A 56,458-nucleotide genomic window follows, 5' to 3' on the forward strand; every position below is an offset into this window, starting at 1 on the left:
TCGGCGAGTTCGGCGACGACGATCCGCTGGTCGGCGCGGAGCCGGGCCTGCTCGGCACGCTGCATGACGTACCGGTCGGCGACCGCCTTCAGCACCGCGCACTCCATCCGGGTCTCGCGCGGCACGACCAGCTCCGCCCCGTACCGGGTGAGCCGGCCGCCGCCGTACGCGGCGCGGGTGGCGCCCTCGGCGGCGAGGCAGAAACGGCCGATGAGCTGGCTGGTCGCGTCCTTCAGCCGGGCCTGGGCGATGGCCGTGCCGTCGTAGCCGTGCGGCCACCACTCCTCGTCCTGGAGCCGGTCCAGGGCGGCGGCGAGCTCGGCGGGGTCGGTGTCGGCGGGGACGTAGCGGCCGACGGCGACGCGGAAGATCTCCTGGCGTTCCGGGTCGGCGTGCAGCAGGTTGGGGTCGATGTGCCCGGCGTGCAGGCCGTCCTCCACGTCGTGCACCGAGTAGGCCACGTCGTCGGACCAGTCCATGACCTGGGCCTCGAAGCAGGTGCGGGTGTCCGGGGCGTCCTTGCGGGCCCAGTCGAACACCGGGCGGTCGTCCTCGTAGACGCCGAACTTGGCGGAGCCCGGGTCGGTGGGGTGGGCGCCGCGCGGCCACGGGTACTTGGTGGCGGCGTCCAGCGCGGCGCGGGTCAGGTTGAGGCCGACGGAGCCCTCCGGGGTGAACCGTTTGGGCTCGATCCGGGTGAGGAGCCGCAGCGACTGGGCGTTGCCCTCGAAGCCGCCGCAGTCCTCGGCGAACTCGTTGAGGGCCTGTTCGCCGTTGTGGCCGAAGGGGGGATGGCCGAGGTCGTGCGAGAGGCAGGCGGCCTCGACGAGGTCGGGGTCGCAGCCGAGGGCCGCGCCCAGCTCCCGGCCGACCTGGGCGCACTCCAGGGAGTGGGTGAGGCGGGTGCGGGGGCTGGGGTCCCAGGCGTGGCTCGTCGTGCCGGGGGTCACGACCTGGGTCTTGCCGGCGAGTCTTCTCAGCGCGGCGGAGTGCAGCACGCGGGCGCGGTCGCGTTGGAAGGCGGTGCGGCCGGGGCGTTTGTCGGGCTCCGGGGCCCAGCGGTCGACTGACGTCGGGTCGTATCCGGGGGGTGCGTTGCCTGCCATGCCTCGACAGTAAGTGCAGATGCGTCTGCCGGGTTGGTGTTGTGTCGCGGGTGCGGGTTGTCTTCGGATGGTCGCGCAGTTCCCCTAGGGAGCTGCAGCCAGGGCCGGTTTCGTCGGCACCCGTGTTGTCGCCTCGTCGTAGCGGTGCAGGAGCAGTTCGGCCATCAAGGGGTGTGCTCCGAGCGGATCCGAGGCGATGTCCGGTGCCGCCTTCGCGCACTCCGTCGCGAAGCGGCCCGGGGCCGTGAAGCAGGAGGCGACCGCTATGCGGTGGCGGCCGCGTGCCCGCAGGGAGCGGACGGCCGACGCCACCGTCGGGGTCGCCGCGGAGGCGTACGCGGGGACGACCGGGACGCCGAGCCGCGCGGCGAGGAGGGCGGCCGTGCGGCCGGTGTCGGTCGCGGACTCGGGGTCGCGGGAGCCGGCCGCGGCCAGTACGACCGCGCTGCCGCGGCGCTCGGCCGCCGTCCTCGGGGGGCGCCAGCCGGCCTCGGTGAGGCGGGTGTGGAGGGTGGCGGCGAGCAGCGGGTGCGGGCCGAGCGGGGCGGCGACGCGGGTGCGGGCCGGGTGGGCGGCGGCCATCTCGGGGATGTCCTGCTTGACGTGGTAGCCGCGGCTCAGCAGGAGCGGGACCAGGACGGCCTCGCGGTCGCCGAGGGCGGCGAGGGTGTCGGGGAGCAGGGGCGCGTTCAGCTCGATGTGGCCGAGGTGGACCGGCAGGCCGGGGCGCAGCTCGCGGACCCGGTCGAGGAGGGCGCGGACGGTGGCGAGGGCGCGCGGGTCGCGGCTGCCGTGGGCCACGACGACGAGCGCGGGCCGGCCGGAGGCGGGGCTGAGCTGGCTGTCCATGCGTCGAGGGTGACGGCAGGACGTTGCCGAGCCGTTGCGTGGGCGTCACGGGCGTTTTCCGTGGGTTCACCGCGGGGGCTCGGGGGTGTGTGAGGGGTGTGCAACCGGGGCGCCGCACACCACGTCCCTCTCGGTATGAAGATCGTACGACCTCGTCTCCCTCGTACCCGGGCCGGCCGTCGGCGGCTGGTGCAGGCCGTGATGGCGGGGTGCGTGCTGGCGCTGCTGCCGTCGACCTGGATGTACGTCTCCACGAGCGACCGGCTGCGGACCACGGCCGACGCGCCGCGTACCGAGGTCGCCGTGGTCTTCGGGGCGGGCCTGTGGAACGGGGAACCGTCGCCGTACCTCGCGCACCGGCTGGACGCGGCGGCCGAGCTGTACCGGGCCGGCCGCATCGAGGTGGTGCTGGTCACCGGCGACAACAGCCGGGAGGACTACGACGAGCCGGACGCGATGCGCTCCTACCTCACCCGGCAGGGCGTCCCGGACACGCGGATCGTCAGCGACTACGCCGGCTTCGACACCTGGGACTCCTGCGTCCGCGCCAAGAAGATCTTCGGCGTGGACGAGGCGGTCCTGATCAGCCAGGACTTCCACATCCGGCGCGCGGTGGCGCTGTGCCGGGCGGCGGGGGTGGAGTCGTACGGCGTCGGGGTCGCCGACCGGCGGGACGCGACCTGGGTGTACGGCGGCGTCCGGGAGGTCTTCGCGAGCGGCAAGGCGGCGCTGGACGCGGTGCTCGAACCCGACCCCCGGTTCCTCGGGCCGCGGGAGCCCGGCGTGGAGCGGGCGCTCGCCGCCGGCCGGTAGGAGCCGGGTGGCCTCACGGCGGGCCTCGGGCGGCGGGGAGGTCGGCTTCCCGGTCGTGTAACAGGGAGCCGTCATGGCGCGTAACACGAGCGAAGCACCCTGAAGGGCATGAACAGCACCTCGACGCCCACCCACTGCCCGTACTGCGCCCTGCAGTGCGGGATGAACCTGTCGCCCTCGCCGGACGGGGGCGTCGAGGTGCTGGAGCGCACCGACTTCCCGGTGAACCGCGGGGCGCTGTGCGGCAAGGGCCGTACGGCGCCCGCGGTGCTCTCCTCCCGGGTGCGGCTGACCTCCCCGCTGGTGCGGGACGGGGACACGCTGGTGCCCGCCACGTGGGACGAGGCCCTGGACCGGATCGCCGGCGCGCTGCGCCGCACCCGCGCGGAGCACGGCGCGGACGCGCTCGGCGTGTTCGGCGGCGGCGGGCTGACCAACGAGAAGGCCTACTCGCTCGGCAAGTTCGCCCGGGTCGTGCTCGGCACCTCGCAGATCGACTACAACGGCCGGTTCTGCATGTCGTCCGCGGCGGCCGGGGGCATGAAGGCGTTCGGCCTGGACCGCGGGCTGCCGTTCCCGCTGGAGGACATACCGAGGACGGGCTGCGTGATCCTGGTGGGCTCGAACCTCGCCGAGACCATGCCGCCGTCGCTGCGCTACCTCACCGAGCTGAAGGAGAACGGCGGCACCCTGATCGTCGTCGACCCGCGCCGCACGAAGACCGCCGAGCAGGCCGATCTGCACCTGGCGCCCCGGCCCGGCACCGACCTCGCGCTCGCGCTGGGCCTGCTGCACCTGGTGGTCGCCGAGGGCCGCACCGACGAGGAGTACATCCGCGTGCGGACCAGCGGCTGGGAGGACACGCGGGCCGCGGCCATGGCGCACTGGCCGGAGTACGTGGAACGGATCACGGGGGTGTCCGTTCCCGAACTGCGGGAGGCCGTACGGATGTTCTGCGAGCCGGAGTCCGCGATGGTGCTCACCGCGCGTGGACCCGAGCAGCAGGCCAAGGGCACCGACACGGTCGGCGCGTGGATCAACCTGTGCCTGGCGACCGGCCGCGCGGGCCGCCCGTACAGCGGTTTCGGCTGTCTCACCGGGCAGGGCAACGGGCAGGGCGGGCGCGAGCACGGCCAGAAGGCCGACCAGCTGCCCGGCTACCGCAAACTGGACGACCCGGCGGCGCGGCGGCACGTCGCCGAGGTGTGGGGCGTGGACCCGGACTCGCTGCCGGGGCCGGGGCGCAGCGCGTACGAGCTGCTGGACGCGCTCGGCACGGACATCCGGACGCTGCTGCTGATGGGCTCCAACCCGGTGGTGTCGGCGCCGCGCGCCGCGCACGTCGAGGAGCGGATCAAGTCCCTAGGCTTCCTCGCGGTCTGCGACGTCGTGCTGTCGGAGACGGCGGAGCTGGCGGACGTGGTGCTGCCGGTGACGCAGTGGGCCGAGGAGACCGGCACGACGACCAACCTGGAGGGCAGGGTTCTGCTGCGCCGGCAGGCGATCACCCCGCCCGAGGGCGTCCGCAGCGACCTGGAGGTCATGCACGAGCTGGCCGCGCGGCTCGGCGTGGAGAAGGGCTTCCCGACCGACCCCGAAGAGGTCTTCGAGGAGCTGCGCCGGGCCAGCGCGGGCGGCCCCGCGGACTACTCCGGCATCACCTACCGCAGGCTCGCGGAGGAGAACGGCGTGTTCTGGCCGTGCCCCGCGCCCGGGGCGGCGCTCGACGACCGGGGTGCCGCGGACCCCGAGGACGCCTCGCTCGACGTGTCCGCGGACGACCCGGTGCGGGACGAGGAGACGGCGGCCGGGGCGCACCCCGGCACGCCCCGGCTGTTCCTCGACCGGTTCGCCACGCCGGACGGCCGGGCCCGGTTCGTGCCGGTGACGCACCGGGCGGTCGCCGAGGAACCCGACGACGAGTACCCGGTGCTGCTGACCACCGGCCGGGTGGTCGCCCAGTACCAGTCCGGGGCCCAGACCCGGCGGGTCGACGAGCTGAACGCCGCGGCGCCCGGCCCGTTCGTCGAGCTGCACCCGAGGCTGGCGGCCCGGCTGGGCGCGGCCGAGGGCGATCCCGTGGCGGTCGTCTCCCGGCGCGGCCGGGCCGTGGCACCGGCCAGGATCACCCACGCCATCCGCCCCGACACCGTGTTCATGCCGTTCCACTGGCCGGGCGAGGGCCGCGCCAACACTCTCACCAACCCGGCGCTGGACCCGACGTCGCGGATGCCGGAGTTCAAGGCGTGCGCGGTGCGGCTGGAGGCGGTGAAGTCCGGGAATTGACCCGGGTTTCCGGTGCGGGAATGCACCCGTCGGCGGGTCTATCCGGCTCGTAGATTCGACGCATGACGACCTACCAGGTACCCCAGCGCATGAACTTCGCCGCCGTCGCCCCGAAGGTGTTCAAGGCGGTCCTCGACCTGCACGCGGCCGCCGTGGAGGGCATCGACCCGGTGACGGTGGAGCTGGTGCAGATCCGGGCCTCCCAGCTCAACCACTGCGCGTACTGCCTCGACTACCACACCACCGACGCCCGCAAGGCCGGCGAGTCGGAGGACCGCATCCACCAGCTGCCGGCCTGGCGGGAGTCCAGCCTGTACACGGTCGAGGAGCGCGCGGCCCTGGCCCTGACGGAGGCCGTCACGCTGCTGCCCGGCGGGGTGTCGGACGAGGTGTACGAGGAGGCGGCCCGGCACTTCGACGAGGCGGCACTGGCCCAGCTGATCGCCCTGATCTTCACGGTGAACACCTGGAACCGCATGAACGTGACGACGCGGAAGACGCCGGGCACCGCCTGAGCCCGGGCCGCGCGGCGGGCCCTACGGCGGCGAGGTGCGCCGCGTCAGCCAGTCGCCGCTCCCGATGCGCCGGCCCCCGGCGCGCAGCCGGGCGGCGACCGGCGGCGCGGCGAGGTACACCCAGGCCCGTACCGCCGATCCGTCGGCCGTGCGGACGACATCGCGGGCGACCCGCTCGTAGAGGTTGCGCGGATCGCCCGGCGTCTCGCACTCCTCCAACCGGTCGAGCGTGCCGAGCAGTTCGTCGTACGTCTCCGGCCGCGCGGTGACCAGCTCGCCGCGCACCTCCGGGCCGCCGGGCTCCTCGACGGCGTACGGGTAGCCGGGGCCGTCGTAGAGGACGGCACCGGTGAGGCGGCCGGGCTCCTCGGCGCGGGTGCGGCCGCGCAGGAAGAGGTCGTGGTTGGGTTCGCCGGGGCGGAGGGTGCCGTAGACGAAGAAGGGGAGTTGGAAACGGGACGGCACAGAACTCACAGAAGTGATTCTCTCCCCTCACACACCTGCACGTCTTCACCCTGGCCATGGCATGTCCACGCCCCCTTGAATCTTGGTCACCCTCAGCGTGACCAGTTCAAGGAGACCCATGAGCCGGATACGGCCCTACGCCCTGGCCGCCACGACCGCCGCCGCACTGCTGGCCGCCACGCTCACCCCCGTCGCCGGGGCGGCCGACCGGCCCACCCGGGCCACGGCACTCGAGAACGCCGCCGCCATCCTCGCCGACCGGGGCGAAAGCCTCGGGCTCGGCGCCGGGCAGCGGACCACGGTCCGGGACGTCGTCGTCGACGCCGACGGCACCCAGCACATCCGCTACGACCGCACCTACCGCGGACTCCCCGTCCTGGGCGGCGACTTCGTCCTCCACGTGGCACCGGACGGCGGCTACCGGGGCGCCGACCGGGCGACCCGGGCCGCCGTCTCCCTGCCGGACGTGACGCCGGTGCTGCCCGCCCCGAAGGCCGCCGACGTGGCCGCGAACGCGCTGCGGGCCCTGCACCTGGGCGAGACCCTCAAGCGCCTGACGGCCAAGCCGCAGCTGGTCGTCGACGCCCTGCACGGGGCGCCCAGGCTGGCCTGGCGGACGGAGGCGGCGGCACTCGACGCGCGGGGCAACCCGGTCGCGCGGACGCTGCTGACGGACGCCCGGACCGGAGCCCGGATCGACGCGTGGGACACCCTGGAGTCGGCGTCGGAACCGGCCTCCGGGGACGGCCGGTCGCTGTACGGCGGCACGGTCCCGCTGCGGACCACGCCGGACGGAACCTCGTACGCCCTGAAGGACCCCACCCGCGGCGGCACCTACACCGGCGACGCCGCGAACAAGGTCGACCTGTGCCTGCTCGGCACCATCTGCCTCACCCGCGCCCCCGCCACCGTCCTCACCGACGCCGACAACCACTGGGGCGACGGCACGACTGCCGACCGCGCCTCGGCGGCGGTGGACGCGCAGTACGGCACCGACGTCACCTGGGACTACTTCAAGGACGTCCACGCCCGCGAGGGCATCGCGGGCGACGGCAAGGGCTCGTACAACCGGGTGCACTACGGCAACCGCTACAACAACGCCTTCTGGGACGACACCTGCTTCTGCATGACGTACGGCGACGGTGACGGGACGACGTTCGGGCCGCTCGTCTCCCTGGACGTCGCCGGCCACGAGATGAGCCACGGCGTCACCTCCGCCACCGCGAACCTGACGTACACCGGCGAGTCCGGCGGCCTGAACGAGGCCACCTCCGATGTCTTCGGCACCCTGGTGGAGTTCCACGCGGCCAACCCCGCCGACCCGGGCGACTGGCTGATCGGCGAGAAGGTCGTGCGCGCCGGCTTCGGCCGGAGCGCCCTGCGCCACATGGACCGCCCGTCGAAGGACGGCGCCTCGCCCGACTGCTGGAGCCCGGGGGTCGCCGACCTCGACGTCCACTACTCCTCCGGCATCGGCAACCACTTCGCCTACCTGCTGGCCGAGGGCAGCGGCGCCAAGACGATCAACGGCGTCGCGCACGACTCCCCGACCTGCGACGGCACTTCGCTACCCGGCATCGGCCGGGACAAGCTCGGCGCGATCTGGTACCGGGCGCTGACGGTCTACATGACGTCCTCCACGACCTACGCCGGCGCCCGCACGGCCACCCTGAACGCCGCCCGCGACCTGTACGGCGCGGACAGCGCGGAGCACCGGGCGGTGGGGGCGGCCTGGAGCGCGGTGGGCGTGAACTGACGTACCGGGGACCTGCGGCGCCCAGGCCCTAGGCGCCGTAGGGGCGCTTCTCCTTCGCCTCCCGCAAGGCCCGCCCCCACCACACCAGTTGGTCGAGCATCGTCCTCGCCGCCGCGTTCGGGCCCGTGGGGTCCTTCAGGTGGCCGTCGGGGGTGAAGGCGGAGCCGGCGTTGTGGAAGGAGACGGTGTCGCGGACCGTGACGGTGTGGAGCTCGGCGAAGACCTGGCGGAGGTGTTCGGTGGCGCGCAGGCCGCCGGAGATGCCGCCGTAGGAGACGAGGGCGACGGGCTTGGCGCGCCACTCGGCGGTGTGCCAGTCGATGAGGTTCTTCAGGGCGGCGGGGTAGGAGTGGTTGTACTCGGGGGTGACCACGACGAACGCCTCCGCCGAGGCCAGCTTCGGGGTGATCCGGGCGAGGGCCGCGGTCGCCTCGGGGGCGGGGGAGAGGGTGGTCGGCAGCGGGGTCTCCGCCACGTCGAGGATCCGGCCCGTCAGGCCGGCGTGCTCGGCGACGCGGCCGAGGAGCCAGTCGGCGACGACCGGGCCGAAGCGGCCGTGGCGGTCGCTGCCGACGATGACGGTGACGTCGAGCGGGCGGGCGGACCCGGAGGCGGCCGCGGACGTGGGCGTGATGAGCTGTGTCGTCATGACGGTCAGGCTCCAACCTCAACCATCGTTGAGGTCAAGTCCGGCACCCCGCCCGCCCCGGTCACCCGTTCATCCCTTCCCCCTGCATCCTTCGGGTCCTCTTCCGCCGCGCTCCGCCACACGTCGATGACCTGCTGAAACACACCCGGGGGCGGTGGTGTCCGGTCGCGTCCCGGCACCCGTTCACCGTATTTCTGACGATCCCTCAGGAAGCGCGCTCGCCCCGCTGCCACTTACCTCGGAAGGGCAGGGCACCGACCAGCTCCACTCGATCGATGGGGGACACCGATGCGACGTATCGCCCGGCTGCTGACCGGTACCGCGCTCGCCGTCGCCGCCGCGAGCCTGTCCGCCGCGCCCGCGTTCGGTGACGACGGCGACCTGGAGGTGTACCCCAGCTCCGTGGTGCCCGGCGGATCCGTCAGCGTGAACACGGCGGCGTGCGGCGACGACGGGGCCGCCTCGGGCGACGCCAGCGCGGTCGGCGCCGGGCACTTCACCCTGGCGCCCAGCACGGACGACGGCAAGGCGATCGGCCAGTTCCGGGTGCCGCCGAGCGCGCAGCCGGGGACGTACGAGATCGTCGCGCGGTGCTCCGACGGCGACCGGGAGATCCGGGGCGACCTGGAGGTCACGCTGACCTCGGCCGACCCGGTGTACCCCAGGGGGAGCGTGAAGACGGGGGTCGGGGGCGCGCTGGGCCCCGATCCCGTGCAGACCGCGGCCGGTGTGGCGGCTCTCGCCGTCGCCGCCGCGGGCGGTACCTGGCTCCTGCATCGCCGGGCGAGAGGCGACGGGTTCTGACGGACACCCTCCGCTGTCCGTCCGCCGGTACCGCACGCCCCTCCCCTCCGGGTCCGACGCCCCTCGCGGCCCGGAGGGGTCACGGGGGACCCCACACCGTCCACCGGCCCCAGGGAGGCCCACATGCGCAGGCACGGCAACACCGTCATAGCCGCCGTCACCCTCGTCGCCCTGTGCTCGGGTGCCTGGCTGCTGCGCAGCGGCGCCGAGCCGCACCCCCCGCCGCAGCCCTCCGCCGCCGAGGCGCACGCCGACCCGGCCGCCGGGCGGTCCACGGCGCCGGCGCTGCCGCCGTCCCCGCCGGACCGGATCCGCATCCCCGCGATCCGGGTGGACGCCCCGCTGACCGGCCTGGGGCTGACCCCGACGGGCAGCCTCGAGGTGCCGCCGTCGCAGGAGAAGAACCTCGCCGGCTGGTACGAGGCCGGGACCACGCCCGGCGAACGCGGCACCGCGATCGTCGCCGGACACGTCGACAACGCCGAGGGGCCCGCCGTCTTCTACGGCCTCGGCGCCCTCAGACGCGGCAGCACCGTCGAGGTGGACCGGCGGGACGGCTCGGTCGCGGTGTTCACGGTGGACGCCGTCGAGGTGTACCGGGCGCGGGACTTCCCGGACGAGAAGGTCTACGGCGCCGCCCGCCGGCCCGAACTGCGGGTGATCACCTGCGGCGGGGGATACTCGCCGAGCACCGGATACCAGGCCAACGTGGTGGTCTTCGCCCACCTGACCGGCAGCCGCTGACCCCGTTCACGACACCGGCTGCGGCGTCTGCCCCAGCACGTTGGCCTTGCCCCACGCGCCGAGCGGCTCCAGTGCCTCGTTGAGCGCGACGCCTCGCGGCGTCAGCGAGTACTCCACCCGCGGCGGCACCTCCGCGTACTCCTCCCGGTGCACGATGCCGTCCGCCTCCAGTTCCCGCAGATGCGCGGCGAGCACCTTCTCCGTGACACCGGGCAGCGCGCGGCGCAGCTCCCCGAAGCGGTACGGCCGCAGGCTCAGCTCCCAGAGGATGAGCACCTTCCACTTCCCGCCGATCACATCCATCGCCGCGTCGACCCCGCAGACGTACGACCCGGCCCGCCGTCCGATCGTCATGCCCGACACCCGCCCCTCCTGCTGCCTGGACCCTTCCCCGGTGGTAACCACCCACTCGAAAGTGCGTACTTGAGCAGGCAGTTCACCCTCCACGAGGCTAAACGCCATGACCGACAACAACCCTTCCCCGGCTTCCCCCGCCGCCCGCACGCCCCTGACCCTGCTCGGCACCGGCGCCATGGGCACCGCGCTGGCCCGCGCCTGGCTGGCCGCCGGGCATCCCGTGACCGTCTGGAACCGTACGGCCGCCCGCGCCGAGGCCCTGGCCGCCGACGGAGCGACCGTCGCCGCGAGCGCCGCCGAGGCGGTGGCCGCGAACCGGCTGGTGATCGTCTGTCTGCTGGACGACGCCTCGGTCGGCGAGGCGCTTCAGGACGCCGGCCTGTCCGGCCGGGACGTGGTGAACCTGACCACGGGCACACCCGGCGAGGGCCGCTCACGCGCCGCCTGGGCGCAGGCGCGCGGCGCGCGTTTCCTGGACGCGGGCATCATGGCCGTACCGCCGATGATCGGTCACCGCGAGTCCGGCGCGTACGTGTTCTACAGCGGGTCGGCCGAGCTGTTCGAGGAGCACCGCGCCACCCTCGCCGTCCCGGCGGACGTCCGCTACGTCGGCGCCGACCCGGGCTTCGCCGCGCTGCACGACGTGGCGCTGCTGAGCGGGATGTACGGCATGTTCGCCGGGATCTCGCACGCCTTCGCGCTGATCCGCCGGGAGGACATCGCGCCCGGGGACTTCGCCCCGCTGCTGGAGGGCTGGCTGAACGCCATGGCCGGCGCGGTGCACGAGACGGCGGACAAGCTGACGTCCGGCGACTACACGAAGAATGTGGTGTCCAACCTGGCCATGCAGGTGCAGGCCGGTCAGCGGACCCTGCTGCGCACGGCGGACGAGCAGGGCGTCAGCCGGGAGCTGCTGCTGCCGTTCCTGGACCTGATGAAGCGCCGGCTGGACGCCGGGCACGGCGACGAGGACACCACGGGCGTGATCGACCTGCTCGCCGTGCCGCCCGCTACGGCCTGAAGGCCAGCACCGGCGGATAGTTGTCCCCGTCGGAGTTGACGAAGACCCAGGTGCCGTCCGCCCGGATCAGCTGCCCGATGCCGCTGATGTGTCCGGCGACCTCGCGGACCGTGGCGCCGTCGGACTCGCCGCGGCGCTCGCCGTCGGCGGCGTCGAACGTCCACAGCCGCTGGTTGGCGCCGAACACCGCCAGTTCCCCGTCGCCCGCGGGCGCCAGGGCGACCACGGAGGTGCCCAGGTCGGCGTGCCACATGCGCTGCCCGTCGCGCAGCGAGTAGGCGACGACCCGCTCGACCGCGTCGCTGCCCGGCCTGGTGGCGGCGACGACCAGCGCCTCGCCGCGGACCACGGCGGTCAGGGCGGGGCGGGCGAGGAAGCCCTCGCCGTAGGACGCCTGGCCGATCTGCAGGTCCTCCTCGTCGGCGGTGAGCGGGATCTGCACCGGGTCGCCGCCGGAGCCGGAATAGGAGAGCACCGCGGAGACGCCTCGCTCGTCCTCCTCGTCGAGCAGCAGGCTGAACGGTTCGGCGGAGATCACCGTGGCCGTGTCGATCGGGCTCTCGACGGGCAGCCGGGTGCGCTCGCGCTCCTCGCCGGTGGTGTTGTCGAGGGTGACCAGCCAGGCGGAGCGGAAGTCGAGGAACGTCTCGCAGTTGACGACGACACGGGTCGTGCCGCCCGCCGCCGAGACCGCCTCGGGCTCGCACTCCACCTCGTCGTCGGTGGGCTCGACGTTCTTCGGTTCGGTGAGCTTCGTGGTCCAGCGCGGGGCGCCGTCGGCGAGGCCGTACCCGTGCACGGCCTCGTCGGCGACGGCCACGGCCACGCCCTTGTCGGCGGCGAGCAGACCGTCGGCGGCGGCCTGGTAGAGCGTGACGCCCTTGACGTCGCGTTCCCACACCTTGCGGCCGTCGCGCACATCGACACCCCACACGGTGTCGCAGGGCTTGTCGTGCCGGCCGAAGGCGACCAGCCCGATGCCGTCGACGACGGTGTCGCTCATCCCGCACACCGACTCCCGCACCGGCGCCCGCAGCACCCAGCGGCGGTCGCCGTCCCGGGAGTCGTAGGCGATCAGCGCGTCACCGCGGGCCCGGACGACCGTCCGCGCGTCCTCGCCGACCGTCCAGGCGCCGAGCCCGCGCACGGTCGCGGGCCGGTCCGGTACGGCCGTCCAGGCGAGGTCGAGCACCGGCCCGCGCATCCACAGGAACGCCTGCCAGCCGGGCCACAGCACGAGCAGCGCGCCCGCCGCGAGCAGGGCGGGGGGCAGCACCTTGCCGGGGCGGTGACCGGTGAACCAGATGATCGCGCCGATGGCTCCGAAGATCCCGGCGAAGGTGCAGACGAAGGCCAGCGTGAGCGTCGGCCCGGTGCCCTCCGGGCAGGGGCTGTACCGGCCACCGCAGGAGTTGCCCGGGATGGAGGACCACCCCAGGATGTGGTACTCCACCGCGAGCCCGATCAGCGCTCCCGCCAGCACGACCAGTGCGGCCGATATCAGTACCCGGCCGCCGCGCGATCCGCTGTTCTCGGCCACGTCGCCCACCCCTGTTCCGTCCCTCTCCCGCGGCGCTCCCCAGCACCGCCGCCCCTCATGGCGCGGCGCCGGAGCATAACCCGCCGGAGTGGATCACGTCAGCGAGATCGAGCGCCTCTTCGACTCAGGCCGGCCACTGCTCGTACGCCGGATTCGCCACCAGCGTGAACACCACCACGAGCAGCACGATCCGGACCAACCCGCTGCCCTTCTTCAGCGCGGTGCGCGCGCCGAGCGTGCCGCCCGCGAGATCGAACAGCGCCATCAGCCCGGCCGGCTGCCAGAGGACGGCGGTGAGGGCGAGCACGAGGAAGGTGCCGGTGCCGGGCCCGACCAGGCCGTCGTGGAAGCCGATGCCGAGGCCGGCGAGGCCGATCGCGGCGAGGACGCGTCGGCGGGTGACCGGGCCGGGCGCCGGGGCGGTGCCGAAGGAGGGCCTGAGGATCACGAGGGCGGCGACCCCGAGCAGCACCACCATGATCACCGGCTTGAGCACCTCCGTGCTCGTCCCGGCGGCGAGGACGGTCCCGCCCGACGACCCGACGACCCGGCGAGCGCCGCGAGCCCGATGCGCACGGCGGTCGGGACGTCCACCGGCGCCCTGCGGGCGTAGGTCACCGCGGCCCCGGAAGTGCCTACGATCGCGACCGCCTTGTTGGTGCCCAGCGCGTCCACCGCCGGAGTGCCCGCCGGCAGCCCCAGCAGCGCCGGCAGCAGCAGCCCGCCACCGCCCACCACGGCGTCGATCCATCCGGCCGCGAGCGCGGCGAGACAGAGCAGGGCGACCATGGCGAGCGGTATGTGGGGCATGGTGCGGACCCTGAGGACGGGACGGTTGTAACGTCCACCTACCTGAGGATCTTCTGAGGCTGCCGCGGGACCGCCGGCCTCACAGCGCCCCGCTCGCTCGCACACCAACCCTCACACCCGCCCCCGGCCCCCGCTGAGGGCAGAGTTCCCCGCGCGAAACAGACGTGATGCGACCGGGTAACACCCGCACCGCACGCTCATGAGCATGACCTCGAATACGCGTGTGGTGGTGATCGGCGCCGGCCTCGCGGGCGTACGGCTCGCCCGGCGGCTCGGAGAGCTCGGCACGCCCGCGCTGCTGATCGGCGAGGAGGAGCACCGGCCGTACAACCGGGTGCTGCTCGCCGAAGTGCTGGCCGGACGCTACAGCCCCGACGTGATCGCCCTCCCGGCGCCCGCCGAGCTGACGCGTACCCGGGTGACCGGCATCGACCGCGCCGCCCGCACCCTGCGCTGCGCCGATGGCACGGAGATCGCATACGACACGCTGGTCCTGGCCACCGGCTCCAACCCGGTGCTGCCGCCGCTGCGCGGACTGTTCACCCCCGACCACGAACTGCCCGAGGGCGTCCACGCCTTCCGCACCATGGACGACTGCCTCGGCCTGTCCAAGGCGGTCCGGCCGGGCGTGCGCGCGGTCGTCATCGGCGGCGGACTGCTCGGAGTGTCCGCGGCCCGCGCCCTCGCCATGCGCGGCGCGCAGGTCGTGCTCGCCCAGCAGTCCGAACGGTTGATGGAGCGCCAGCTCGACCCGGCCGCGTCCAAGCTGGTCCGGCGTCATCTGACCGACCTCGGCGTCGAGGTGCACACCGACCTGCGGGTGCGGGACGTCCGGGTGGTCGGCGGCGCGGTCCGCTCGGTGGAGATGGCCGACGGATACGCCCTCGACGCCGACCTCGTCGTCCTCGCCTGCGGGGTCCACCCGCGCGTCGGCCTCGCCAAGGCCGCCGGGCTCGCCGTGCACAAGGGCGTCCTCGTCGACGACCGGCTGCGCACCTCCGACCCGCACATCCACGCGATCGGGGACTGCGCCCAGCACGACGGGAACGTGTACGGCCTCGCCGCACCCGCCCTCGAACAGGCCGACGTACTGGCCGCCCTGCTCACCGGGAACGACACCGCCCGCTACACCGGCACCCGTTCCCTCACCCGCCTCACCCTCGCCGGTCAGGCCCCCTTCGACCTCGCCGCCTTCGGCGAGACGGAGCCCCGCCCCGGCGACGACGTCGTGCAGCTCACCGACGCCACCCGCGGCACCTACCGCAAGGTCGTCGTCCGCGACGACCGCCTGGTCGGCGGGGTCCTCGTCGGCGAACTCGGCACCGTCGGCGCGCTGGCGCGCGCCTGGGAGGGAGCAGAGCCGCTCCCGTCGGACGGCGGCCCCCTGCTCCACCTGCTCACCAATGATGGAGGCTCCTGATGTCGGACACCCCCACGATCGTGCTCGTCGGCCACGGCATGGTCGGTCAGCGCTTCCTCGAAGCGCTGGCCGAGCGCGGCCTGACCGCCACGCACCGCGTGGTCGTGCTCTGTGAGGAGCCGCGTCCCGCGTACGACCGCGTCCACCTCACCTCGTACTTCTCCGGCACCTCGGCCGATGAACTCTCCATGACCGACATGGAGTTCATCGAGAAGCACGGCATCGAGCTGTACGTCGGCGACCCGGCCGAGACCGTCGACCGCGACGCCCGCAAGGTCACCGCCCGCTCCGGCCTGGTCGTCGACTACGACGTCCTCGTCCTGGCCACCGGCTCCTTCCCGTTCGTGCCGCCGGTCCCCGGCAAGGACGCCGAGGGCTGCTTCGTCTACCGCACGATCGAGGACCTGCTCGCCATCGAGGAGTACGCGAAGACGGCGAAGACCGGTGCCGTCGTCGGCGGCGGCCTGCTCGGCCTGGAGGCCGCGGGCGCCCTGAAGGGCCTGGGCGTCGAGGCGCACATCGTCGAGTTCGCCCCGCGCCTGATGCCGGTGCAGGTCGACGACGGCGGCGGCGCGGCCCTGCTGCGCACCATCGAGGACATGGGCCTGTCCGTGCACACCGGCGTGGGCACACAGGAGATCGTGACCGACGCCGCGGGCGCCGTCACCGGAATGAAGCTGTCCGACGGCTCCGAACTCGCCACCGACATGGTGATCTTCTCCGCCGGTGTCCGCCCCCGCGACCAGCTGGCCCGCGACTGCGGCCTCCAGGTCGGCGAGCGCGGCGGCATCAGCGTCGACGAGCAGTGCCGCACGGTCACCGACCCGCACGTCTTCGCGATCGGCGAGTGCGCGCTGGCCGCGGACGGCCGGGTGTACGGCCTGGTCGCCCCCGGCTACGAGCAGGCCGAGACGGCCGCCGCGACGATCGCGGCGGACGAGGCGTCGTTCACCGGCGCCGACCTGTCCACGAAGCTGAAGCTGCTCGGCGTGGACGTCGCCTCCTTCGGCGACGCGCACGGCACCGCCGAGGACTGCCTCGACGTCGTCTACTCCGACTCCCGCGCGGGCCTCTACAAGAAGCTGGTCATCGCCCGCGACGGCACCCTGCTCGGCGGCATCCTGGTCGGCGACGCGGAGGCGTACGGCACCCTGCGCGCCTTCACCGGCTCCGTCCCGCCCGTCTCCCCGGAGCAGCTTGTCCTCCCGGCCGGCGCGGGCGCCCCCACCCAGCTCGGCCCGTCCGCGCTGCCCGACGAGGCGATCATCTGCTCCTGCCACAACGTGTCCAAGGGCACGATCCGCGGCGCGGTCACCGACCACCAGTGCACCACCGTGCCCGAGGTCAAGAAGTGCACCAAGGCCGGCACCGGCTGCGGCTCCTGCATCAAGGTCCTCGGCCAGCTGGTCACCGCCGAGCTGGAGGCCGGCGGCGTCGAGGTCGACAAGGGCCTGTGCGGCTGCTTCTCGCAGACCCGCGAGGAGCTGTACGAGATCGTCCTCGCCCTGCGCATCACCTCCTACCAGGACCTCCTGGACCGCCACGGCCGCGAGAACGCGCGCGGCGGCGACGGCTGCGAGGTCTGCAAGCCGGCGGTGGCGTCGATCATCGCCTCCCTGGCGCCGACCATCGGCGCCGAAGGCTACGTCCTCGACGGCGAGCAGGCCGCGCTCCAGGACACCAACGACCACTTCCTGGCCAACCTCCAGAAGAACGGGTCGTACTCCGTCGTCCCCCGCATCCCCGGCGGTGAGATCGCCCCGGAGAAACTGATCGTGATCGGCGAGATCGCCCGCGACTTCGGCCTCTACACGAAGATCACCGGCGGCCAGCGGATCGACATGTTCGGCGCGCGCGTCGAACAGCTCCCGGTGATCTGGGCCCGGCTGGTCGACGCCGGCTTCGAGTCCGGCCACGCCTACGGCAAGTCGCTGCGCACCGTGAAGTCCTGCGTCGGCTCGACCTGGTGCCGCTACGGCGTCCAGGACTCCGTGCGCATGGCGATCGACCTGGAGCTGCGCTACCGGGGCCTGCGCTCCCCGCACAAGCTGAAGTCGGCGGTGTCCGGCTGCGCCCGCGAGTGCGCGGAGGCCCAGTCGAAGGACTTCGGCGTGATCGCCACCTCGAACGGCTGGAACCTCTACGTCGGCGGCAACGGCGGCGCCACCCCGCGCCACGCCGACCTGCTGGCGCAGGACCTCAGCGACGCCGAACTGATCCGCCTGATCGACCGGTTCCTGATGTTCTACATCCGTACCGCCGACCGGCTGGAGCGCACCAGCACCTGGCTGGACCGCATCCCCGGCGGCCTGGACCACGTACGCGACGTGGTCGTCCACGACTCCCTCGGCATCTGCGACGAGCTGGAGGGCCTGATGGCGGCCCACGTCTCCCACTACCGCGACGAATGGGCCGAGACCATCAACGACCCCGAGAAGCTCGCCCGGTTCGTGTCCTTCATCAACGCGCCCGACACACCCGACCCGGTGGTCGGCTTCGTCCCCGAGCGCGACCAGATGAAGCCGGACCTGCCGCTGCTGTCGATCGGCCTGCGCCCCACCGGCGAAGACGTTCTGGAAGGAAGCGCCCAGCGATGACCCTGGCACCCGAGACGACCGACCTGAAGGTCCAGCTGCGGCTGGCGGACGACGAATGGTTCACGGTCTGCGACCTGAACCGCCTGCTGCCCGGCCGCGGCGTGGCGGCCCTGCTGCCCGACGGCCGCCAGGTGGCCCTGTTCCGCGACCGCAGGGGCCAGGTGTACGCCGTCGACAACCGCGACCCGTTCACCGGCGCGGCGGTCCTCTCCCGCGGCCTCACCGGCACCCACGGGGACCGGCCCTTCGTCGCCTCGCCCCTGCTCAAGCAGCGGTTCGACCTGCTGTCCGGGCAGTGCCTGGACGACGAGACCGTACGTGTGACGGCGTACGAGGTGCGGGCGGCCTGACCGGCCCGTACCAGGTACGGGCGGCGGGCGGCCTCACCGGCCGCCTCCGCCGCCCCCTGACCGCCACCGTTCACCGGCCTGCCCTGGCCTGCCCTGCCCCGGCCCGGTGAACGGTGGCGGACCGGTGTCCGGGGCTCATTCCCCGTCCTGGCCCCGCTCCTCGCCCAGCTCGGTGAAGAGCGTCAGCTGGAGCGCTCCCGGCGCCTCCAGCCGGGAGTTCAGCGAGTTCCAGGGCGTGCGGGTCGGCTCGGCGATCACCTCCGCCCCGGCGGCGGCCAGCCGGTCCGTGGCCGCCACGGAATCGTCCACCTGGAACGCGACCCTGATGTGCCCGGCCACTCCGCGCCGCCCGACCTCGACCTCGTCGATGAACTCCGCGTGGTTCGGATCGGTGATCTCCAGCGTCGCCCGCCCGGCCTCCAGGATCGTCACCCTGCCGTCGGGCGAGCTGAACGCCGCGCGCTCCGGCAGTCCGAGGACGTCACGGTAGAAGCGCAGGGCGGCGTCGTAGTCCTCGGCGGTGACGACGAGACGCAGCTCGCGGACGGCGGGGGCGTCGGACATCGGGGGCTCCTCGGTGATCGGGATGCGGTACGGCCACTGACCGCCCCTCAACTTCCGGCGGGGCCGGGCCATTCCCGCAGCGAGTCCCGCGTGGGGACGCTCGTGTCCAGGTGGAACCACTCGGCGTTGGGACCCGGCCCGGCGGAGACCGGCGCCTCGGCCGGCTCCCCGCCCCGGGCCTGCGGCGCCCCCGCGAGGTCCGGCAGCAGCAGCTCCACCCGCACCCCGGCCCCCCGCTGCTGGGCCGTGAACTCCTCGACCTGCGTGCGGCAGGCGTGGTCCAGGTGGGTCACGCCGAGCAGGTCCAGCCGGATCCGCGGCAGGCCGGCCGCCGCCGCGGCCTCCAGCGCCTCGATCAGCCGCGGCAGCCGCAGGAAGGTGGCGTTGCCGGTGACCACGACCCGCGCGGTGTCGTCCGCGACGTCCTGCCGCACGACGGCCCGCGACATCCGCAGCGCGGCCAGCACCACCCCGGCGGCGAGCCCGATGACCACGCCCTCCAGCAGCGCGGTCGCGGTGATCGCGAGGGTGGTGAGGGTCATCACCGCGAACTCCCCCCGGTCCTGCCGCCACATCTTGGGGAACTCCTGCGGCGCGAGCAGCTTCCACCCGCTGTGCACCAGCACCCCGGCGAGCACCGAGATCGGCACCAGCGCCAGCACCTGGGGCAGCAGCAGCGCGAACGCGAGCAGCCACACGCCGTGCAGGACGCGGGAGATCCGGGTCCGCGCCCCGGCCTGGACGTTCGCCGAACTGCGGGCGACGACGGCGGTGATGGGCAGCGCGCCCAGCACGCCCGCGACCGTGTTCCCCGCGCCCTGCGCGATGAGTTCGGTGTTGTAGCGGGTGCGCGGGCCGGTGTGCATACGGTCCACGGCGGCCGCGGTGAACAGGCTCTCCGCGGAGGCGATCACCGTGAACGTGAGGATCGCGGTGAGGACCCCGGCGTCGGCGAGCCCCGCGAACTGCTCCGCTCCGGGCATGTTGACGGCGTCGGCGAGGTTGCCGACCTGCAGCGTCCTGATGTCCACGCCGGGCAGGGCCGCGACGGCGATGCCGATCCCGACGGCGACGAGCGCGGCCGGGAACCTGCGCACCGGCGCCGGGACCTTCGGCCAGACGAAACTCAGCGCGACCGTGACGGCCCCCAGCCCCGCGGCGATCGCCGCCTGCGGGTCGGCCGCGGTGTCGGCGACCAGCCCCGGCACACCGGCGATGTTCTCGAAGGGCACACCGGGCGCCTTCGCGTCGGCCATCGGGTACAGCTGGCTGAACATCAGCGGCAGTCCGATGCCCGCGAGCATGCCCTGGACCACGGCGAGGGAGATCGCCTGGAACATCCGCCCCAGCCGCACCACCCCGAGCACGATCTGCAGGATCCCGGAGAACAGCACGATCACGCCCAGCATGGCGACCCCGTGCTCCGTCACCGTGTCCGCGACCAGCGCGGCCAGCCCCGCCGCCGGCCCGCTCACCTGGAGCGTGCTGCCGCGCACGGCTCCGACCACCAGCCCGCCGATGACACCGGAGATGATCCCCAGCTCGGCGGGCACGCCGGAGGCGACGGCGATGCCGATGCACAGGGGCAGGGCGACCAGGAAGACGACGAGGGACGCGCTGATCTCGGTGGCGAGGTCGACGCCGGACGCGGGGCTCTTCCCGGCGCGGGGCTTGCCGGAGCCGCCCTCCCTCGCCCCGTCGTTCTTCGCCCCGCCCTTCTTCGAGCCGAGCTTCCTGGCGGCCGTGGCCCTGCGCGCATGGGCCCCGCTCATGAGGCGTGCACCCGGAACCGCCCGTCGTCGCCCAGCTCGTGGACGATCCCGGTGTCGATCTCGTAGTACCAGCCGTGCAGCCGCAGCCGCCCCTCCTCCAGCAGCCGCCGGACCACGGGGTAGTCCCGCAGCACCGCCAGCTGGTTGCGCACGTTGGCCTGGACGACCTCGGCCAGCGCCGCGCCCTCCTTCACCACGGGCGCCAGCCCGTCCCGCACCTGGTCGAGCCAGGCGTCCACCAGGGGAAGCCGCGACAGATCGGCCCCATCCCGCACCGCGCCCATCGCCCCGCAGTGGGAATGGCCACACACCACCACGTTCTGAACGCCGAGCACGTCCAGCGCGTACTCGATGGTGGCGGCCGCGCCGCCGGCGGACCCCTGCCTGCCGTATGCCGGCACGATGTTGCCCGCATTCCGCAGCTCGAATATCTCGCCGGGCCGGGCGCCGGTGATCAGCGCCGGAATCACCCGCGAGTCGGAACAGGAAATGAACAGGGCCTCGGGAAATTGCCCGACGGCCAGTTTTCGGTATGCGTCGCTCTCGAAGCCGACGCGCCGCCCGAACGATCGGGCGCGATCCAGCAACGCCTTCATCATGCCTCCCTGGCATTCGATTCCGACAAGGCATCGAGAACGTAGGGGGCGGCAGACCAGAGAAAGGTTAAGCGAAGACCAAGGCGGCGGAATACAAGCGGTTTCTGAGGCTCATTTCACAACACCCGGATCCGGGAACCGAATCGACACTTTCTCTTGTAGCGTGTCGAACCCCCGGACCCCCTTTCCTTTGGAGAGAAAAAACGCCATGGGCGTACACGTACTGCTCATCGAGGACGACGAGACGATCGCCGAACCGCTCGCCGAAGGACTGCGGCAGTACGGCCTGACGGTGCATCGCGTGGCCACGGGCGAGGAAGGCCTGAGGGGCCCCTACGGCGATGTCGTGATCCTCGACCTGGGCCTGCCCGACATGGACGGCATCGACGTCTGCCGCGCCATCCGCGAGACCTCCGACGTGCCCGTCGTCATCCTCAGCGCGCGCGGCGAGGAGGCCGACCGGGTGCTGGGCCTCGAACTGGGCGCAGACGACTACCTGGCGAAGCCGTTCAGCGTACGGGAACTGGTCGCCCGCATCCGCGCGGTGCACCGCAGGAGCAGCAGGCAGCAGTCGTACGACAGCGAGCCCAGCGCCCCCAGCGCGCCGGGGCCCCTGGTCGTGGACCGCCGCACCCGCCAGGTCTGGGTGGGCGAGGCGCCGGTCGCCCTCACCCCCAAGGAGTTCGACCTGCTGGCCCTGCTCTCCGAGGACGCCGGAGCGGTCTACTCACGGCAGCAGATCCTGGACCGCGTCTGGGACGAGCACTACGAGGGGCCGACGAAGACCCTCGACGTCCATGTGGCCACCCTGCGCCGCAAACTCGGCGACCCGGCGTGGATCCAGACCCTGCGCGGCGTCGGCTTCCGCCTGGCGGTCCGCCCGCGGCAGGACGACGCGGTGAGCGACACGGCGTCATGACCCGCCGCCTGCTGTGGACTCACCTGTGCGCCGCGGCGGCCGGATGGGCCCTGGCGCGGACGCCCGGGAACGGCACGCCCGCCCTGCTCACCCTGACCCTCGCCCTCACCGTCGCGTCGGCGGTCGCGCTGGCCCGCTGGGCGGCGAGACCCCTGCACGCCGTGGCGGAGGCCTCCCACCGCACCGCCGCCCACCTGGAGGACCTGCTGACCTCGCAGCGCGCCTTCGCCGGTGAGGCGTCCCACCAGCTGAAGACCCCGCTCGCGGCGCTGCGCCTGCGACTGGAGAACCTGGAACCGGCGCTGTCCCCGCAGGCCCGCCGGACCCTGACCTCCGCGGTCACCGAGACGGACCGGCTGGCCCGCATGGTCGAGGCGCTGCTGGCCATGGCCCGCCTGGAGGAACAGGGGTCGGCCCCGGCCCCGGTGGACGTGGGCGCGATCTGCGTGGAGCGCCACAGCGCGTGGCATCCCCTGTTCGCCCGCGAGGGCGTCTCCCTCGTCCTCTTCGCCGGCAGCGTGGGCCCGGTCCTCGCGCTCCCCGGCGCGGTGGAGCAGATCCTGGACAACCTCCTGTCCAACGCGTTACGCGCCTCCCCCGCCGGCAGCACCGTCACCATCGAACTCCGCCTGCACACCCCCACCCGCCGGCCCCTGCGCGACAGCCGCCCCTGCTGGGTCGACCTCCACGTCACCGACGAGGGCCCCGGCATGACCCCCGCCCAGCGCAGCCACGCCTTCACCCGCTTCTGGCGAGCCCCCGACGCCCCCAAGGGCGGCACCGGTCTGGGCCTGTCCCTGGTCCAGCGCCTGGCGCGGGCGAGCGGCGGCGACGTGGCCCTGCGGGCGGCCACGACGGGCGGGGTGGACGCGGTGGTACGGCTGCCGTCGGCGCAGCCACCACACGAGCAGCCCGCCGGCTCGACGCCCTGCCGCACTCTGCAGGCGAGGCGTTGAGCCGCGCGAACGAGTGGCGAACGAGCAGCGAACGAGTAGGCGGGACCCGATGAGACGCCATCGAGTCCCACCGTCTCGCATGCGGCGCGGTCAGGTGCGGAACGGACCCGTCACCTCGTACGTGATCCCGCCGGACGAGCTGCCCGACGTACCGCGCTGGCTGGAGAAGTACAGGCGGCGGCCGTCGGGGGAGAACGCCGGGCCGGTGATCTCCGAGCCGGACTGGCCGTCGACGCGGAGGAACGGCGCGATGACGTCGTCGGGGGTGATGACGCAGATCTCCATGTTGCCGCCGTCCTCGGCGACGAACAGGTCGCCCGAGGAGGAGCCGGTGATGTTGTCGACGCCGGTGAGGGGGGCGGTGCCGGAGACGAGCGAGTCGTCGTAGGCCAGCTCGTAGGTGTTGTTGGTGAGGTTGAGCTGCCAGACCCGGTTGTCGCCCTTGGTGGTGAACCAGACCGTGTCGTTCGCGTAGTGGCAGCCCTCGCCGCCGTTGAAGGACTTCGAGCCGGAGACCTGGGTGCGGGTGGTGGTCGGGGAGCCGTCCGGGTCGGGGACGTTGGCCCAGGTGAAGGAACCGGAGGTGGCGCTGCCGGCGACCATGACCTGGAGGGTGCCGGAGGAGAGGTCGCCCCAGGTGTTCGGGACGAAGCGGTAGAAGCGGCCGTTGGTCTCGTCCTCGGTCAGGTAGATCACCCTGCGGACCGGGTCGGCGGCCGCCGCCTCGTGCTTGAAGCGGCCCATCGCGTCACGGCGGATCGCCGCCTTCACACCCCACGGGTCCGTCTCGTAGACGTAGCCGAGGGACACCTCCTCGCAGGACAGCCAGGTGTTCCACGGGGTCTTGCCGCCCGCGCAGTTGGTGCGGGTGTTGGACAGGATGCGGTACGCGCCGGTGATCGCGCCGGTGGACGAGAACTTCACCGCGCTCGCGCCGCCGCCGGGGCTGATCTCCGAGTTGGAGACGTAGATCCAGCCACTGCCGTCGGCGTAGCAGGCGCCGCCGTCGGGGGCGTTGTGCCAGGTGTAGGAGGTGCCGGTGACCGTCTGCCCGGAACGGGCGATGACCCGGCTGGTGAAACCGCTGGGAAGTCTGATGCCGTTGGCGTCCGGGCTGCCCAGGGCGCCGTAGGGGCCGGTGCCGGGCTGGGCGGGGGCCGCGTAGGCGGCGCCGCGCCACAGGGTTCCGCCGAGCGCGGCGGAGGAGCCGCCGATGAGGGCCGCACGCAGAAGGCTACGACGTTCCACTCTCACTCCAGGAGTGCCGTGTCCGCCCCGCCGCCGGTCGGCGGCGGGGTCACGCGATCCGGGACCTTAGGGGAGCGGGGTGGACACGCCGTGGCCGTGCCGTGACGGCGCGGCGTATACGGGGAGTTGGCGGGGGACGGGAGCCGGCCCCCGGCGTTCACGCGCTCACGTGGCCAGCGGATCCAGCACCAGCGGCTCGATCTTGCCCTCCAGCATGGCGCCGAGCCCCTGCACCGCGCACACGTCGGGCCGCTCCGCGATGTGCACCGGCATGCCGGTCGCCTGCCGCAGCATCTGGTCCAGCCCCGGGAGCAGCGCGCTGCCGCCGACCATCATGATCCCCCGGTCGGCGAGGTCGGCGACCAGGTCCGGCGGGCAGTCCCGCAGCACCTTGCCGATGCCGTCGAGCACGGCGGTCAGCGGCGTCTGGATGCACTCCCGCACGGCGGCGGTGTCCACCTGCACGGAACGGGCCAGGCCCGTCGCCACGTCCCGCCCGTGGATCTCGGTGGAGGCGGGCCCGTGCGGGGTGAGCCCGTTCCCCGACAGGGCCAGCTGCAGCGGCCGCACCGACTGGCTCGGCAGCATCAACTCGTGCTCGTGCCGCAGATGCTGCACGATCGCGTTGTCGACGGCCTCGCCGCCCACCGGGATCCGCTCGGCGGTCACGATCGACCCGAGCGACAGCACCGCGACCTGCGTGGCCGCCGCCCCGCACACCAGGACCATCGTCGCCTCGGGCTGCTCCACGGGCAGCCCGCAGCCGACGGCCGCCGCGATGAGCGTGTCGACCAGCTCCACCCGGCGGGCACCCAGGCCGACCAGGGTCTCCACGGTCGCCCGCTGGGCCAGCGGGTCCGCGTCGTGCGGGGTGCAGGCGGCGGCCCGCAGCCGGGGCTTGCGGCGCAGACTGCGGCGGATCTTGTCGCCGAGCAGGTGGCGGAGCATGCGCTGCGCCATCTCGATGTCGACGACCGTGCCGCCGGAGACCGGCCGTACGACACGGATGTAGTCGGGGGTGCGGCCCGTCATCTTCTCCGCCAGCTCGCCCACCGCGATCAGCGCGCCGGTGCGCGTGTTGACGGCGGCGGCGGACGGCTGGTCGACGACGAGCCCGGCGCCCTTCACATACACCCGCGTCCTCGCCGCGCCCAGGTCGACGCCGAAGTGGCAGCGACGCAGTTGCTCCAGACTGGCGGTCATGGCAGATCCTCCCGAGAGCACAGACCGTGGACCGCCCGGCGGCGGTCCTCCTCCGCATCGTGCGGCGGTTCCGGCCGGGGCGCCTTTCGAGGGGGGCCGGGCGGGGAACGGCTGAACGGGGGATTCGGCGCGGTCACAGGTCGCGGGCGGCGTCGAGGAGCGGCCGGAGCCCCTGGTGCAGCGAGGCCGCGCCCGCCGCGTGCGCCGCCTGCCGCTCGGCGGTCGTGGCGCAGACCACCAGGCACTCGGCCGGTGCCACACCCAGCGCGGCGATGGCCCGCAGCACGATGTCGGGGTGCGGCGGCAGCGGGGTGCGGCCGGTGTCGCGGCCGTGGACGCCGCCGTCCAGGTGCTCCAGGAGGCCCCGGCGGCTCAGGTAGGCCGTCGCGGCGCGGGGCTCGGTGTCGGTGAACACGGCGAGCCGCTTCTTGCCGGCGAGCGTGCGGACGACGAGGTCGGCGGCGGGGGAGGGGACCGCGGTGCGGGCCGCGACCTGCTCGGCCGCCGACAGGCGGCGGTGCAGCTCCTGCGCGTGCGGGCCGGCCCCGACGGCCCGGAGCAGGTCGAGGGGATGGATGCGGTCGCCCCGCGGTGTGACCCGGGTGCCGTGGGGCAGCGGGGAGCGGCCGGCGAGGGCGTCCTCCGGATCCCTGCTCTCGGTGAGGAGCCGGGCGAGGTCGTGCACGGTCCCGGACCTGCCCTCCTCCGTGTAGAGCCGGGTCAGCGTGCCGTCGAAGCCGAAGATCACGGCCTGTGCGGCGCGCAGGGCGCGGGCGGCGGAGGTGTCCGAGCGGCGGGGGAGCGGGCGGGTCTGGGTGACGCGGGCGGTGAGGGAGACGTCCCAGCGGATCTCGTGACCGGGCACCGCGCACTCGGCCAGCGCCTCCTGGAACGCCGGGTGGGCCTGCGGGTCGCCGGGCGGGTAGTGCAGGGTCAGCTCACGCAAGCGGTCCACCACGTGCCGCCGGACGGCCCGGCCGACGTCCTCGGGCGCCCGGTGCACGGCTTGCGCCGGGGCGGTGACCCGCCAGGCCGCCGTGCCGCGCGCGGCGAAGACGGGCAGGCCGTTGACCGCCGGACCGGTCACGTCCAGTTCCGTGCCGTGCTCGCCGAGGTCGACCGGTGCCGGAGGGACGCGGCGCGGGCCGCCTTCGGGGCGCACGTACGCGACGGCGGAGGGCAGGCCCCACTCCTTGCCCAGGAGGCCGGACTCGACGCGGAGCAGACCCGCCACGGGGCCCGGGTCCCGCGGAAGGTCCTCGCCGCCGGCCCAGGCCGTCCCGGGCCGCGCCTGGAACGTCACGAACAGCCGGACGCCGTCCAACGCCGCGAGCAATTCGGGGAAGCCGTCCCGGACGACCGCGAGCAGAGCGGGCGTGGCCGGCATGGAGTAGTCGGCCTGCCGCCGGATCAACGGGTAGTGCTCCGGGCGCCAGCCGATCTCCGCCGCCCAGCGCGTGATCGTGTCCTTCAGCAGCCGGTGGGCCTCCATGCCCTGCGGGCCGTCCGCGAACTCGAAGACGACCCATCCCGGCGCCGCCTCCCCGCGGTCCTCCGGGAACAGACTCTCCGGCACCTCGTCCCGCGGCAGCGGCCGTTCCGCGTCCGGTTCGTCCTCGTCCTGGGCGAGCAGCGACGGCAGGTCCTCCTCCGTGGGGAAGGAGCCGGCGGGCAGCTCGTCCGGGGAGGCCGGGGCGTCGCCGTACCGCGACTCGTCGTACGCCGTGTCCGGGGCCTCCTCGGGCGGACCGCCGAACTCGTCCCGCAACTCGGCGCCCAGCGCCAGCAGTTCCGGGCCGCGGCCGCCGGAGAGCTCGTACTCCTCGAACACGTCCAGCGCCTCCTCGAGACGTCCGAGGCGGCGCAGAGCGATCAGCAGCAGGCGGCGGAAGTCCTCCCGGGCCGGGTGGAGGCGGACCAGCTCGGTGAGGCCGGTCGCCGCGCGGTCCACCTCGCCGAGATCCAGGTCGAGTTCCGCGCAGGTGCGGTGCAGGCTGAGGCGGAGCTGGAGCAGACGCGTGCGGGCGGTCTGGGCGGCGGGGCCGGGCACGTTCGCGAGGGGGCCGGCGGTGCGCCACAGGGCCAGGGCCTGGCCGTACAGGTCGCGTGCCCGGCGTGGGTCCTGTGTGTCGGCCTGCGCGACCAGCCGCTCGCACTCCACCAGGTCGACGAAGTCGGCGCTGGTGTGCAGCGCGTAACCGTCGGGGCGGGTCGCCAGGGCGGCACCGGGGCCGAGCAACGTGCGCAGCCGTCCGGCCGTCCTGCCGAGGGCCGCCATGGCGTCCTTCGGCTCGTCGGCCGGACCCCACATGCCCTTGCGCAGTTCGTCGTGGGTCACTGTGCGGCCGTGCTTGAGAAGGAGCATCGCGAGCATGGCCTTCACGCCGGACGGGAGTTCGTGCTCGTCGTGGGGAAGCTCCAGGCTCAGGGGGCCGAGGACGTGGTAGAAGCGCTGGTCGTACGCCGTGCGTGCGGCGGCAGGCAGCTCGGGTGCGGTGAGCTGGTCCCTGCCCGCCTCCTGTATCGACACGGAGCGGGACATCAGCCGGTTGAGGGCCTGTGCGTAGGCCGGGCGCAGGCCGGACGGCAGATGGCCGAGGCCGGACTTGATGGGCAGCGGCATCCGGGACGTCCCCGAAGCCAGTTGCAGCAGCACCTCGCACAGCGCCCGCAGATCCTCCGAGCGCCCCGCCGACCCGGACGTCCGGCCCGGTTCGAACAGGGTGAGTTTCACCGTGCCGTCGGGCAGCAGGAGTACGCGGGACATGCCGAGTCCGCCGTGGGTGAGGCCCGCGTCGTGCACGGCGGTGAGGGCCTTCGCGAGCTGTGCGCCGACCGCCGCGAACAGGGGCGGCGGGAGCCGGTAACCGTTCGGCGCGGCCAGGCTGTTCAGCGCGATGCCGTCCAGATGCTCCATGACGACGTACGGAACGTCGTCCTCGATCCCGAAGTCGTGGACGGCCACCACGTTCCGGTGCCGGACCCTTGCCAGCCGCCGGGCGTCCCGCAGGAACGCGTTCCGCCGGGCCGGATCGGTGATGCGTCCGTGCAGCCGCAGTGCCACCGTCCGGTTGGCCTCGGTGTCCTCGGCCTGCCAGAGCGTCCCGGCCGGGTTGAGCCGCCGCCGCGGCCGGTACCGGCCGCCCACCCCCGGCGGGACCGGCACCGCGCCCCCCGTCAGCTGCCGTAACGCCTCCTGACTGACCGTCGCGAACGCCTCCGGCTCCGCCCCGGTCTCCGTCCCGCCGGGCGCCGGGGTCGACGCCGCGAACTCACCCGGGGCCCGGCCCGCCCGGGTGTCGATCAGGCCGCCCATCCGCTCCAGGAGGTCCGTGGTGCGGCTGCGGGCGGTGCGGGGCAGGGCGCGCAGCAGGAGGTCGCGGACGCCGGGGCGGAAGGCGTACGAGCCCGGTGGGCCGGGGACGGTCGTCAGCAGGCCGCTCAGGATCAGCTCGGCCAGGTGCTGGGGGCGCGGGTCGGGTTCCAGTGCCGCCTGGACCAGCCGCATCACCGGCAGGTCCGGGCGCCCGACGGCGACGTGCCCGGCCAGCCGGAACGCCTCCGGCGACGCGGTCCCGCGGAAGCGGAGGACCAGTTCCTCGGGGGTGAGGAGGGCGAGGTCCGTACGGTCGTCCGGGGGCGGCGGGGCACTGCCCAGGCGGGCCACCGCCGCCGGGTGGTCCGTGCCCCCGGTGGACGCGATGAGCGCCGCCCAGTTCGCCAGCCAGTCCGGCTCCGGTTCCAGGACCGGGAGCGGGACGGTGTCCGCGGCCGCCGCGTCGGTCCCGTCCGTGCCGTCCTCCGTCCCGTCCTCCGGCGCGTCGTACGGGGTGAACCGCAGCGACGCCGTGGGCGCCGCCGGGTGCGGGGCCGACAGGCGGCCCGGCGTCGTCGGCAGCGCGGTGTCCCGCCACAGGTGTTCCGGCAGCGGCTGGACGAGGGCGAGCGGCAGGCGCCGCGCCCAGCGGCGCAGTGTGGCGTACCAGCGGTCGGCCGCCGGGCCCTTGCGCCACTGCGGGCCCATGCAGTCGCTGACCAGCAGGATGACGGTGCGGCCGTCGGCGGGGGTGTGCGCGGCGTGGCCGTGGACGGTGCCGTCGGGGCCTGCGGGGTGCAGGGTGACCGTGCGGAAGATCCCGGACTGGGCGAGCGCGGTGTGCAGTTCGCTGATCAGGGGGCGCCAGACGGGCATGGTGGGGCCCGTGTCGTGGACGACGTGCAGGCGCAGCCAGCGTTCCCGTGCCGGGCGCATGACCGGCAGCCACCACTCGGGGTCCGCGCCCAGGCGGGCGATGCGCTCGGCGGTGGCCCGCTCGTCCAGTTCCCGGCCGGCGGGCGCGTCGGTGCGGCGTTTGAGGGGGCGCAGGGCGCGTTGCAGGCCGAGCGGGTGGCGCAGCATCGGGGGCGCGGGGGCGAGGAGGGAGGCGTGCCGGGGGCCGCCGGGGTGGTGGGGGGTGGGTGACGGGAGGTGGAGTGGGGCGCGGGGCGGGGTGCCGGGCTCGTCGGGCCGTGGGTGGGGTGGATCCGGCTCCTCCTGCGGGGGTTCGGGTCGTTCGTGGTGCGGTTGGGGTGCCTCTCCGTCCGGCCCGGATTCCTCTCCGTCCGGCGCGGGCCGGCCCCCGTCCGACCCGCGATCGCCCCCGTCCGACCCGCGTCCGTCCCCGTCCGCCCCGGACTCCCCCTCTCCCGGTACGGGCTCCATGTGCCCGGCCAGCCACAGCAGTTCCGCCAGTTCACGCGGGGTCGGGCGGGTGCCCGAGGGGGATGCCCCGGCCAGCGCGTCGGCCAGGCGTGTGAGCGGGTCGTCAGAACGCATCGGCCTGCGGGGTCCGGCCGAGGTACGGCATGAGCTGTTCGGCGAGCTGGTCCAGGGACTCGGCGTCCAGGTCGGAGGCGCGGGCCAGGTAGATCGCGTTCAGCAGCTGGTCGGTGGCCAGCTTGCCGCCGCCGACCCGGGACAGGAACCGCTCGATGAGCCGCTGGGCGTGGTCGTCGGGGTCGCCGAGGTGGGCGCGGACGATCTCGGCGAGCTGCCGGTCGTCCGGCTGGCGCAGCCGCAGGGTGACGCAGCGGCGCAGGAACGCGGGCGGGAACTCGCGTTCGCCGTTGCTGGTGAGCACGACGAACGGGAAGGCGCGGCAGCGGACCCGGCCCCGTTCGACCGGCACCCGCTCGTCGGTGCCGTCGGCCAGCACTTCCGCGACGGGCGTGTGGCGGGCGGCGCGCACCAGTTCGGGGATCTCGTACTGGCCTTCCTCCAGGACGTTCAGCAGGTCGTTGGGGAGGTCGAGGTCGCTCTTGTCGATCTCGTCGATCAGCAGGGCGCGCGGGCGGCTGTGGGGGAGCAGGGCGGTGCCCAGCGGGCCGAGGCGCAGATGGTTCTCGACGCCGTCCTCCTCGCGCTTCCCGGCGTGCCTCTCGACGCCGCGGCCGGCGTGGTTCCCGAAGCGTGACTCGCTCGCGCCGGTCAGGGCCTGCCGGGCCGCGTACAGGCGGGAGAGCGGGTCGTACTGGTAGAGGCCGTCGTGCAGGGTGCTGCGGCTGGTGATGTTCCAGCGCAGCACCGGGCCGAGCCGCAGTTCGCGGGCCACCGCGTACGCCAGCGAGGACTTGCCGGTGCCGGGCGGGCCGGTCACCAGCAGCGGGCGGCGCAGGTAGAGGGCCGCGTTGACCAGCTGCACGGTCTCGGGGGTGGCCTGGTAGGTCTCCGCGCGGTGGGTGCGGTCGGGCGAGCCGGCGGAGGCGTCGTCGGCGTCGGACGGCGGGTCGAGGACCGGGCCGCCGTCGAAGGCCCGCCACGGCGGCGGCGGGGGCAGTTCGAGGATGCCGTCGTGCGGCTCGTTCGTGCCGGTGTAGACGGGCCACAGGGGCATTGCGGGTCCTTCTCCGTGAGGGCTCAGGCGACGGGTGCGACGGGCGAGTGCAGGCATGCCGTCGGCTCGGGGAAGCAGCGGGGGTCGTCCCACATCAGCTGGAGGTCGCGCGCCCAGTGCCGGTCCGGTTCGTCGGCGGCCTCGGCGGTGTCGCGCAGGGCGCGGACGTGCCGGGGGAGGTCGGCGGGCGGGACGCCGGTGACGGACTCGGTGAGTTCGTCGAGGAACGCGCCGCCCCCGCAGGGGCCGTCGTGGCCGATGCCGGGGCAGCCGGTGCGGGACCACAGCAGGACGGGGACGGGCACGTTGAGGCCGGCTTCGAAGTGGGGGAGCGCGGCGGTGGGCGGCACGGTGTACGCGGCCATCGCGGCGTCGTGGTCGCGGAGCCGTTTGCGCAGGCTCGGCGGGCGTTCGGGGGTGCCGCAGGCGACGCGGTGCAGGGTGGCGCCACCGGTGTCGAGCTTCTGCCACTTCTTGGCGAGCTGGTGGCGCAGCCGCCCGCTGCGGTGCCGGGCGCGGTCGGCGACGACGAGGGGGTAGGCGCAGCCCAGCGGGGTGGGGTCGTCGGGGCTGCACTCCCAGCGGGCGACCGGCTCGTTCAGCCACTCCCTCGGCAGGACGAAGGTGATCAGTTCGTCGGCGTCGGGCGCGAGCTGGGTGAACGCCTCGTCGATGCGTTCCTGCACGTAGGCGCGGACGCCGGTGCGGGGCAGGCGGCGGGCTCCGACCGGGCGGCGATGGCCGTCGCGGTAGGCGGAGACCTCGACGGTGACCTGGTCGGCGCCGGCGCCGCTGTGCTCGATCTCCACGACGATCGGCGACCAGGCGGCGGCCGGTCCGGAGTCCCCCGCCTGCTCGCCGATCAGGCCGGCCAGCCGGTCCGCGAACCGGGTCACCGCCTCCTCCTCCGGCACCTCGAACTGCACGTAGGCGGCGGCACGTTCCAGGGTGGGGAAGCCGCCCTCGGGCAGCGGCGGTCCGAAGGGGCCCACGGCATCGACGTACAGCTGGTCGGGTCGGCAGGTCAGGCGGGCCCGCTCGGCCTGCCGCACCAGCGCGTACAGGCGGCGCCGTTCCTCCGCGTGATGGCCGGGGGTGGGCACCAGCTCGCCCAGTTCGCCCCAGTAGCGGGCCATCACCTCGGTGGGCAGCATCCGGCCGACCCGTACGTCGGGCGAGCCGGCGATCGCGGAGACCATCCCGACGACCGTGCCGTCGGCGAGCGTCACCGCCGCCCCGCTGAACCCGGCGGCGAGCGGCTGCCCGTGCGCGCTGACGGCCTCCAGCTGGACCCACTCGTCGGAGATCAGCGGCCCGGGCAGCGCCCGGTACACGGCGAGCATGCCCTCGTCGTACCCCTTGGGGAAGCCGTACGCCACCAGCTCGGGCCGGCCCTGCTCGGCGCCCGGCGGGGCGAACGCGGCCGGGGCCAGCGGCACCTCCCGGGACAGTTCCAGCACGGCGAGGTCGCCGGGGTCGGCGGCGCCGCCCCGCCAGCCGCCGTGGACGGTGACGGTGGCGCGGACAGCGCCCAGGTCCCGGCGGCCCGGGAACGTCACGGTGATGTCCGCCGTGTCGCTGAACCGTACGACGTGCGCGCAGGTGAGCACCCGGCGCGCGGACACCAGGAAGCCCGCGCCGACTTCCCTCCCGCACACGATCCGGGCGTGCCAGGCGGACTTGCTCATGCGCGCTCGGCGGCCTGTCCCGGCTGCCAGCTCAGTCTGACGACGAGATGGCCCTCCGCCGCGCCCTTGGCGATCACCGCCCCGGTCTCGGCGCTCAGCTTCACCCCGAACTCCAGCTCCACGGAGTCCGGTTTGAGGGCGCCGTCCCGGAACACCCGCAGCGCGGACTCGGCGGCCGCGCGCACTCCGCCGAGCGCGCTCTCGAAGGTGCGGGCGGCCTGCGCCGGCTGTCCGTCGCCGCGCGAGACCAGCCGGGCGCCGGACTCGTCGTCGACGGCTTCCACGACGATCAGTGCGCCGTCCTCGGTCTTGAACTCCACCAGGCCGTCCATGCGCCGTTCACTCCCCCGTGTGCTGCGTGACCTCGACGAACTCCATTGTGGCGGAGGGTGCTTGCCGCTGTCCCGGCTTCCGCCGGGGGTGCCGCGCCCGGTTGGCGGAAACCCGCCACAGCGCGAACCCGCCACGTCCGGTCAACTCCCCCGCAACACAAGCCCCCTGACACTCGTCCCACCACTCGACCGAGAGAGGCTTGGGATGATCAGAGGACCAGTCGGACGCGGGGCGATCCTCCTGTCGGCGGGGCTCGTGCTGCCGCTGCTGCCGGTCGCGCAGGCGGGCGCGGCGGACACGGCGGACACGACGGCGAAGGCCCCGGCGGCCACCCGGACGGCGAGCGCCGCCCGGACCGTCACCCTCGTCACCGGGGACAAGGTGACCGTCACCGACCTGGGCGGCGGAAAGCAGACCGTCGAGGTGGAACGGCCGAGGGGCGCCACCGGCGCGGTGCGCACGCAGACCGCGAACGGCACGGTCACCGTCGTACCGGACGAGGCGCTGCCGTATCTGCGCGCCGGGACGCTCGACGAACGGCTCTTCGACGTCGGCGAGCTGATACGGCAGGGCTTCGCCGACGACCGCACGGGCGAGCTGCCGCTGATCGTGACGTACGACAAGGGCGCGCGGACCGCCACCCCGCGCGGCGCCGAGCGGACCCGCGCGCTCCCATCCGTGCGCGGTGCCGCCGTGGAGGCGGACAAGGGCCGGGAGTTCTGGCAGGCGGTGACCCGGAAGTCCGCCGGGATCGACGGTGTCTGGCTGGACGGGCGGGTCACCGCCGACATGGCCGAAAGCAACGCCCAGATCGGCACGCCGGCCGCCTGGGAGGCCGGGCTCACCGGCAAGGGCGTCACCGTCGCCGTCCTCGACACGGGCGTCGACGCGGACCATCCCGACCTGGCCGGGCGGGTCTCGGCGAGCCGGAGCTTCATCGAGGGCGAGGAGGTCGCCGACCGCAACGGGCACGGCACGCACGTCGCCTCCACGGTCGGCGGCAGCGGCGCCGCCTCCGACGGAAAGGAGCGGGGCGTCGCGCCCGGCGCCACCCTCGCCGTCGGCAAGGTCCTCAGCGACCAGGGCTCGGGCAGCGAGTCGCAGATCATCGCGGGGATGGAGTGGGCGGCCCGCGAGGCCGGCGCGGACATCGTCTCCATGAGCCTCGGCTCCACCGAGCCCAGCGACGGCACCGACCCCATGGCGCGGGCCGTGAACACCCTGTCCGAGGAGACCGGCGCCCTGTTCGTCGTCGCCGCCGGCAACACCGGCGCGCCCTCCTCGATCGGCTCGCCCGGCGCCGCCGACGCGGCGCTCACCATCGGCGCGGTCGACTCCGCCGACACGGCCGCCTACTTCACCAGCGCCGGGCCCCGCTGGGGCGACAACGCCCTCAAGCCGGACCTGTCCGCCCCCGGCGTGGACATCCTCGCCGCCCGCTCCTCGCTGAGCGGTGGCACCGGGGCCTACACCTCCATGAGCGGTACGTCGATGGCGACCCCGCACGTCGCGGGCGTGGCCGCGCTCCTCGCCGAGCGGCACCCCGACTGGACGGGCGCCCGGCTCAAGGACGCGCTGATGTCGACGTCCACACCGCTGGACGCCTCCGCGTACACGCTGGGCGCGGGCCGGGTCAGCGTGCCGGACGCGGTGGACGCGCGGGTGACCGCGACGGGCAGCGTGGACTTCGGCTTCCACAGCTGGCCCTACGAGGAGAACCAGCCGGTGACGAGGACCGTCACCTACGCCAACTCCTCCGACGAACCGGTCGAGCTGAGCCTGTCCGTCGAGGGCGGCGACGGGATCGTCACCCTCGCCGACCCCACCCTCACCGTCCCCGCGCACGGCACCGCCGCCACCACCGTGACCGGCGACGGCTCGAAGGCGCCGGTCGGCAGCACCAGCGGGCGGATCGTGGCCGCCGTCGCCGGCAGCCCGGTCGCGCACACCGCGTTCGGGCTGGTGAAGGAGGAGGAGCGGTACACGCTCACGGTCCACGTCAAGGACCGCGACGGCGCGCCCGCCGCCGCCGACCTCGTCGTCCAGCGGCTCGCCGAGCGCACCGACCCCGTCCCGGCGCACGTCGGCGGCTCCGGCACGCTGAAGCTGCGGCTGGCCCCCGGCACCTACAGCCTGACCTCCTTCCTCGACGTGCGCGGCAGTCACGGCGCCGACTCGCTCGGCCTGGGCTTCCTCGCGGCACCGGAGGTCACCCTCGACCGGGACACGGAGGTCACCCTCGACGGCCGTGAGCTGCGGGAGATCAAGGCCGACGTCGGCCGGCGCACCGAGCGGCGGCAGCTGATCATGGAGTACGACCGCACCGCGGGCGGCGCCGACCTGTTCGGCGCGGTGATGGTGCCGGTGAAGTACGACAGCGTCTTCGCCGCGCCGACCCGCAAGGTCACCCAGGGCGGCTTCGAGTACCGGACCGTGTGGCGGCTGGGCAAGCCGCTGCTGGAGGTGAAGGGCGTCGGCGAGGTGGTGGCCCAGCCCGGCGGCACGCTGACCGAGGGCCGCACCCGTCTGCCGCTGGTGGACGTCGGGGACGGCCCGTTCACCGGCGTACGGGGCAAGGCGGCGCTGGCCGAGCTGACCGACGGCACCGACCCGGCGGCGCTCGCCCAGGCCGCCGCGGACGCGGGCGTGAAGGCGCTGTTCGTGACGGACGACGCGCCGGGCCGGCTGAACGCCTGGTGGGGTTCCGAGGACGGCACGGACCGGGCGTTCCCGATCGGCACCGTCGACGCGGCCGACGCGGCCCGGCTGCGCAAGGCCGGGAAGGCCGACATGACCGGCACGCGGAACACGCCGTACGTGTACGACCTGTCGAAGGGCTACCCGGGCGCCGTACCGGACCGCGACCTGACCTTCGCGCCGGACGACCTGGCGGCCGTACGGACGAGGTTCCACGCGGCGGAGCCCGCCTCCGGCGGCGAGTTCCGCTACTCGATCACCGACACCTTCCCCATCGGCCTCGGCTTCAAGGAGCGCGTCGACTTCCCGGCCGAGCGCACCGACTACGTCTCCACCGAACGGGGACAGCTGTGGCACGAGTCCGTCGACCTCGGTGACGCGCTGGAGGAGCGCGGCGGGCTCGTCGGCTACCGGGGCGGCACGCGGCCCACGCTGAACTGGTTCAAGCCGGTCTGGCACCCCTGGCTCGGCACCGGCCTCGGCTGGGGCCAGCAGCGCGCCGGCGACCGGCTCCAGTTCAACACCCCCGGCTGGGGCGACTCCGGGCCCGACCACACCGGCTTCGGCAACGTGTGGAGTGACGAGAGCGGCATGTCCCAGACGACGGCGGTGTACCTGGACGGCGAACTCGTCGACCGGCGCACCAGTTCCGCCGTGTACGTCTCGGACGCGCCCGCCGAGGAGCGCACCTACAAGGTCGTCACCGACACCGCGCTCGACCCGGCGCACTGGGAGCGGGCGACGAAGGGCCACACCGAGTGGACGTTCCGCTCGGCGCGGACGCCCGCGGACCGGTACACGTTCCTGCCACTGATCAACCTCGGCTTCGACATCGGCACCGACCTCGCGGGCCGGGTGGGCGACGGGCGGCTGCCCATCGGGCTGTACGCCGAGTACGTGGCGGGCGCCCCGGACACCGGGAAGCTCGGCGGCGGCACGCTCGAAGTGTCGTACGACGACGGCGAGTCGTGGCGGAAGGTGCCACTCACCGGTGACGGACCGGCCGCCTGGCGCGGGACGCTGAACGTGCCGGACGACGCCGAGTACGTCTCCCTGCGGGCGTCGGCACGCGACGACCGGGGCGGCAGGGTGGTCCAGGAGATCGTCCGGGCCGTCGGCGTGCGCTGACACGCGGACGGCGCCGCCTCCCTGGGACGGGGAGGCGGCGCCGTCTGTCGTTCTCCCGGACCGTCAGACCAGCCATCCGACGAAGTGGACGAGACCGGCGAGGATGTCGGTGAGAAGGTTCATGATCGTGCTTTCTCCTTGCGGTGATGCATGTGGGACCTGCGCGTATCTGCTTTCGCTACGGTCTGCAGCCCGTCGCTTGCGCACCGTAAGTATCGTCGGTCACGCAGGCCTCGTGCGATCTCACGAGCGACGATCACCTGTTCCAGGGAACAACTGCTCGCCTGTTCGGACCCGGGCGACCCCCAGCCGCTCCAAGTCCTGCGGCCGGATGAGGAGTTGGTCCGCCGTCGCCTCGACCTCCGCCGCCGGCCGCTTGAGGATCGCGGCCGCCGGCTCCGGCGCGATCACGGAGAAGTAGCTGTCCGGAGTGGCCCAGGTGTTGCCGGGCGCCGCCAGCGCCAGCGCGCCGCCCGAACCGCCCTCCCCGATCACCAGCGTCGTGACCGGCGTACGAGCCGCCGCCACCGCCCCGAACAACTCGGCGATCGCCGCCCCCGCGCCCTGCCGCTCCGCCTCCGCGTCGTTGGCGGCGCCCGGCGTGTCCACCAGCGTCAGCACCGGGATGCCCAGCCGGTCCGCGAGCCGGATCAGCCGGGCGGCGGTGCGGTACCCGGCGGGCCGGGTGGCCGTGCCCGTCTGGGCGGCGTAGGCGACGGTACGGCCCGCGTGCTCCCCGAACCCGCACAGCATGCCGTCGTCCGAGCCGCCGCAGCGGTCGCCGCTGATCGCCACCCGCTCGGAGAAGTAGGCGTCCAGATAGCGGTCGGCGCGCGGGCGGCCGGACGCGCGGGCACGCAGCACGGCGTCCCAGCCCGTGGCCGGCAGATCGGTGGCGCCGAGCGGCGGCGGCGGGGGAGCGGGCTCGGCGGACGGCGCCGTCAGCAGCCGCAGCCAGCGCCCCAGCGTCACCCGCAGCTCCTCGGGCGCCACCACCGCGTCGGCGGCGCCCGCCGCGACCTGCGCCTCAGCCGTGTACGCCGCCGGGTCGGCGTCCGCCGGGCGCACCCGGGAACCCGCGAACCCCACCTGGGCGCCCGGCAGGGCGAGCACCACGTCCGCGCCCGCGCCGAGCGTCGCCCAGCCGCCGCCGGTGGTCGGGTCGCGCAGCACCGCGATCTGCGGCAGCCCGGCCTCGCGGGTGAGCACCGACTGGCGGGCCACCCGCTGGAGCTGGGTGAGCGCGAGCATGCCCTCCTGCATACGGCTGCCGCCGGTGGCGACGAGCGGGACGACGGGCAGCCGCCGCTCCCGCGCGTACGTGTACGCGGCCTCCAGCCGGTCGCCGGTGCGCTCGCCGAGCGACCCGCCGAGGAAGCCGAACTCGAAGGCGATCAGCACGGCCCGCGTGCCCTCGACGGAGGCGGTGCCGCACACCACGGACTCCTCCTCGCCGGTGCGTTCGGCGGCGCGGGCCCGGGAGGCGTCGTAACCACGCCAGCCGAGCGGCCCGTCGGGCCGTGAGTCCCTGACGGGCGACGGCAGTTCCCGGAAGTCGTCGGTGACGAGAGCTATGACCGCGCGGGCGCTCGGACGACGCTCAGCCACGGCCCAGCGCCCGCTTCATGATCTTCCCCATGTCGTTGCGGGGCAGGACGTCGAGGTGGTGCAGGACCCGGGGCCGCTTGTGCGGGGCGAGCCGCCGTGCCACATGACCGGCCAACTCCTCCAGGGTCGGCGGCCGTTCGCCGTCGGTGGGCACGATCCAGGCGACGATCCGCTCCCCCAGGTCCGGGTCGGGCTCCCCGGTGACGGCGGCCTCCCGCACCCCCGGATGTTCGAGCAGCGCGTTCTCGATCTCCCCGGCGCCGATCTTGTACCCGCCGCTCTTGATCAGATCGGTGGCCTTGCGTCCCACGATCCGCACATAGCCGTCCGGATCCCGCACCGCCATGTCCCCGGTGCGGAACCAGCCGTCGGCGGTGAAGGCGGCGGCGGTCGCGTCCGCCCGGTTCAGGTACTCGGTGAACAGATTCCGGCCCCGCACCTGGATCTCCCCGACGGTCTCCCCGTCGTACGCCGTGACCGGCGACCCGTCCTCCTCCACCAGCCGCAGCTCCACCCCCGGCAGCGGCACCCCCACCGTCCCGGCGCGGGCCTCGCCGTCGGCGCGGACGCTGGTGTTCATCAGCGTCTCCGTCATGCCGTACCGCTCGATCACCCGCCGCCCCGTCGCCGCCGTGATCCGCTCGTGGTCGTGCACCGGCAGCGCCGCCGACCCGGAGACCAGCAGCCGGGCACCGCTCAGCGCCTTCACCAGCTCCGGCTCACCGGGCAGCGCCTCCGCGATCCGGTGGTACATCGTCGGCACCCCGAACAGCATGGTCGCGCCACCGTTCAGCTCGGCCGCCACCCCCTCCGTCGAGAACCGCCCGAGATGCCGCACGCTCCCGCCCCGCCGCAGCGGCCCGAGGATCCCGAGCACCAGCCCGTGCACATGGAACAACGGCAGTCCCTGCACCAGCACGTCCTCGCCGGTCCACTGCCAGGCGTCCGCCAGCGCGTCCAGGGTGGCGGCGATCGCCCGGCGCGGGATCACGGCACCCTTGGGCGGACCCGTCGTACCGGACGTGTAGACGATCAACGCGGGAGCCTCGTCGCCGGTGTCCTCCGCCGGCACCCCGCCGACGCCGGACACGTCGACGTCGACGCGCTCCAGCCCGCCGAGACCGGCCGGCAGCTCGTCGCCGGGCGCCGCCAGCACCACGGCGGGCGCGCTGTCACCCAGGATGTGCGCCAGCTCCTTCTCACCCGACTTCGGGTTCAGCGGCACCACCGGCACCCCGGCGAGCAGCGCGCCCACCACCCCGACGGCCGTCTCCAGCACGGGCGTCGCCCACACGGCGACCCGCCCGGTGTGCCGCACGCGTTCGGCCACGGCACCGGCCGCGGCGGCGAGCTGCGCGTAGGTCAGGGAACGGCTGCCGAACCGGAGGGCGACTCGATCACTCGGTCCCTCGGTCAGGGCCGGAAAGAGAGAGGACACGCGGCGTACTCCTTAGCAGTCGGGACTGGCTGTCGGGGTCGACATCCCGTTCCTATCAGTCCGCCGCCTCCGCGAGGCCGCCCGGCCGAGTCTCGTGCAGGCCCTGGGTGGGCTGGTCAGGCTGTCCGGCGGGTCATGTGCATGTGCCAGTTGGTGACCCAGGACTGCTCCCCGTCCACGGAGAACGCCTGCTCCCAGTGGGCGGTGGTCGTGGTGATCTCCGACCAGACGAAGCGGACTCTCACCTTCTGGCCGTCGTGCTCGTCGTCGCCGTGGAAGACACCGGTGCCGTCGGGGCCGAAACGGCCGACGACCGGCGGGAACAGCGTGCCGGTGCGCTTGCTCGCCCAGTACAGGGACCAGGCGTCGGCCGCGGGGTCGTACAACCGCAGGGTCAGCCCCGCGAAACCCTTCGTCTGGAACTCGATCTCGTCGAAGCTGGCCCGCCCGTCGAAGTGCGCGGAGGCGCGGGTGACCCCCGGGAACTCCTCCCAGCGATCGTCGCCGTCGGAGGGGTCGAGGAAATCCTTGCGCCAACGGTTGACGACGTCGTAGGTGCCGGTGAAGAAGGCGAAAGCAGTGCTGTTGTCCATGATTTGCCTGTCGTCCGTGAGAACCATGGGAGGGACGCTAGGAGGGGTCCACTGACAACGACTGTCAGTGGACCCGGTTAGATTCCCCGGCATGCGCGCGGACCGACTGCTCTCGTTGCTCCTCCTGCTTCAGAACCGCGGCCGGATGACCGCCGCGGAACTCGCCGCGGAGCTGGAGGTGTCCGTGCGCACGGTCTACCGGGACGTGGAAGCGCTCGCCGCCGCGGGCGTCCCCGTGTACGGAGAAGCCGGCCACGACGGCGGCTACGCCCTGGTCGACGGTTACCGCACCCGCCTGACCGGTCTGACCGCCGCGGAGGCGGAGGCACTGTTCCTGGCGGGCCTGCCGGGACCGGCGGCCGAGCTGGGGCTGGGCGCGGTACTGACAGCGGCCGAGCTGAAGCTGGAGGCCGCGCTGCCCGCGGAGCTGCGGCGGCAGGCGAAGCGCGTCCGCGAGCGGTTCCACCTCGACGCGCCCGGTTGGTACCGCGAGGCCGACGAGGTGCCCTGCCTGCCTCAGATGGCGACCGCGACATGGCTGCGGCACGCGGTCCGGGTGCGCTACCGGCGCTGGTACGCCCCGGAGGTGGTCGAGCGGCGGCTCGAACCGTACGGCATCGTGCTCAAGGCCGGTCGATGGTACGCGGTCGCGTACGCCGGCGACGGCTCTCCGCGTACCTACCGGATCGGTCGGATCATGGACGTACAGCCGCTGGCCGAGGAGTTCACGCCACCCGCGGACTTCGACCTGGCCGCGTACTGGCGGGAGCACACGGCCCGGTTGCAGGAGCGGCTGTGGCAAGGGAGCGCGGAGATCCGGATCTCCCCGGCCGGACTGGCGAGGCTGCGAGAACTGGCCGTGCCGACCGTGATCGACGCGGCCGAGGCCGGCCGGGAGGAAAGCCCCGGCGGCTGGCGCCACGCGCTCATCCCGATCGAGAGCCTCACCCACGCGGAGGGCGAGTTGCTGAGACTGGGGGCCGAGGTGGAGGTCCTGGGCCCGCCCGAGCTGCGGAAGCGGATCGCGAGCACGGCTCGGGGGCTGGCGGGGCTGTACCAGGATCCGCCCCTGGGGCGCGTATGCACCGGTCCGTGTCGATGCGGGCAGTGAGGGCCGTGGAAGCCGACCCGCCCGTTCTCCGCAGACCGCCCAGGACCTGTACGGTCGCCGGCAACTTGCCGATCCGTACCGGGGACTGAGCGGACTGCCCTTGCTATGGTGCGCCGATGCCATCGATCAAGCAGTTCCAAGTCACCTTCGACTGCGCGGAACCGGAGCGCGTCGCTCGCTTCTGGTGCGAGGTGCTGGGGTACGTCGTACCGCCGCCACCGGAGGGCTTCGCCACGTGGGACGAGTTCGATCGTTCGCTGCCGCCTGAGCGGCGGGGAGCGGGGTTCTCCTGCAGCGATCCCACCGGGGTGGGCCCGCGGCTGTACTTCCAGCGGGTTCCCGAGGGCAAGGTCGTAAAGAACCGGGTGCATCTCGACGTGCGAGTCGGCACCGGCCTCGTGGGCGAGGAACGCCTCGCCAAGCTCGAAGCCGAGTGCGAACGACTGGTCGCGCTCGGCGCGACACGCGAACGGGTGCTGATCGCCGACGAGTACAACGAGTCGTGCATCGTGATGCAGGACATCGAAGGCAACGAGTTCTGCCTCGACTGAGCCTCCTCCGGAACGCCGACACGGGCACTGCCGGGAGCCTGCCGGGGCTCACGCCGGCTCCGGGGTGCCGCTGCTCGGCCAGTCAGATGACCGCCGCTGGTGCGAGGGCGGTCGGATCGGCGCACAGCGCCCGGTAGTGCGTGCGTGGATCGCCGCCCGCCGCACGGAGTTCCCGGCACACCGCCGCGCGGACGAAGGCCGACGGGTCCGACAGGTGACGTACCAGTTCGTCGCCGCGGTCGGCGCCGCGGTCGGCGCCGCGCAGGCGTCCGACGGCGGCGGAACGTACGGCCGTGCAGCTGTGCCGCCGGATGTTCCGGTACCGGTGCCCGACGGCGAGATCAGCCAGGTCCAGGGCGCGGAAGAGGCCGGCCTCGACGGCGGTGGTGAGCGTGGCGCGGTGGACCTCGTACGAGTGGTCGGTGTTCAGGCGAATGAGAACCCGGGCCCGCGCGGCCTCGAGGACGGTCCGGCTTCCGGAGTCGAGTGCCAGACGTATCACCGCGCGCACCGCATGCAAGCGCAGACCGGCGTCGGGGTCCCCCTCGGCGATCGCCCAGGCCTGGGTCATGCCGAGCCGACCGTACGCGGCCCCGGCGTGCAGGCCCGCTGTCCGGGCCTCGCTCTCATTGCTCGACAGCAGGTGCGTCACCACCTCCTCGGGCCGCCCGCCGAGGCACCCGAGGACGGCCTCCCGCTCCCAGGCGCCGTACCGCCACCGCATGCCCACCAGCGCTGCCAGAGGCGCCAGTTGCCGCAGTACGGCCTCGTCCGCGTGGACGAGCGCGCGGTCGAGGACCGGCGGGCGAGGTCCCGTACCCGCTCGTCGGTGTCCGCGCACCGGATCAGCACGAGCGGCAGCACGGGCGCAGTGAGGCACAGAGCGACCTCGGGCTCGGTGGGTCCCGGTCGTCGAACCACTGGAAGCCGACCCGGATCCGGCCGTGATACTTCCAGCCCATGACCGTACCGACGGTGCCCGACCACACGCTGACGTCGAGGGCGACCCAGTCCTCGGCCCGCCCGGCGCCGATCGCCGAGTCCACGGACTTGCCGCGGAGCAGTCGTTCGCCCGGGGTGTGGAGCTTGGTGGGGCCGGAGTCCGTACGTCGTCATGGGCGGACTTCAGCGCTGTTGTCCACCGTCCCCACCAGCCATATTTCGATGGACGCGCTCGCCAACGCCGCTCTCGGCGGGCTGCGCGAGCTCGGCGCTGACGCCGATTCCCATTTGGACGTCGCAAGATGCATGGGGCCGAGGCAGACCGGATACTGACAGGTGGCACGCCTTGTCAATGTATTGGACCCGCTCTCCAGGGAAAACGCGATATGGCCGAAGAGACGCCGTCTACGTCGCAAGATAGAGACAAACACATCCCCCCGTGGAAGCGGGCCAAAATATGGGTTATCGGCATAGTCGCAGCCAGCATCACAGCTGCCCTTTCAGGTGCCCTGTCGAATCTCGTGACGTCTACTGGTGAATCCATTCGAAGGCTTGTTTTCGGTGACACTCGCGAGGTTGTCATCAAGAACGAGAAGGGACCCATACTCAGCGTGAGTGTGGAGCAAGGCGATGCGAACGGATGTAACGGCTCGGGTTGGGTATATCCTCACCCTCCATCCAGCCCGCTCATGAAAACACCGCCTGGCTCCGGTCCGCGAGTCGAGGGAAAAACCTGGGATCAAAATCCATCCGCGTTCGGTGCGGCGCCGGCAGGAAACGTCACTCTCTACGTCTCGGCAAGTGCCAGAGATAATCGAGCCATCATCCTCAGGAACATCAAGTTCAAGGTGGTTTCCCGGAAGCCCCCTATTCACGGGACTCGAGTTGTGTTGTCCCGAGGTTGCGGTGACAGCCCTCTTTATCATGTCGGCCGCGTAAACTTTGGTGCACCTCCGCCGTATTGGGTTCCGGTCGGCGACTACATGGAAGGCTTCCGCGCGGATGTGCTCAGATTTCCGTACAAAGCGACGAGATCCGATCCTGCGACGCTCCTGATCGACGTGAATCCGGGTGAGTGCCACTGCTCTTGGCGTGCTGAGCTGTCCTGGACCGATGGGGATATCAGCGACACCACCGTGATCGATGATGACGGCGAGCCGTTCGAGCTGACTCCGTCGGATGGCCTTCCGGTATACACCTGGGAAAGCGGTAAGAGGGTGCAATACGATGTCGGATAAACGCGGCAAGGGCTCGTCGGCCTCCCGAGGTAGAGGTCCACTGCGGCAGTATGCGGCTCCGGTTTCCTTCATTGCCGTACTGATGGTTGTCGGGGGCGCTCTAGGCTGGGTCATAGGCAGCTGGCCGACGGACAGATGGCCGCGGCGACCTCCTGCACCGGCCGTTCATGTGAGCGATGTGTCAGTCAACGCCACCGAGGATGGATGGGTTTCTCCCAAAACGAAGGAGAGCATCGGAGGGGTCCCCGACGACCCATGTCACCCCGGCGTTCGGGCCTGGCTGGGGAACTTGGGGGCGGTCCCGAGCGGCCTCAGTGTCAGATTCTTCCTGGTGGCCGACCGAACGGAGTCGATTACGCTTGTTGGTGTCCGGGCACGTCCTCAGTCGTACACGACTTCCGTGATGCGGACGAGGGTCCACCCGTTGTGCCCCACTGATGACCTGTTTCCGGGAGAGGGCGAGGTGCACTGGATTGATCTTGAGGTCGGCAAGAAGTCTTCTAAAACTCTTTTCCTCGATGAAGAGGAGGGTGAGAAGCGTCTTGATCTCGACCTGGGCGCCGGCGACAAGGTGGAATTCTATCTCCTGATGAAGGCGAAAGATCCGCGAGGGTACTGCCGATGGAAGCTCGATCTCGAGTTTCTGGTGGGGGATGAAAAGAGGTACGTTCCAATTTCGGACAGTGTGAATTCCTTTGTGGTGGCGGCTCCGCTTCCGGCTGAGGCACCTGAAATCCGCATCGTTCCGACGGAGTTCGAGCCCTGACGGCTGTCGCGGAGGGTGGGACCACGATGATCGCCGGCGGCGGCGGATGAGGTGAGTGCTCCGCGGATCGCCTGCGGATGCGGGCGGTCACGGACGGCGGTATGTTGAAAGCATCGATCCATGGAGGTCGCCGAGGTCAGACGCCTTTCAGCAGGCGCGCTCGGCTTGGCGTATCGAGTTCACGCACCCCCCGTCCGATCCATTCTGGGGAGCGGATCATGACGCGAGCGGTCGAGGAGCTGCGGCAGATTCCGTTCGACATCCTCATCGGATCGCCCCTCAAGGCGGCGATCGAGGCGCAGGGTCTCGCCGCGAAGACCACCATCGACTTTATCGAGAAGGTCGGGTTCATCCCGCCGAAAGCCGACGAGGATCCCTTCTTCGTTGACGAGCGCGCGGACGCCGACGGTGGAACCGTCCGGAATGTGAAGTTCAAGTACACAAAGCGCGACGAGGCCGGGGCGGAGGACACCTTCGAGGTCACTGTCCCCATCCTCTCCATCGTCCCCATCCCGTATCTGCGTATCGACGAGATGACGATCGACTTCATCGCGAAGCTGACTGACGCCGTCGAGAGCACGGTGAAGAGCAACTTCAATCTCGAAACCGAAGCGAAGGGGACGTATCGCGCCTTCTGGTCTCCGATCCGCCTGGATTTCCGTACCGCGGTGTCGTATCAAAACTCGCGGCAGACGACGTCCCGTTACGCCCGTGAGTACCAGATGAAGGTGAATGTGCGGGCGATACAGGACGATGTGCCGGCAGGGCTGGAACGCATTCTCGACCTGCTGGAACAGAGCATCCGGGAAACGCCCGTACCGCCATGACCCGCCCAGTGGCCGGGGACGTCTCACTCGCCGCCGTCGTGCTGGGACTGCTGGACGACATCCGCCTGCGCCTTCCGCGAGACGTCGCCGTCGAAACGCGGGGAGTGGAACTCCACCCGGCGTGGCTGAAGCTCTCCGTGACGTACGCGTCGGCCACCGGGCCCCTGCCCTCTCCCGACCTGCCGCTGACTCCGCGTCAGGCTCGCGGATTTCTCACCGCTCATGACCGGCCCGTCCGGCTCGACACGGACTCGCTGCTCGCCGCGCCCCCGTCTGCCCGCCACCGGCTCGACCTGCAGGTCGCCCTGACCGCAGACGAAAGGACCCGCTGATGGCAGACCTCACCGACGTGCTGGGGGCCGTACTCAGGGACATCGCCCGGGCCAGGGTGGTCAGCGACCTGTTCTCCCGCGACATCAGCAAGGAGTACGCCGCCGACCCCATCCTGGAAGCCTTCCCGGTTCCCCGCGCGGACATACGGCAGGCGTCGGTGGGGCTCGCCTTCGCGGTCGCGGCCGTCAACCCGAGGACCGCGCGACTCGATGACGTGATCGAAGTCCATGCCCGAACACACGGGGCCGCCCTCGTCCAAGGCATCCTCGAAGACTTGGTCGAGCCCGCAGGCCTCGACCGGGATGCCATGCGGACCGAGCTGGTGCAAGCGGTGGACCAGGCGGTCAGGGCCGATCCGGAGGCCCTGAGGAGAGCGCTGGACGGGAGGCCCGAGCTCTTGGCGGAGCAACTCAACAAGGCGGTGGCAGAGGCCTTTTTCGTGGACGACGAACGGCTCCGGGCGGTGACCCGCGCGCGGTCGATCACCGACGTACGGGCAGCGATCGCCGCTGCCGCCGCCGAGTGCGCCGCCGGGTTCGCTGCGGCTGCCGCGCTGGTCTCCGCGCGGGGAGCCGCAGGCGCCGTCGACGTGTCCGTCAGTCTGCGCGAACTGCTGGACGTGCCCGAGGCGGTGCTCTCCCGGATCGAACTGGTCACGGAGATTCGCAACTACACGTGGGTCGACGTCGGCGACGGGGAGCGGCCCGACCGCCGGTTGCAGCCGGAGTGACCGGCCCTCGTACTGATGGCGGAGGTGCCTTATGGCCGAGGCAGGAGGGAACTTGCGGGCGCTGCCGCTCGACGAGTTCATCGGGGCCGCGCTGTCCGCGGTCGTCCGCGCGGACGCGCACGCAGCCCGCGCCACGCTGGACTTCATCGAGCAGGTCGGGTTCGTGCGCTCGTCCGACGACGCCACCGCCGGCCGGCTGCGCATGGCCGCGTTCGGCTACCGGAAGCGTGACGAGAACGGGGAACTGGCCGACTTCACTGCCCACATACCCGTCCTCTCCCTGCTGGCGATTCCGGCCATGGAAGTCGAGGACGCCCGGATCGCCTTCCGGGCAGCGATCGTCGCGACACCGGGGAAGGGCGGGCAGCGGCCGGTGGACACGCACCGCACGGGCCCTCCGTCCTTGGTCGATCTGCTCGGGAGCCGGCAGGTCGATCTGCTCGCCCGGCCCGTGCCGACCACCGGGGCACAGGGCCGCGAAGTGCATGGCCCGCACCACCTGGACGTGCAGCTGAGTCTGAAGCAGGCGGACATCGGCGTGGGGCTGGAGAAGATCCTCAGCCTCATGGACCAGGCCATCGACGACACGAAGGCCGACAGGCCACCGAGGAGGCAGTGACATGCCGAGGTCGCACGGCTCGGCCCGCAGGCGTCAGCGACGGCGTGTGCCCCCGCGCGCCCGCACCGCAGCCCGCCCCTCGCGCTACCCCCGACCGTCCGGCGAGCAGGCCTCGTCCGCCGATGTGCAGGACACCATGGCACGCTCGCTCGCGGCGACATGCGAGGGCCTGGACCGGCTGCGCGGATCGCTCTATGAATCGGGGTTCGCCGAGGCGGTGGATCCCTACAGGCGTATGCGCCAGGTCCTTCTGCAACAGCGGGAGTGGGCGCTGGCGCATGACTGTCGTGATCTCGACCCGTACTGGCAGAGCCTCGGAGCGACAGCGCGAGCAATTCGTGGGGTGCTCTCCGAGTTCAGTGCGGCGCTCGATGGTCTCGACCGTATCGACAGGGCGGGAGGAGACGGTTCGTGACGTCTTTTCTGCTGTTCAACTTCGGTACGTTCGTGGAAACGAACCGGTTCAAGAAGAGAGCGTTGGACGGTGCCCTTGTCGGGCAGGACCTTATGGACGTCTTCCCGCCTCGTGCGCTCCTGGTGCCGGGGGGTGTGCGCAGCCATTCGGCCGCGGGGACGACCACGATCTCTTTCCTGGACCTGACGCTGAGCACCTGGAAGAGCAGTGTCGGTACCGGAGCGGCGGGCAAGAAGTTCTCGGAAGCTTTCCGGGGGTGGATGGGTGATGTCGTCGGCGGTGCCCCGGACGTGGTGTACCTCGCCGGGCACCAGAGCGGGCAGCGTATGTGGTGGCAGGAAGAGGATCCCAACTGGGTGGCCGACTTCACGGATCTCGGCAAGGTCAGCTTCCAGGAGTACAACCATGCGACGGGTACGGCATCTGAACAGGTGAGTGTCGACGCAACGCCCTTCAGGAAGCAGTGCAAGCTTGTCTTCGGCTTCGGCTGCAACATCTGCGCAGGCGGTAACCTGAGTCACTATCAGCAGTATTTCCAGAATGGCGCGAGCAAGCCCGTGTTCCTCGGCTGGAACGGGAAGATACTCATTCCGCGCAGTGGCTGGCCTTCGATCAACAACGCGTTCTTCGACGCCTTGGACGCTCACGCGTCGGCTGCGGGCTCCGGTGCGCCGGCTACTGACCGGATCGACTGGTTCTACGGCTCGAAGCAGACCGATCTGATCAGTGCGTGGGGGGTGGCGGTGGCAGCCTATCGCGGCCACGCTCAGAAGCGGCTCTGGGACAACGCTCGTGCCGTCGCGAGTGACGGTCAGGTGTTCAAGTTCAGCTTCGACGAGAAGACTAAGACGGTAGTGCCCATACCTGAGTGATGACCAAGGGCGGCGGGCGCGGCCTCCGGCTGCGTCCTAGGGCGGGCGTGTCGTTTGGAACAGGCCGGCTGTGAGGGACGGTGCGCGCCAGCCCCCACGACGCCGGGGTGATCCAAACGACACGCCCTAGTCCAGCAGCCGCTGGAACAGCCCCCAGGTGAACTCCGCCACCACCTCACGACCGTCCGGCCCCGTGAGCACCAGCCCCCAGCGGGTCGGTGCCGTGCCCTGGAGGGGGCGGGCGGGGGCGAAGGCGTGGGCGGCCTCGTCGATGGTGCAGGACCAGGGGGTGAGGTCGGCGAGGGTGCGGAGGGTGGGAGCGGGGGCGCCCGGGGCCCGTACCAGCCACTCGTTCCAGACCGCGCCGCCCTCCCCGACCAGTACCTCGAAGCGCAGGTCCGGCCAGAGCGGCACCGGCCACCGCCAGGCCTCGCAATCCAGGTCGCCGATGCGGCGGGGTGTCTTGGACTCGGGGGCGCCGAGCACGGAGCGGTAGCGGCCGGCCGCCGACCTGGCCCTCGGGGACCGGAGCATCGCCTGCCAGCGCTTGTTGGCCTCCCGCATGTCGGTCAGGGAGACGCCGAGGGTGCGGCGGGCGTCCGCGACCAGGTCGGCGTTGTGGTCGGCCATGCGGCGCAGCAGGACCAGCTGGAAGTCGAGGGGGGTGAAGGGGGGCCGCCCGGTACCGCTCATGGGGTGAGTCTCGCAGACGGCTCCGCCTGTGAAGGTCCTACGGAGTGTCGTGCGAGGAGTCCTCTTCCGGCGAGGCCATGCGCAGACCGGAGCTCACCGCCTCGTCGCCGATGCGTTCCAGGGAGGCCCACAGGTCCAGGTGCCGGCAGGCGCATACGGGGTCGTACGCCGCCGTGGGCAGCTGCGGTATGCGCTTCAGGCCGGTCTCGTCGAGGCGGTAGGGCACGTCGAAAGCCGTGTTCCAGCTGTCGAGGTCGGTCGTGAAGCGCCCTTCCGCCTCCGCCGCGTCGATGCCGAGGTACCGGGCGATGTCCGACCAGGAGCTGCCCCGCTCGCGTTCGTAGATCACGGCCGAGGCCAGTGCGCGCTCGGCGAGTTCGACGAGCTGGAGCGCTTGGCTGACCCGGCCTCCGGGGCCGGTGTCCGAGTCGTACTCGGTGTCGACCAGGCCCTTCGCGCTGTCGGCCACGTCCACGGCGTGGTCGCAGAGGACCAGGCGGGCCAGCGACTCACGGGTGAAACGGGCACGGTCGGCGTCGTACGGGGTCGTCTCACTGGTCGTCTCAGGCTTCTCAGTCACGCGCAGAGACTTTCACGCGGTACGCCGTCCCCGTGCCCTGGGAAGGATGCCCGACCGTGACGTGATGGCGGCGTGACGGTTCTGTGAGGAGAGGCAAGGGCTCGCGTCCCTCCCGGGTTCCCGCTCAGCGCCGGGACCTGCGGAGGCGGGCGGAGTTTCCGCCGGCGCCCGGTGTGCGGCCGACCGGGAGGAACAGGACCGAGTTGACGTAGCGGGTGCGGTCGCCCGGGGGCAGGGCGCGGCGGAGGAGGCCGTGGGTGGCGACGTGGGAGGTGGCCGCCTGGTGGGCCTCCAGGGGGAAGTCCGGGAGGCGGACCCAGGTGCGCGCCGGCAGGACCCAGCCGGCGTAGCCGAGCAGGGACAGGTAGGTGATCACCGGCTTGACGGGCTGGATGCGGGTCTCCAGTTCCACGAGGACGGCCGGGCGGTCGCGGGTCAGCAGCGCCGTCGCGCCGCGCAGGACCGCCAGCTCGCTGCCGTCCACGTCGATCTTCAGGAAGCCGACATCCGTGAGCGCCAGGTCGTCCAGGGCCACGCAGTCCACGTCCACGGCGTGGGCGTGGATGTCCCGGCGGACCAGGGAGGACACGCCTCGCGCACCCGTGTCGTCCGGCGGCAGCCAGAGCCGGGCCGTGCCGGGGCGGTCCGCGGCGGCGGCGCGGACGACCCGGACGTTGGGCGGGGCGGTCGCCGCGAGGAGGTCCGCGAGGTGCGGCACGGGCTCCACGGTTACCACGTGCCGGGCGCGGCGGCTGAGACGGCGCGTCCAGGGGCCGTACCAGCCGCCCACGTCGACCGCGGTGCCGCAGTCGGGCGGGCACAGGTCGGCGATTCTCGCCAGCTCCGGCTCGAAGCGGGGGTACACCGCGCGGGCGGCCGCTGCGACCAGCCGCGCGGGGAGGAAACGGGCCAGGCGGGCCGCGAGGGTCGTCATGGGGTCGTCCGCCTGAGCAGTTCCTCGTGCTCCTCCTCCGACACCTGCTCCCCGGACGACGGCAGCAGCTGCGGTATCCCGTCCACGATCGGGTAGCGGCGGCGCAGTCGCGGGTTGTACAGCGACTCGTCACCCTCGTGGGCGTCATCGGGTACCAGCAGGTGCAGCGGGCCCTTGTCCAGCGGGCACGCCAGGATTTTCATCAGGGGGTCGTCGGGGGTCATGGTCACGGTGGCGTCAACTCCTTACGAAGAGGGGTCGGTTGGGGTGCGGCGTCGTGCTTCGGCAGCGACAGCAGCACGGCGACCGCCAGCCCCGTGCCCGTCAGCCGCAGCGTCAGCCGCAGCGGGTCGTCCGGCAGGGCCTCGCCGAACGAGAGCGTGCCGAGTACGGCGGTGTGGAGGCTGGTCACCGTGGTGCACACCGGCACGATCAGCGAGGCCCGGCAGCGCTGCAGCGCGGCCTGCGACATGACCAGGCCGAACGCACCGGTGAACAGCAGCAGGTAGGGGTAGGGCGAGCGCAGGACGCCGGTCAGGAAGCCGGGCAGGTCGCCCGGCGTCCAGTAGCCCGACACGCCTTTGATCGCCAGCGAGCTGACCCCGTACAGCAGGCCCACCGCCACGCCGTACTCGACGCCGGTCGTCGGCAGCCGGTGGCGGCGCAGGGCGCGGCGTTCGGCGGAGCGGTACAGCCAGACGCCGGCCGCGAGGGACGGCACGCACAGCAGCAGGAGCAGGGGGTAGGGGGCGGCCCGGCTGACCGTGTCCGTGCCCTCGTCCAGCGACAGCACCACCATCAGCAGCGCGGCGAGGATCGCCCCCAGCGCGTACCGCTCCCGCCCGCTGGTCTCCTCGCCGAGCAGCCGCACCGACAGCAGCACCAGCAGCACGAGCCCGGAGACGAAGATGCCCTGCGCGGCGGCGATCGGCAGGGTGCGGTAGACGACGAGCTGAGCGGCGAACCCGGAGGCCAGCGCCAGCGATCCGGCGATCCACAGAGGGCTGCCGAGCACCAGCCGCACCAGCCGCGCCGGCTCGCGGACCGTCACCTGCGGCAGCCTGGCCAGCGCCCGCTTCTCCAGTACGAAGCCGCCGCTGTAGAGGACGTTCGCCAGCAGGGCGGCGGCCACTCCCCACCACACGGGCTACGTCCTTCGCGCGTGCAGCAGGAGGATCGAGGCGAGGGACGGTCTGACGCAGGCCAGGCGGTCCAGGGCGCGCAGCGGGCGCGGCACGCCGTGGAAGGGCGCCCCCGTCAGACGTACGACCTCGAAGCCCGCCGCCGTCACGAACTCCCGCAGCGCCCGGGCCGTGTAGAGGCGCAGATGGCCCACCACCTCCCGCCCCGGTCTGCCGTGGATCGCGCGCAGGCTGACCTCGGAGAACACCGGCTGTATCCCGGCGGCCAGCAGGGCGCGGTTGTACCAGGCGGCCAGGTTCGGGGTGGACAGCATCAGATGGCCGCCGGGGCGCAGCACACGGCGGATCTCGTCGAGCGCGGCGTCCGGGTCGACCAGGTGCTCCACGACCTCGCTGAACAGCACGGCGTCCGCCGCCCCGGTGCGCAGCGGCAGCCCGCCGTCCGTGAGCTCGCCGCGCACCGCGTACGGCAGCCGGGTGCGGGCGCGGGCGAGGGCGTCCTGGGACCAGTCGACGCCGACGATGCGGTGGCCGGGCAGGAGGGGCGCCGCCGTGGCCGCCGCGGTGCCGTCGCCGCAGCCGATGTCGACGATCACGCGTCCGCCGCCGGGGCCCGCCGGGCCGAGCGCGGCGGCCAGCAGGCGGGCCTGGCGCAGCGAGCGCGGGGTGCCGGAGGCGACGGGGACGGCGGGGTTCTCGTAGAAGTCGCGCAGTCCGCGCGTTCCGGTGGGCTTCTCTGGCGCGGTCGTCATGGCGCGGGGACCTCCGTCGAGTGCAGGTGGTGCGCGAACAGGTCCCGCAGCCGTACGCCGTCGCCGTCGCCGAGCAGGGTGCGGGACCAGCGCAGGGCCAGATGCAGCCGGCCGGCCGTGGAGGCGGTGGTGACCGTCAGGCCGCGCGGCATCCGGGCGGGCGCCGAGAACCACACCGCCCGCGCCCGGCCCGCCTCCGCGCCGAAGTCCAGCGGGTACGGGATGCGGCCGATGTTGCTGAGCAGGATCGTGGACGTCCAGGGGGACGCCGCCCGCCGCAGCGCACGGGTGGCCGCGGCCCGCCAGGCGACGGGCACGACGGGCGCCGTCAACAGGGCGGCTCCGTGGCCGAGTTGCGGGCGCGGGAGGGACTTCAGGGCACGGGTGCGGGTGGCGGTGCGGTGCAGAAGGGCCGCCATGTCGCCGCCGTCGTGCATCAACTCCTCCCACCTGTACGGCACTTCGACCAGCCGTGTGCCGTTGCCGATGGGCATGGTGAGGTCGCGGGGGCGGTCGTCGACGGGCATGGTGATGCGCAGGGGGCGTGGGCGGGCGCCGTGCTCGCGGTTCCAGTGGGCGACGGTCAGCGCCGTGGCGACCATGAGCTGGTCGTTCACCGTGTACGGGGCGCCTTTCGGGCGGTGCGGGAGCGGGAGTTCCGCGACCAGCAGCCCGTTGCCGGGGGTGGTGGACGGGGTGCCGGGGGCGACCCGGGCCGGCCGGGACCAGTTGGACGGGGCGTCGCCGGGGACCCGCGGGGGTTCGACGGCCCGTACGGGCGGTGCGGCGGGGGAGTTGTCCCGGCCGCCGTACAGCTCCGCGGCCGTCGCGACGACCCGCAGGCAGGCCGGGCCGTCCAGGGCGGTGTGGTTGACGGTGAGCACGAGTACCGTGCCGCCGCCGTCCTCCGGCACCGCCTCCAGCCGCACCGGCGGCGCCGTCGTCAGCGGCGGCGCCTGGGCCAGCGCCCGCGTCCGGGCGTCCCGCACCGCGTCCGGGCCCGGCGCCGGGAACGCCACCACCGGCCCGTCCGGCTCCGGCGTCAGCTCCCACTCGTAGCGGCGCCGGTACCAGCGTCCCGGCGCCTCACGCATCAGGATCCGCGGATGCCGGCGCAGCGCCTCCCCGAAGGCCTTGGTGAGCCGTGCCGGGTCGACCGGGCCCGGCAGCCGCACCTCGATGTGCACCGTCTCCGGTTCCTCGTCCTGGAGGCAGTGCCGGGCGATCTCGTCCACGACCGGGAACGGCACGCGGCGCACCGGCCGGTCGCCGGGCCACGCCGGACGCCCGACCGCGGTCACGGGCGCTCACCGCCCACGCCCTCACCCGGCGCCCCCCGCTTCCGGAACCGGCCCGGCGCGGGCGGCGGATCGGGCAGGGGACTCCCGCCGGGGGCCCGCGCGGTGAGCGTCGGGCCGGTGGCCGGGCGGGGGAGGGGGAGGGGGGCCGTGGGCGGTTCCTGGGCGCCGGATGGCGGGCCACCGGCTGGGCTCGGCGGCGGGCCACCGGCCGGGACCGGACCACCGGCCGGGACCGGGCCACCGGGCGGGACCGGGCCACCGGCCGGTACGGACGGCGAGCCACCCGCCGGTACCGACCCCGAGTCACCCCCCGCCCCCGCCGCCACCGGCGGCATCACCGCCGTATCACCGGACCCGCCACCCGACTCGCCCCCGCCCCCCTCCCGCACACTCACCAACGCCGCGAACAACCCCACCAACGCCAGCAGCTGCGCCGTACGCCCGAACGCGCCGCCCCCGTCCCCCACCGGCTCCCCGGCGCTCGCCGCGGCGATGAGTCCCGCTCCCGCCGGTCCCAGGAACGCGACCGGGACGAGGAGGGCGTGCCGGTGGTGTGCCAGCAGGGCGAGCGCCGGGATCAGCAGAGCCGGCCACCCGGCGACGATCACGCCCACCACCGTCAGCGCCACCGTGCCCAGCCACAGCCCCGGCGTCGGCGGCAGTGGCTGCGGCGGGTCGGGGTTGGCGGCGCGGCGGCGCCACAGCACCAGGCCGACCAGGGCGGCGAGTCCGACGCCGCCGCCGATCAGCGCGGCGTCGTAGGCCGTCGCCGGCTCGTACGACAGGCGGACGGTGCCGCCCGCGCCGGCCGGGATCCGCCAGCCCTGCTGCCAGCCGTCGAGGCGGACCGGGGTGAGCTCCCGCCCGTTGAGGGTGGCGCGCCAGCCGTCGTTGTGGTTCTCGTACGTCGTCAGGTACGTGGCGGCGCCCGCGCCGACGGTGAGTTCGCGGCGGTCGCCGAGCCAGTCCCGTATCCGCAGGTCACGGTCGGAGGTCACCGGCTGCGGGGCGGTGCCCCGGGTGAGGGTGACGTCGGTGACGACGAGCGGGCCGGCGTCGCCCGCCTCCACTCGGTGGCTGCCCGCGGTCAGTTCGAGACCGCCGGCCGGGCAGAGGGTGACGTCGACCGGCCGCCGCTCCACCAGGTCCCGCACGGTCCCCTTGACGCCGGTCCGGTACAGCTCCCCGTCCACGGCCAGCACCGGGCCCTTGCCGCAGGGCAGGGTGAAGGCGCGGGTGGGGGCGGGCTGCGGGGTGCGGTAGCGGTCGAGGGCGGGGACGTAGGCCTCGGTGAGGCCGACGGGGAGTTGCAGGTCCTCGTCGACGACCGGGTTGTAGAGGGTCAGCGGGGCCGTCTCGGTGATCGTGATGTCCAGGCGGTCGGTGGTGATCGGCGGGAAGCGGACCCAGCCGTTCTCGTCGACCGACGCGATCGCCGCGCCGTCCGGGGAGCTGAGCTGGACCTGGGACGGCCGGGACGACAGTCCGCCGGCCGCCGCCAGCACCAGTTCGCCCACCGGCTGCTTGTCCGGCCAGCTCAGATGGATCGTCGGCCGGTCGCCCGCGATCCACGCCGTGGTCAGGTCACCGTCGGTGAGGTTGCGGGCGGCCAGTCCGGTGCCGAGGCGGGCGGTGGAGTCGGCGGTCGCGGTGATGCGGTCCTGCTGCTCGGGCGCGACCTCGTACAGCAGCCGGTCCAGCTCCGGTCCGGGCACCGCGACCGCGCTCGCCGTCACCTCGTACGTGCCGGCCGTGCCCGTGGTGAAGCGGCGGTGCAGTCCGGGCTCGGTGCCGGTCGGGGACATCCCGGCGGGGTCGGCGACGCGGTGCAGGGAGACGATCTCCGTGTCGGCCGTCGTGCGGGCCGCGTCCGCCGGGAGCCGCAGCATCCGCGTGACCTGCACCCGGGGCAGGTCGATCCCGGCGAAGCCCGCGCCGAGCAGCCCGGCCCGCC

At 73.1% G+C, this 56,458-nt stretch carries 50 protein-coding genes and 2 pseudogenes (2 of these 52 only partly in view); 23 read left to right on the forward strand and 29 right to left on the reverse strand.

The features are described 5' to 3' along the window. Together AMK31_RS02745 and AMK31_RS02750 are read right to left on the reverse strand one after the other, a co-directional pair. On the reverse strand, positions 1–1,106 hold the 5' portion of the coding sequence (locus tag AMK31_RS02745; protein WP_073938667.1) for a deoxyguanosinetriphosphate triphosphohydrolase. 166 nt of this gene lie to the left of the window's left edge; the window shows 1,106 of its 1,272 coding nt (coding positions 1–1,106); the start codon lies at positions 1,104–1,106; the stop codon falls past the left edge of the window. Positions 1,107–1,190: 84 nt separating this feature from the next. Continuing rightward, positions 1,191–1,955 carry a sirohydrochlorin chelatase gene (locus AMK31_RS02750; RefSeq protein WP_073938668.1) on the reverse strand — a complete coding sequence of 255 codons (765 nt, stop codon included), beginning with the start codon at positions 1,953–1,955 and terminating at the stop codon, positions 1,191–1,193. A 135-nt stretch (positions 1,956–2,090) separates the two neighbouring features. On the opposite strand from AMK31_RS02750, the gene AMK31_RS02755 reads away from it, so the two are divergent. From AMK31_RS02755 to AMK31_RS02765, 3 genes are all read left to right on the forward strand, one after another. Then, a complete protein-coding gene (locus tag AMK31_RS02755) occupies positions 2,091–2,768 on the forward strand; it encodes a SanA/YdcF family protein (RefSeq protein ID WP_073938669.1) in 678 nt (225 codons plus the stop codon). 108 nt (positions 2,769–2,876) lie between these two features. Then, entirely contained in the window at positions 2,877–5,054 is a 2,178-nt protein-coding gene (locus AMK31_RS02760; RefSeq protein WP_073938670.1) for a molybdopterin oxidoreductase family protein, read from the forward strand. A 62-nt stretch (positions 5,055–5,116) separates the two neighbouring features. After that, entirely contained in the window at positions 5,117–5,569 is a 453-nt protein-coding gene (locus AMK31_RS02765; protein ID WP_241842510.1) for a carboxymuconolactone decarboxylase family protein, read from the forward strand. A 21-nt stretch (positions 5,570–5,590) separates the two neighbouring features. Here AMK31_RS02765 and AMK31_RS02770 read toward each other — a convergent pair whose 3' ends face one another. Then, on the reverse strand, positions 5,591–6,043 hold the full coding sequence (locus tag AMK31_RS02770; protein ID WP_241842511.1) for a gamma-glutamylcyclotransferase family protein: 453 nt from the start codon (positions 6,041–6,043) through the stop codon (positions 5,591–5,593). A gap of 109 nt (positions 6,044–6,152) precedes the next feature. Here AMK31_RS02770 and AMK31_RS02775 point away from each other — a divergent pair, with 109 nt between their 5' ends. Beyond that, positions 6,153–7,790, forward strand: a complete 1,638-nt coding sequence (locus tag AMK31_RS02775) for a M4 family metallopeptidase (RefSeq protein ID WP_073938673.1) — start codon at positions 6,153–6,155, stop codon at positions 7,788–7,790. A gap of 28 nt (positions 7,791–7,818) precedes the next feature. Here AMK31_RS02775 and AMK31_RS02780 read toward each other — a convergent pair whose 3' ends face one another. Then, positions 7,819–8,439: an NADPH-dependent FMN reductase gene (locus AMK31_RS02780; protein ID WP_073938674.1), complete on the reverse strand. Its 621-nt coding sequence runs from the start codon at positions 8,437–8,439 to the stop codon at positions 7,819–7,821. A gap of 288 nt (positions 8,440–8,727) precedes the next feature. Between AMK31_RS02780 and AMK31_RS02785 the strand changes: the two genes are divergently transcribed. Together AMK31_RS02785 and AMK31_RS02790 are read left to right on the forward strand one after the other, a co-directional pair. Then, positions 8,728–9,243 (forward strand): hypothetical protein, encoded by a 516-nt coding sequence (locus tag AMK31_RS02785; RefSeq protein ID WP_073938675.1) that lies wholly within the window; start codon positions 8,728–8,730, stop codon positions 9,241–9,243. A 123-nt stretch (positions 9,244–9,366) separates the two neighbouring features. Beyond that, entirely contained in the window at positions 9,367–9,987 is a 621-nt protein-coding gene (locus AMK31_RS02790) for a class F sortase (RefSeq protein ID WP_073938676.1), read from the forward strand. 6 nt (positions 9,988–9,993) lie between these two features. Here AMK31_RS02790 and AMK31_RS02795 read toward each other — a convergent pair whose 3' ends face one another. Next, entirely contained in the window at positions 9,994–10,341 is a 348-nt protein-coding gene (locus AMK31_RS02795; RefSeq protein ID WP_073938677.1) for a winged helix-turn-helix transcriptional regulator, read from the reverse strand. Positions 10,342–10,447: 106 nt separating this feature from the next. On the opposite strand from AMK31_RS02795, the gene AMK31_RS02800 reads away from it, so the two are divergent. Then, a complete protein-coding gene (locus tag AMK31_RS02800; protein ID WP_073938678.1) occupies positions 10,448–11,365 on the forward strand; it encodes an NAD(P)-dependent oxidoreductase in 918 nt (305 codons plus the stop codon). Here the strand turns inward: AMK31_RS02800 and AMK31_RS02805 are convergent. Further along, positions 11,355–12,905, reverse strand: a complete 1,551-nt coding sequence (locus AMK31_RS02805) for an outer membrane protein assembly factor BamB family protein (protein ID WP_241842512.1) — start codon at positions 12,903–12,905, stop codon at positions 11,355–11,357. The genes AMK31_RS02800 and AMK31_RS02805 overlap by 11 nt on opposite strands. 124 nt (positions 12,906–13,029) lie before the next feature. Continuing rightward, positions 13,030–13,715 (reverse strand): annotated as a pseudogene (locus tag AMK31_RS02810) (sulfite exporter TauE/SafE family protein). Between the two features lie 205 nt (positions 13,716–13,920). On the opposite strand from AMK31_RS02810, the gene AMK31_RS02815 reads away from it, so the two are divergent. From AMK31_RS02815 to nirD, 3 genes are read left to right on the forward strand one after another with little or no spacing between them, the layout of a single operon-like run. Beyond that, a complete protein-coding gene (locus tag AMK31_RS02815; protein ID WP_073938679.1) occupies positions 13,921–15,135 on the forward strand; it encodes an NAD(P)/FAD-dependent oxidoreductase in 1,215 nt (404 codons plus the stop codon). After that, the gene (nirB, locus tag AMK31_RS02820) at positions 15,135–17,732 is read left to right on the forward strand and encodes a nitrite reductase large subunit NirB (protein WP_073938680.1); all 2,598 of its coding nucleotides are present in this window, start codon (positions 15,135–15,137) and stop codon (positions 17,730–17,732) included. Before AMK31_RS02815 ends, nirB begins: the two co-directional genes overlap by 1 nt. Beyond that, positions 17,729–18,082, forward strand: coding sequence for a nitrite reductase small subunit NirD (gene nirD, locus AMK31_RS02825; RefSeq protein WP_073938681.1), 354 nt, complete (start codon positions 17,729–17,731; stop codon positions 18,080–18,082). The genes nirB and nirD overlap by 4 nt, the downstream gene beginning before the upstream one ends. Positions 18,083–18,217: 135 nt before the next feature. On the opposite strand, the gene AMK31_RS02830 is transcribed toward nirD, so the two are convergent. The 3 genes from AMK31_RS02830 to AMK31_RS02840 are packed head-to-tail and all read right to left on the reverse strand — an operon-like array spanning position 18,218 to position 21,014. Then, positions 18,218–18,646 carry a VOC family protein gene (locus AMK31_RS02830; protein ID WP_073938968.1) on the reverse strand — a complete coding sequence of 143 codons (429 nt, stop codon included), beginning with the start codon at positions 18,644–18,646 and terminating at the stop codon, positions 18,218–18,220. 47 nt (positions 18,647–18,693) lie between these two features. Next, positions 18,694–20,418, reverse strand: coding sequence for a SulP family inorganic anion transporter (locus tag AMK31_RS02835; RefSeq protein ID WP_073938682.1), 1,725 nt, complete (start codon positions 20,416–20,418; stop codon positions 18,694–18,696). Further along, positions 20,415–21,014, reverse strand: coding sequence for a carbonic anhydrase (locus AMK31_RS02840; protein ID WP_073938683.1), 600 nt, complete (start codon positions 21,012–21,014; stop codon positions 20,415–20,417). Before AMK31_RS02840 ends, AMK31_RS02835 begins: the two co-directional genes overlap by 4 nt. Positions 21,015–21,222: 208 nt before the next feature. On the opposite strand from AMK31_RS02840, the gene AMK31_RS02845 reads away from it, so the two are divergent. Continuing rightward, positions 21,223–21,933, forward strand: a complete 711-nt coding sequence (locus AMK31_RS02845; RefSeq protein WP_073938684.1) for a response regulator transcription factor — start codon at positions 21,223–21,225, stop codon at positions 21,931–21,933. A gap of 98 nt (positions 21,934–22,031) precedes the next feature. After that, positions 22,032–22,889: pseudogene (locus tag AMK31_RS02850) on the forward strand (sensor histidine kinase); the annotation flags it as partial. A gap of 90 nt (positions 22,890–22,979) precedes the next feature. Here AMK31_RS02850 and AMK31_RS02855 read toward each other — a convergent pair. The 6 genes from AMK31_RS02855 to AMK31_RS02880 form a co-directional block, all read right to left on the reverse strand. Next, entirely contained in the window at positions 22,980–24,137 is a 1,158-nt protein-coding gene (locus tag AMK31_RS02855) for an alkaline phosphatase PhoX (RefSeq protein ID WP_073938686.1), read from the reverse strand. Between the two features lie 165 nt (positions 24,138–24,302). Beyond that, the gene (locus tag AMK31_RS02860; RefSeq protein ID WP_073938687.1) at positions 24,303–25,340 is read right to left on the reverse strand and encodes a rod shape-determining protein; all 1,038 of its coding nucleotides are present in this window, start codon (positions 25,338–25,340) and stop codon (positions 24,303–24,305) included. Positions 25,341–25,473: 133 nt separating this feature from the next. Next, positions 25,474–30,156, reverse strand: a complete 4,683-nt coding sequence (locus tag AMK31_RS02865) for an SAV_2336 N-terminal domain-related protein (RefSeq protein WP_073938688.1) — start codon at positions 30,154–30,156, stop codon at positions 25,474–25,476. Beyond that, the gene (locus AMK31_RS02870; RefSeq protein WP_073938689.1) at positions 30,146–31,213 is read right to left on the reverse strand and encodes an AAA family ATPase; all 1,068 of its coding nucleotides are present in this window, start codon (positions 31,211–31,213) and stop codon (positions 30,146–30,148) included. Before AMK31_RS02870 ends, AMK31_RS02865 begins: the two co-directional genes overlap by 11 nt. 23 nt (positions 31,214–31,236) lie before the next feature. Further along, on the reverse strand, positions 31,237–32,901 hold the full coding sequence (locus tag AMK31_RS02875) for a VMAP-C domain-containing protein (RefSeq protein WP_073938690.1): 1,665 nt from the start codon (positions 32,899–32,901) through the stop codon (positions 31,237–31,239). After that, entirely contained in the window at positions 32,898–33,233 is a 336-nt protein-coding gene (locus AMK31_RS02880; protein ID WP_073938691.1) for a CU044_2847 family protein, read from the reverse strand. Before AMK31_RS02880 ends, AMK31_RS02875 begins: the two co-directional genes overlap by 4 nt. Positions 33,234–33,438: 205 nt before the next feature. On the opposite strand from AMK31_RS02880, the gene AMK31_RS02885 reads away from it, so the two are divergent. Beyond that, on the forward strand, positions 33,439–37,059 hold the full coding sequence (locus AMK31_RS02885) for a S8 family serine peptidase (RefSeq protein WP_073938692.1): 3,621 nt from the start codon (positions 33,439–33,441) through the stop codon (positions 37,057–37,059). Between the two features lie 243 nt (positions 37,060–37,302). On the opposite strand, the gene AMK31_RS02890 is transcribed toward AMK31_RS02885, so the two are convergent. The 3 genes from AMK31_RS02890 to AMK31_RS02900 all read right to left on the reverse strand — a co-directional run bounded on the left by AMK31_RS02890 (position 37,303) and on the right by AMK31_RS02900 (position 40,725). After that, a complete protein-coding gene (locus AMK31_RS02890) occupies positions 37,303–38,667 on the reverse strand; it encodes a carboxyl transferase domain-containing protein (RefSeq protein WP_073938693.1) in 1,365 nt (454 codons plus the stop codon). Continuing rightward, positions 38,660–40,105 carry an acyl-CoA synthetase gene (locus AMK31_RS02895; RefSeq protein WP_073938694.1) on the reverse strand — a complete coding sequence of 482 codons (1,446 nt, stop codon included), beginning with the start codon at positions 40,103–40,105 and terminating at the stop codon, positions 38,660–38,662. Before AMK31_RS02895 ends, AMK31_RS02890 begins: the two co-directional genes overlap by 8 nt. Before the next feature lie 116 nt (positions 40,106–40,221). Then, entirely contained in the window at positions 40,222–40,725 is a 504-nt protein-coding gene (locus AMK31_RS02900) for a hypothetical protein (protein WP_241842513.1), read from the reverse strand. 64 nt (positions 40,726–40,789) lie between these two features. Here AMK31_RS02900 and AMK31_RS02905 point away from each other — a divergent pair, with 64 nt between their 5' ends. After that, entirely contained in the window at positions 40,790–41,809 is a 1,020-nt protein-coding gene (locus AMK31_RS02905) for a helix-turn-helix transcriptional regulator (RefSeq protein WP_073938696.1), read from the forward strand. 116 nt (positions 41,810–41,925) lie between these two features. After that, positions 41,926–42,360: a VOC family protein gene (locus AMK31_RS02910; RefSeq protein ID WP_073938697.1), complete on the forward strand. Its 435-nt coding sequence runs from the start codon at positions 41,926–41,928 to the stop codon at positions 42,358–42,360. Positions 42,361–42,442: 82 nt separating this feature from the next. Here AMK31_RS02910 and AMK31_RS02915 read toward each other — a convergent pair whose 3' ends face one another. Together AMK31_RS02915 and AMK31_RS02920 are read right to left on the reverse strand one after the other, a co-directional pair. Continuing rightward, positions 42,443–43,201: a hypothetical protein gene (locus tag AMK31_RS02915; RefSeq protein WP_143204198.1), complete on the reverse strand. Its 759-nt coding sequence runs from the start codon at positions 43,199–43,201 to the stop codon at positions 42,443–42,445. Between the two features lie 4 nt (positions 43,202–43,205). After that, positions 43,206–43,406: a hypothetical protein gene (locus AMK31_RS02920; RefSeq protein WP_073938699.1), complete on the reverse strand. Its 201-nt coding sequence runs from the start codon at positions 43,404–43,406 to the stop codon at positions 43,206–43,208. Positions 43,407–43,688: 282 nt separating this feature from the next. Between AMK31_RS02920 and AMK31_RS40315 the strand changes: the two genes are divergently transcribed. The 8 genes from AMK31_RS40315 (at position 43,689) to AMK31_RS02955 (ending at position 49,102) form a co-directional block, all read left to right on the forward strand. Then, complete coding sequence (locus AMK31_RS40315; protein WP_143204199.1) at positions 43,689–44,540, forward strand: hypothetical protein; 852 nt, start codon at positions 43,689–43,691, stop codon at positions 44,538–44,540. Positions 44,541–45,003: 463 nt separating this feature from the next. Then, positions 45,004–45,306 (forward strand): hypothetical protein, encoded by a 303-nt coding sequence (locus AMK31_RS02925; protein WP_143204200.1) that lies wholly within the window; start codon positions 45,004–45,006, stop codon positions 45,304–45,306. A 218-nt stretch (positions 45,307–45,524) separates the two neighbouring features. Continuing rightward, positions 45,525–46,133 (forward strand): DUF2589 domain-containing protein, encoded by a 609-nt coding sequence (locus AMK31_RS02930; RefSeq protein WP_073938701.1) that lies wholly within the window; start codon positions 45,525–45,527, stop codon positions 46,131–46,133. After that, on the forward strand, positions 46,130–46,465 hold the full coding sequence (locus tag AMK31_RS02935; protein WP_143204201.1) for a hypothetical protein: 336 nt from the start codon (positions 46,130–46,132) through the stop codon (positions 46,463–46,465). The genes AMK31_RS02930 and AMK31_RS02935 overlap by 4 nt, the downstream gene beginning before the upstream one ends. Next, entirely contained in the window at positions 46,465–47,196 is a 732-nt protein-coding gene (locus AMK31_RS02940; protein WP_073938703.1) for a hypothetical protein, read from the forward strand. The genes AMK31_RS02935 and AMK31_RS02940 overlap by 1 nt, the downstream gene beginning before the upstream one ends. Before the next feature lie 31 nt (positions 47,197–47,227). Further along, a complete protein-coding gene (locus tag AMK31_RS02945; protein ID WP_079186644.1) occupies positions 47,228–47,815 on the forward strand; it encodes a DUF2589 domain-containing protein in 588 nt (195 codons plus the stop codon). Between the two features lie 136 nt (positions 47,816–47,951). Next, positions 47,952–48,230: a hypothetical protein gene (locus AMK31_RS02950; protein WP_143204202.1), complete on the forward strand. Its 279-nt coding sequence runs from the start codon at positions 47,952–47,954 to the stop codon at positions 48,228–48,230. Next, positions 48,227–49,102, forward strand: coding sequence for a hypothetical protein (locus tag AMK31_RS02955; RefSeq protein ID WP_073938706.1), 876 nt, complete (start codon positions 48,227–48,229; stop codon positions 49,100–49,102). The genes AMK31_RS02950 and AMK31_RS02955 overlap by 4 nt, the downstream gene beginning before the upstream one ends. Before the next feature lie 126 nt (positions 49,103–49,228). On the opposite strand, the gene AMK31_RS02960 is transcribed toward AMK31_RS02955, so the two are convergent. The 8 genes from AMK31_RS02960 to AMK31_RS02995 form a co-directional block, all read right to left on the reverse strand. After that, on the reverse strand, positions 49,229–49,795 hold the full coding sequence (locus AMK31_RS02960) for a hypothetical protein (RefSeq protein ID WP_073938707.1): 567 nt from the start codon (positions 49,793–49,795) through the stop codon (positions 49,229–49,231). 37 nt (positions 49,796–49,832) lie between these two features. After that, the gene (locus AMK31_RS02965; RefSeq protein ID WP_073938708.1) at positions 49,833–50,375 is read right to left on the reverse strand and encodes a hypothetical protein; all 543 of its coding nucleotides are present in this window, start codon (positions 50,373–50,375) and stop codon (positions 49,833–49,835) included. A 124-nt stretch (positions 50,376–50,499) separates the two neighbouring features. Then, positions 50,500–51,309, reverse strand: a complete 810-nt coding sequence (locus AMK31_RS02970; RefSeq protein WP_073938709.1) for an FkbM family methyltransferase — start codon at positions 51,307–51,309, stop codon at positions 50,500–50,502. Then, positions 51,306–51,533, reverse strand: a complete 228-nt coding sequence (locus tag AMK31_RS02975) for a Trm112 family protein (protein ID WP_073938710.1) — start codon at positions 51,531–51,533, stop codon at positions 51,306–51,308. The genes AMK31_RS02970 and AMK31_RS02975 overlap by 4 nt, the downstream gene beginning before the upstream one ends. A gap of 2 nt (positions 51,534–51,535) precedes the next feature. Beyond that, positions 51,536–52,441 carry a hypothetical protein gene (locus AMK31_RS02980; protein WP_073938711.1) on the reverse strand — a complete coding sequence of 302 codons (906 nt, stop codon included), beginning with the start codon at positions 52,439–52,441 and terminating at the stop codon, positions 51,536–51,538. A 15-nt stretch (positions 52,442–52,456) separates the two neighbouring features. Then, on the reverse strand, positions 52,457–53,203 hold the full coding sequence (locus AMK31_RS02985; protein WP_073938712.1) for a class I SAM-dependent methyltransferase: 747 nt from the start codon (positions 53,201–53,203) through the stop codon (positions 52,457–52,459). Then, the gene (locus AMK31_RS02990; RefSeq protein ID WP_073938713.1) at positions 53,200–54,504 is read right to left on the reverse strand and encodes a condensation protein; all 1,305 of its coding nucleotides are present in this window, start codon (positions 54,502–54,504) and stop codon (positions 53,200–53,202) included. Before AMK31_RS02990 ends, AMK31_RS02985 begins: the two co-directional genes overlap by 4 nt. After that, positions 54,501–56,458, reverse strand: partial view of an alpha-(1->3)-arabinofuranosyltransferase domain-containing protein gene (locus AMK31_RS02995; protein ID WP_073938714.1) — the end only. The gene runs 2,521 nt beyond the window's last position; only the last 1,958 of its 4,479 coding nucleotides appear in the window; its start codon lies beyond the right edge, outside the window; it ends in the stop codon at positions 54,501–54,503. The genes AMK31_RS02990 and AMK31_RS02995 overlap by 4 nt, the downstream gene beginning before the upstream one ends.

The organism is Streptomyces sp. TSRI0107, from assembly GCF_001905845.1.
Taxonomy (GTDB): Bacteria; Actinomycetota; Actinomycetes; order Streptomycetales; family Streptomycetaceae; genus Streptomyces.

Coding starts and splice junctions, on each gene's coding strand:
- AMK31_RS02750 (WP_073938668.1), bottom strand. CDS start 1,955: ATGGACAGCCAGCTCAGCCCCGCCTCCGGCCGGCCCGCGCTCGTCGTC.
- AMK31_RS02755 (WP_073938669.1), top strand. CDS start 2,091: ATGAAGATCGTACGACCTCGTCTCCCTCGTACCCGGGCCGGCCGTCGG.
- AMK31_RS02760 (WP_073938670.1), top strand. CDS start 2,877: ATGAACAGCACCTCGACGCCCACCCACTGCCCGTACTGCGCCCTGCAG.
- AMK31_RS02765 (WP_241842510.1), top strand. CDS start 5,117: ATGACGACCTACCAGGTACCCCAGCGCATGAACTTCGCCGCCGTCGCC.
- AMK31_RS02775 (WP_073938673.1), top strand. CDS start 6,153: ATGAGCCGGATACGGCCCTACGCCCTGGCCGCCACGACCGCCGCCGCA.
- AMK31_RS02780 (WP_073938674.1), bottom strand. CDS start 8,439: ATGACGACACAGCTCATCACGCCCACGTCCGCGGCCGCCTCCGGGTCC.
- AMK31_RS02785 (WP_073938675.1), top strand. CDS start 8,728: ATGCGACGTATCGCCCGGCTGCTGACCGGTACCGCGCTCGCCGTCGCC.
- AMK31_RS02790 (WP_073938676.1), top strand. CDS start 9,367: ATGCGCAGGCACGGCAACACCGTCATAGCCGCCGTCACCCTCGTCGCC.
- AMK31_RS02795 (WP_073938677.1), bottom strand. CDS start 10,341: ATGACGATCGGACGGCGGGCCGGGTCGTACGTCTGCGGGGTCGACGCG.
- AMK31_RS02800 (WP_073938678.1), top strand. CDS start 10,448: ATGACCGACAACAACCCTTCCCCGGCTTCCCCCGCCGCCCGCACGCCC.
- AMK31_RS02815 (WP_073938679.1), top strand. CDS start 13,921: ATGACCTCGAATACGCGTGTGGTGGTGATCGGCGCCGGCCTCGCGGGC.
- nirB (WP_073938680.1), top strand. CDS start 15,135: ATGTCGGACACCCCCACGATCGTGCTCGTCGGCCACGGCATGGTCGGT.
- nirD (WP_073938681.1), top strand. CDS start 17,729: ATGACCCTGGCACCCGAGACGACCGACCTGAAGGTCCAGCTGCGGCTG.
- AMK31_RS02830 (WP_073938968.1), bottom strand. CDS start 18,646: ATGTCCGACGCCCCCGCCGTCCGCGAGCTGCGTCTCGTCGTCACCGCC.
- AMK31_RS02835 (WP_073938682.1), bottom strand. CDS start 20,418: ATGAGCGGGGCCCATGCGCGCAGGGCCACGGCCGCCAGGAAGCTCGGC.
- AMK31_RS02840 (WP_073938683.1), bottom strand. CDS start 21,014: ATGAAGGCGTTGCTGGATCGCGCCCGATCGTTCGGGCGGCGCGTCGGC.
- AMK31_RS02845 (WP_073938684.1), top strand. CDS start 21,223: ATGGGCGTACACGTACTGCTCATCGAGGACGACGAGACGATCGCCGAA.
- AMK31_RS02860 (WP_073938687.1), bottom strand. CDS start 25,340: ATGACCGCCAGTCTGGAGCAACTGCGTCGCTGCCACTTCGGCGTCGAC.
- AMK31_RS02865 (WP_073938688.1), bottom strand. CDS start 30,156: ATGCGTTCTGACGACCCGCTCACACGCCTGGCCGACGCGCTGGCCGGG.
- AMK31_RS02870 (WP_073938689.1), bottom strand. CDS start 31,213: ATGCCCCTGTGGCCCGTCTACACCGGCACGAACGAGCCGCACGACGGC.
- AMK31_RS02875 (WP_073938690.1), bottom strand. CDS start 32,901: ATGAGCAAGTCCGCCTGGCACGCCCGGATCGTGTGCGGGAGGGAAGTC.
- AMK31_RS02880 (WP_073938691.1), bottom strand. CDS start 33,233: ATGGACGGCCTGGTGGAGTTCAAGACCGAGGACGGCGCACTGATCGTC.
- AMK31_RS02885 (WP_073938692.1), top strand. CDS start 33,439: ATGATCAGAGGACCAGTCGGACGCGGGGCGATCCTCCTGTCGGCGGGG.
- AMK31_RS02900 (WP_241842513.1), bottom strand. CDS start 40,725: ATGGTTCTCACGGACGACAGGCAAATCATGGACAACAGCACTGCTTTC.
- AMK31_RS02905 (WP_073938696.1), top strand. CDS start 40,790: ATGCGCGCGGACCGACTGCTCTCGTTGCTCCTCCTGCTTCAGAACCGC.
- AMK31_RS02910 (WP_073938697.1), top strand. CDS start 41,926: ATGCCATCGATCAAGCAGTTCCAAGTCACCTTCGACTGCGCGGAACCG.
- AMK31_RS40315 (WP_143204199.1), top strand. CDS start 43,689: ATGGCCGAAGAGACGCCGTCTACGTCGCAAGATAGAGACAAACACATC.
- AMK31_RS02930 (WP_073938701.1), top strand. CDS start 45,525: ATGACGCGAGCGGTCGAGGAGCTGCGGCAGATTCCGTTCGACATCCTC.
- AMK31_RS02935 (WP_143204201.1), top strand. CDS start 46,130: ATGACCCGCCCAGTGGCCGGGGACGTCTCACTCGCCGCCGTCGTGCTG.
- AMK31_RS02940 (WP_073938703.1), top strand. CDS start 46,465: ATGGCAGACCTCACCGACGTGCTGGGGGCCGTACTCAGGGACATCGCC.
- AMK31_RS02945 (WP_079186644.1), top strand. CDS start 47,228: ATGGCCGAGGCAGGAGGGAACTTGCGGGCGCTGCCGCTCGACGAGTTC.
- AMK31_RS02950 (WP_143204202.1), top strand. CDS start 47,952: ATGGCACGCTCGCTCGCGGCGACATGCGAGGGCCTGGACCGGCTGCGC.
- AMK31_RS02960 (WP_073938707.1), bottom strand. CDS start 49,795: ATGAGCGGTACCGGGCGGCCCCCCTTCACCCCCCTCGACTTCCAGCTG.
- AMK31_RS02970 (WP_073938709.1), bottom strand. CDS start 51,309: ATGACGACCCTCGCGGCCCGCCTGGCCCGTTTCCTCCCCGCGCGGCTG.
- AMK31_RS02975 (WP_073938710.1), bottom strand. CDS start 51,533: ATGACCCCCGACGACCCCCTGATGAAAATCCTGGCGTGCCCGCTGGAC.
- AMK31_RS02985 (WP_073938712.1), bottom strand. CDS start 53,203: ATGACGACCGCGCCAGAGAAGCCCACCGGAACGCGCGGACTGCGCGAC.